We start from the raw sequence: 55,242 nt of genomic DNA, 5'->3' as shown, positions 1-55,242 counted from the left end.
TTCCGCGCGCACCCCATCATGACCAAACGTGCAATCGTCCTGCTTTCCGGCGGCCTGGACTCCGCCACCGTGCTCGCCATGGCCAATGCGGCCGGCTTCGAAACCTATGCGTTGTCAATGCGATACGGCCAGCGCCATTCGTCCGAACTCGATGCCGCGAAGAAGGTGGCCGCCGCGCTCGGCGCCAAACGCCACGAGATCATCGATCTGGACCTGCGCCGCTTTGGCGGCTCGGCCCTGACCGACGATTCGCTCGATGTGCCCGTCGACGGTGCCACCGGCGGCATTCCGGTAACCTACGTGCCGGCGCGCAATACGATCATGCTGTCGCTGGCGCTCGGCTGGGCCGAAGCCATCGGCGGCCGCGACCTGTTTTTCGGTGCCAATGCAGTGGACTACTCCGGCTACCCCGATTGCCGTCCCGAGTACGTCTCGGCGTATGAAACGCTGGCAAACCTGGCAACCAAGGCCGGTGTCGAGGGCGACCGCTTCCGCGTGCATGCCCCGATCATCGACATGACCAAGGCCGAGATCATCCGCGCCGGCGTGAAGCTGGGCGTGGACTACGGCCTGACAGTATCGTGCTACAAGGCTGACGACGATGGCCGCGCCTGCGGGGTTTGCGATTCGTGCCGCATTCGCAAGACCGGCTTCGAACAGGCCGGCGTTGCCGATCCCACGCGTTACCAGCCGGCTGCCTGAGCGCCTGAACAAGCGCCTCAACAAGGCTGGTCATGACGAGAGGCGCCGCGAACGAGCGCCTCCGTTCACAGAAAATCAGAAATCTACGAGCCACCCCCGGTCCCGACATGCCCGATATCGACATCCCCGCGCTTACGCACACCGTCCTGCTGAGCACCTTCGTCCTGACCTTCCTGTTTGGCGCTGTGCTGCAGCGCACGCACTTCTGCACGATGGGCGCCATCTCCGACATCGTTAACATCGGCGACTGGAGCCGCATGCGCATGTGGGTGATGGCGATTGGCGTGGCGATGATCGGCACTGGCGTGCTGGCGTGGGCGGGGCTGATCGATCCGACCAAGACCATCTATACGTCGGCCAGGCTCGGCTGGCTGTCGGCGGCAGTGGGCGGGCTGATGTTCGGCTTCGGCATGGTGCTGGCGTCGGGCTGCGGCAGCAAGACGCTGGTGCGCATCGGCGCGGGCAACCTGAAGTCGCTGGTGGTGTTCGTGTTTCTCGGCTTGTCGGCGTACATGACGCTGCGCGGCCTGTTCGGCGTGGTGCGCGTGAATACGGTGGATACGGTGGCCTTGGCGCTGCCGGCGACGCAGGATCTGCCGTCGCTGGTGGCGCAGGCCACCGGCATGGCGCGCGGCATGCTGCAACTGGTGCTGGGCGTGGCGATTGGCGCGGCGCTGGTGCTCTGGGCGCTGGTCGGCAATGGTTTCCGCACCTTCGACAACCTGCTGGGCGGCCTGGCCGTCGGGCTGATCATCGTGGGCATGTGGTACGTATCGGGCCATCTTGGCTTTGTGTCGGAAGACCCGAATACGCTGGAAGAACTGTTCGTCGGCACCAACAGCGGCCGCATGGAAAGCCTGAGCTTCGTTGCGCCGTACGCATACACGCTGGACTGGCTGATGATGTTCAGCGACAAGAGCAAGGTGCTGACAATCGGCATCGTCAGCGTGTTCGGCGTGATCGCGGGCGCGGCGGCCTATGCGCTGTTGTCGCGCACGTTCCGCTGGGAAGGCTTCGGCAATGCCGAGGACGTGGCCAACCATATGGCCGGCGGCATCCTGATGGGCGCCGGCGGCGTGACCGCGCTGGGCTGCACGATCGGACAGGGGCTGTCGGGCGTGTCGACGCTGGCCGTCGGTTCGTTCATCGTATTCGCCACCATCATCGCCGGTGCGATGCTGGCGTTCAGGTACCAGATGTGGCGTCTGGAGCGTATGGTCTGAGTGGGGCATGGCGTGCCCGAAGCTTGACACCCCATAGGGTGCTCCCTATAATCGCGGATTCAGTTTTTCCGGGTCGTTAGCTCAGTCGGTAGAGCAGCGGACTTTTAATCCGTTGGTCGCGTGTTCGAGTCACGCACGACCCACCAGTATTCCCAGAAGGGCCTGTGGCGAAAGTCACAGGCCCTTTTGTTTTGTCTGCGCGTTTTATGCGTTGCCGCTTGCCCGGTTTCCGGTCCATGCGCAAGCGCACGTAACAGATCAGGCAACGTGCGGCGCCGCTGCATAGAATGAATTTCCCGGTTCCCGAAAGGCCGATGCGCAGACACCATGCAGCGGATTGCAGGCCACCTGGCATTCTTCGTTCTCCTGGCATTGTGGGTTGCCGATGTGACATGGGCGTCCGATATCTCGTGTCCGCACACCTATCGGCCCCGTTGTGACGTTTCCGCCCCCGCCGGTACGGCTTGCGCCGATCCTATGGGGCAACACGCGCACGGTTCGCAGTTGATCTGCGAATACGCGATGCTGCACGAAACCTACGAGGGCATCTACGCGGACCAGCAGCGCAGGCGGTATGCCGGCACGCTGCGCAAGAGCGATCTGGACGCGTGGCGCAAGCGGCGCGATGCGTGTACGACGGTGCGATGCCTCGATCTGCTGTTCGCTGACTGGCGCCGGGCGCCGCAGGGAACCGTCACGCGCGAGGCGACGATGCAGAAGCCGCAGCCGATGGCCGACAACCGGGCGGCCAGGCGTACGCTGCCGGCTGCCCCGACTGCCTCACGCGCCATGCAGGTCGGGGATGCCGGGATGTCGGCGGTCAGCGCGCCGGACGATCAGAATCCTCCCGCGCCCGTCTTCGAGTCCGTGCCCGTGTCGTTGCGTGATTCGCTGCAGCCTCTGCCACCGGTATCGCCACGCGCGCCGGGCAGGGTGAACAATGTCCCCGCGCCGTTCGCGTGGCTGGGGTGGCTGTCGTGGATCGTGGTCGTGATGGCGGCCGGCGGCGCATTCTATTGGCTGGTCGTGCGCAAGCAGGCCACGCGCTATCTGGACGCGGCCTTCACGTCGGCTTCCGCCGGATTATCCTGGCTCAAGACGCTGCCCACACTGGCCTTCATCCTCACCGGACTCGCGCTTCTGAACGGCGTATTGCTCGTCGTTCTGCTAGGCGGTTGGCCGATGCATATTCCCGGCGTCAATTAACCAGTCTGAGTTAGAGACACCCATTAACGCGTCATTGACAATGCAACCAGACATGGTTGGCCGCCCAGGCCGGCCATGGTGCATTCATCGACATGGCCGGGCCCATGGCCTGGCGCGGGAAGTCTCATATGCAGCAAGCTGGTGGCGGCGGTAGCCTGCCGGCCAATGAGCACGTACTGCGTGTCGTCTGGCCGTTTGTCCCGGTGGTTCTGGCGCTGGCAATGGTCTGCATCGCCAGTGTCGATGTGCTGTCTGCGGCACGCAGTTTCGTTGCCGGCGAGAGTCACTGGACCAAGGGCCAGAAAGCAGCGGTCCTGCATCTGCTGCGCTATGCCGACAGCCGCGATGAAGCTGACTACAACGCCTATCTGGCCAGCATCGCCGTGCCGCAAGGCGACCATCAGGCGCGCCTCGAACTCGAAAAGCCCGACTACGATCACGCCCGCGCGGTGCAGGGGCTGCTGACCGGCGGCAATCACCCCGACGATGTGCCCGGCATGATCCGGCTGTTCCGCTATTTCCGTCATGTGCCGGAGATCGACGAGGCCATCTCGATCTGGGCCGCAGCCGATGTGGAGATCGCACGGCTCGACGTCATGGCGAGGCGCCTGCGCGAGCGGGTGGGCGAGCACGGCTGCGACGCGGCCTGCGTCACGCCGCTGCAGCGCGATATCGCCGATGTCGATGCATTGCTGACGCCGATGGAACAGGCTTTTTCCGCCGCGCTGGGCAAGGCTTCGCGGCGCGTGCGCGCGCTGCTGATGTGGGGATCGGCTGGGCTGGCGCTGGCCCTGCTGGGCTGCGCCGCGTGGATGTCCACCCGGGTCATCGGCCGGCAGCGTCAGCTTCGGCACGCCCTGACGGTCAGCGAGGAGCGTCTGCAACTGGCCGTGGCCGGCAGCACCGATGGCCTGTGGGACTGGCATCCCCATCGTGGCGAGCTGTATTTCTCGCCCCGCTGTGCCGAGATGCTGGGCTATGGCCCCCAAGAATTACCGCAGGCGCGCGAAACGCTGCTGGCACTGATGCATCCCGCCGACGTGGCCGAGTTCGACCGGCGCCTGGTGGTGCATGTGCGCCAGGGCGTGCCGTACGACGTGGAACTACGCCTGCGCCGCAAGAGTGGCGGCTATCTCTGGGTCAGGGCCAGGGGGCGCATGGTGCGCAGCGCCATTGGCAAGGCTACGCGTATGGCGGGGTCGCTAAGCGATATTTCCGACCGCAAGCGGTCCGAGGCGCAACTGTTCGCCGAAAAGGAGCGCGCGCAGGTCACGCTGCAGGCCATCGGCGACGCGGTGATCACCACCGATGTCTGGGGCCGCATCCAGTCACTGAACCCGGTGGCCGAGACCATGACCGGCTGGACCGATGCCGAGGCCGCCGGTTGTTTCCTCCAACAGGTCTGCCGGCTGCACGACGAAGCTGCGCGCGAGCCGGTGACCGACCTGGTACCGCGCGCACTGGCCGGTACCTGGCCTGGCCAGATGGTGATGCTGCTCGAGCACCGCGAGCCCGCCACGCAAGGTGCGACGCTGGCGGTCAAGCCGTCGGTGGCGCTGATTCGTGACAAGGGCGGGCAGGCCATCGGCATCGTCGTCGTCCTGCACGATGTCAGCCTGGAGCGGGCTCACGCCGCGCAGCTGGCCTACGAGGCCAGCCACGATCCGCTGACCGGCCTGGTCAACCGGCTGGAGTTCGAGCGGCGGCTGGGGGCGGCCGTGGCGCGTGCGCAGCACGAAGGCTGCACGCACACGCTGATGTATTTGGATCTCGACCAGTTCAAGGCTGTCAACGACACCTGCGGGCACGCGGCAGGCGACGAACTGATCTGCCAGATCGCCGATATCATGCGCCATCAGCTACGGCGCAGCGACACGCTGGCCCGGCTGGGGGGCGATGAATTTGCGGTATTGCTGGAATATTGCGCCGCCACCGACGGCGAGCGCGTGGCCGAAGGGCTGCGCAGCGCCATCGCGGCCTATCGGTACCGCTGCCACGAACATGAATTCTCGATCGGGGTCAGCATCGGCCTGGTGCGGGTGGACGAACACACGGCCAAGCGCGAGGATGCGCTCGATGCGGCCGACCTGGCCTGTTATCGGGCCAAGCGAGAAGGCCGCAATCGCGTGCGGGTCGGCTGACCGGGGTCGGTCAGGGTTGGGACGCCGGGGGCGACGGCACGAGGGGGTCTCGGAACCCGGTGTCGACGGGCACCGGCACCGCCACCGCCCGGGCGGCCGAAGCCGCGTGCGGATGCGCCTGCGGCTGCGCGCCGTGCCAGGTCTTGTAGGCCCAGTACCCGGCGCCGGCCAGCATGCCCACCTTCGACACCTTCCAGGCCACGCGGCCGATGGAAGTCTTGCGCAGCAGCGGCAGGGCCAGGGTGATGGCCGTGCTCAGCATCGGATAGTCGCGCGTGATGCCCAGCAGCTTGAGCCAGCCAGACGGGCGGGTCATGCGTGGCAGCCAGGCGCCCAGGTTGGTCATGCGGCGGGCGCCGCCCTTGACCTGACGCAGCGCCTGCACGGCGTCGTAGCGTTCCAGCGCGGCGCGCGTGATCAGCAATTCCTTGCGCACGGCCAGCGGCAGGCGAACTTCGCGCGTAAAGCGAACCGGACGAGGATGCTCGTGGCGCGGGCGGCTATCGATCGAATCGTCTTCGGGCGTGGTCATTGGCGCAGCATCTCCCGGTCTTTGTCGAGCTCCGCCAGCGTGGATTCAAACAGCGGCGGGGCGTTGCGGACCTTGTTGCGGGCCACCAGCAGGCAGGCTGCGGCGCAGATCACGTAGAACAGCACGATCGCGCCCAGGGCTTGCCAGCGATAGGTTTCCCAGAACAGGATGGCGACCAGCAGCGTGAAAGTCATCAGCGCCATGCTGAAGAACACCAGCCCGAACAGGGCCAGCAGCGCAACCTTCATCAGCCGCTCGCGTTCCTCGGCCAGTTCCACGCTGGCCAGTTCGAGGCGCGTCTGCAGCATCGACACCACGGAACCGGCGAGGTTGCGAAGGGATTCGAGGAACTTGGGGGAATGGGATTCGCTCATGCGGCTCCGGCGAAAAAACGATGCGCCGGCATGGGCGGCATCTGCGAGGGATGGACCGGCAGCGGCGTGATGGGGCCGCGCCAGTCCGTCTTCGGCACTGCATGCACCCGGCGCAGATGCGCAGCCGGGGCTGGTAATGCGAATTGCTACGGTACGGCGGTAAGGCTTACTTGCGGTTCAGCAGCAGACCGATCAGCAGGCCCACGCCGGCTGCCACGCCCACGGCGCGCCACGGATGGTCGTGCACATAGTCGTCGGTGGCACGGGCGGCCGCCTTGCTCTTGGTCACGACGGCATCCTGCAGATCCTGCGCCTTTTCCTTGGCCTGTTTCAGCAGGCCCATGCCACGCTCGCGCAGTTCGGCGGCTTTTTCGCCGGTGGTCGAGGCCGCTTGCTTAAGCAGTTCTTCGGCGTCGGACAGAACGGTCTTGACATCGCTCATCAGTTTCTCCTGTTGCGGGCGGTTAGGTTCAAGTGGGTGACATTTTGCCTTGCCCGCTCGGGCTTGTGGCATTTCTTGTCGTCCACTTAGCATATGTGGCGGCTGCCCATCGTTTCAAGCTCGCCGACACATTTGCCGTATCGCTGTCACCAACGTGCCATCGGCCCCGGGCAGGGCGCCACAAGGGAACCATGGTCCGATCACCCCGGTCTTTATGACTTCGAGTGATTTTGTAGTGACTTTATATTCGTTTGGGTTGGATGGCAATCCAACTAAGCTGGTTCACCGGTTTTTACCTTTCCTTACTTTCGTTTATTTTCCGTTTCTTTGGAGGCTTGCACTCATGGCACTGCGTCTTGGCGATATCGCACCGGACTTCGAGCAAGAATCGAGCGAGGGTCGCATCCGCTTTCATGACTGGCTCGGCGAAGGGTGGGGCGTCCTGTTCTCGCACCCGGCTGACTACACCCCGGTCTGCACCACGGAACTGGGCCTGACCGCCAGGCTCAAGGACGAGTTTGGCCGGCGCAACGTGAAGGCCATCGCCCTGTCGGTGGACAGCGTGGAGTCGCACAAGGGCTGGATCCAGGATATCAACGATACCCAGTCGACCTCGGTCAATTTTCCGATCCTGGCGGACAGCGACCGCAAGGTGTCGGAGCTTTACGACATGATCCATCCGAATGCGAATGAGACGCTGACCGTGCGTTCGCTGTTCGTGATCGACCCGAAGAAGAAGGTCCGGCTGATCATTACCTATCCTGCAAGCACGGGTAGAAATTTCAACGAAATCCTGCGCGTTATCGATTCGCTGCAACTGACCGATCATCACAGCGTGGCCACGCCGGGGAACTGGCAGGACGGCGATGACGTGGTCATCGTGCCGTCGCTGAAGGACGAAGAGGTGATCCGCCAGAAATTCCCGAAGGGCTACAAGGCGGTGCGTCCGTACCTGCGTCTGACGCCGCAACCGAACAAGTAAGAAAAAGCCGGGCGCGGGGGTTGGCCCCCGGCCCGGCTCGATACTGCTTTACCGATGTCGTAAAACGACGGGGTCGTGCCCGTCGTCTCCTTGGTAGTGTGCTTCAGCCCGGCTTTCCAGCCGGGCTTTTTTACGTGCGGACGATCAGAAGAATGCCTGCAGGCCGGTCTGGGCGCGGCCCAGGATCAGCGCGTGGATGTCGTGCGTGCCTTCGTAGGTGTTCACCACTTCCAGGTTCACCACGTGGCGGATCACGCCGAATTCGTCCGAAATGCCGTTGCCGCCCAGCATGTCGCGTGCCACGCGGGCGATGTCCAGCGACTTGCCGCACGAATTGCGCTTCATGATCGAGGTGATTTCCACCGCGGCGGTGCCTTCGTCCTTCATGCGGCCCAGGCGCAGGCAGCCTTGCAGGCCCAGCGTGATCTCGGTCTGCATGTCGGCCAGCTTCTTTTGCACCAGCTGCGTCTGCGCCAGCGGGCGGCCGAACTGCTTGCGGTCCAGCGTGTACTGGCGGGCGGTGTGCCAGCAGAACTCGGCGGCGCCCAGGGCGCCCCAGGCGATGCCGTAGCGGGCCGAATTCAGGCAGGTGAACGGACCCTTGAGGCCCTTCACGCCCGGCATGATGTTCTCTTCGGGGACAAAGACCTGGTCCAGCACGATTTCACCGGTGATCGACGTGCGCAGGCCCACCTTGCCGTGGATGGCCGGGGCGGTCAGACCCTTCCAGCCCTTTTCCAGAATGAAGCCACGGATATCTTCCTTGCCGTCTTCGCCGGCCAGCTTGGCCCAGACCACGAAGACATCGGCGATCGGCGAGTTCGTGATCCACATCTTGGCGCCGCTCAGCTCGTAGCCGCCGTCCACCTTTTTGGCGCGGGTGACCATCGAACCCGGGTCCGAGCCGTGGTTCGGCTCGGTCAGGCCGAAGCAGCCGATCCATTCGCCGGTAGCCAGCTTGGGCAGGTACTTCTGCTTCTGGGCTTCGCTGCCGAATTCGTAGATGGGCACCATGACCAGCGACGACTGCACGCTCATCATCGAGCGATAGCCCGAATCCACCCGTTCCACTTCGCGCGCGATCAGGCCGTAGCTGACGTAGTTCAGGCCCGGGCCGCCGTATTGTTCCGGGATGGTCGGACCCAGCAGGCCCAGTTCTCCCATCTCGCGGAAGATCTCCACGTCGGTCTTCTCGTTGCGGAACGACTGCAGCACGCGCGGCATGAGCTTGTCCTGGCAATAGGCCGCGGAGGCGTCACGGATCATGCGCTCGTCGTCGGTCAGTTGCTGGTCCAGCAGCAGCGGGTCGGCCCAGTGGAATTCGGCGTTTGCAGCCATGGAGGTCTCCTTCTTTGGTGGCGCGGTGAAGGCAGTGCCGCCTTCATTCGATCCGGTCGATCAAAAAGATGTGGTTCCGCATTGCGGAACCTTGTTCCGATGAGCTAGTATAGCTGAACCGATTCGCGCTGCAACAGGGGAAATCCGCGCCCTGGCGATTTGCGTTCGGCAATCGACCAACTTCCACAGGAGCTGTCTCTTGGCTACATCCACTGCCACCGCCGCCGAGCCGGTCCAGAAGGAGCGCGAGAGCGACCCCAATTTTGTGACTGCGCTGGCGCGCGGGCTGGAGCTGCTGCGGTGTTTCCGTACCGGCGAGGCGATGCTGGGCAACCAGGACTTCGTGCGCCGCACGGGGTTCCCAAAGGCCACAGTCAGCCGTCTGGCCGGCACCCTGGTGCAGCTGGGATACCTGCGCTACGACGACAGCCTGGGCAAGTACGCGCTCGATGCCGGCGTGCTGGCGCTCGGGTTTTCCTACCTTTCGGCGTCCGATGTGGTGACGCTGGCGCGCCCGCACATGCTGGCCTTCGCGCAGTCGTATGGCGTGTCGGTGTCGCTGGGCAAGCGCGAGCGCATGGAAGTCATCTATATGGAGTCGATCCGGAACGATGCCGGCGTGATGCTGGGCCTGGGCGTGGGATCTCGTCTGTCGCTGGTGTCCAGCTCGATGGGGCGGGCCTACCTGGCTGCGCTGGCGCCGGCACGCCGCGACAAGGTGCTGGCCGAGTTCGCGCAGGCGTATCCGGAGCAGTGGAAGCAGCAGGAAGTACCGATGCGCGCCGCGCTGGCGCAGGCCGAGCGCGATGGCTATGCCGCGTCGTTCCGCGACTGGCATCCGGCCATCCACGCCTGCGCGGTGGCATTCAAGCCGGTGGGGGAAAAGGATCTGCACATGCTGAGCTGCAGTGCATCGTATGGCGCCGTCAGCGAGGAGACGTTCCACGAGAAGCTGGCGCCCGCGCTGCAGACGCTGGGCGCAAGGCTATCGGATCCGGCCGGGCGGTAGCGGCCGGGCAGGCCTCTCCCGCGAGAACGGGAGAGGGCGGAAGCCATCGGCGGATTACAGGTCCGTCCGCAGCTTCCACAATTCCGGGAACAGCACCACGTCGAGCATCCGGCGCAGGTAGCTGACGCCTTCGGTGCCGCCGGTGCCGCGCTTGAAGCCGATGACGCGCTCCACCGTGGTCACGTGGCGGAAACGCCATTGGCGGAAGGCATCCTCGAGGTCGACGAACTTCTCGCCCAGCTCGTACAGTTCCCAATGCGCCGCAGGGTTGCGGTACACCTCCAGCCAGGCCGCCTCCACCGACGCGTTGTACTGGGTTGGCTGGGTCCAGTCGCGTTCCACCACTTCGGCGTCGATCTCGAACCCGCGCCGCGCCATCAGCCGGATGGCCTCGTCGTACATCGACGGTGTATGCAGCGCCGTTTCCACCAGTTCCAGATGTTCGGCCCGGTGCGCGTGCGGCCGTAGCATGGCCGCGTTCTTGTTGCCGAGGATGAACTCGATTTCGCGATACTGGTACGACTGGAATCCCGACGAAGCGCCCAGGTAAGGGCGCATGGCCGAATATTCGGGCGGCGTCATGGTGGCGAGCACGTTCCACGCCTGCACCAGCTGATCCATGATGCGCGACACGCGCGCCAGCATCTTGAACGCCGGACGCAGTTGGTCGTTCTTCACGCCGTCGCGCGCGGCGCGCAGTTCGTGCAGCATCAGCTTCATCCACAGCTCGGTGGTCTGGTGCTGGACGATGAAGAGCATCTCGTTGTGGTCCGGCGACCGTGGATGCTGTGCGCTCAGGATCTGGTCCAGGCCCAGATAGTCGCCATAGCTCATGTCGCGGGCAAAATCCATCTGCGCGCCATGCCAGCCATCCTCGCCGGTGGCGTCGGCCGGCTGGCTGCCGTGCCCCATCGGGCATCCCTTGAATTCAGTCATGATGCGCTCCGCTCAGGTCACCGCCGTCCGCACCGCAAAGCGGGCGTCGCGATAGGCGCCGCTGTCCAGCACGTCGCGCATGATTTCCACGGCATCCCAGACTTCGGTAAAGGTCGTGTAGAGCGGCGTGAAGCCGAAGCGGGCAATGCCGGGCTCGCGATAGTCGCCAATCACGCCGCGCTCGATCAGCGCGGCCACCAGCGCATAGCCGTCGGGGTGCGCAAAGCTCACCTGGCTGCCGCGCCGGGCGTGCGCGCGCGGCGTGACCAGCGTCAGCGGATGCCTGGCGCATCGTGATTCGACGAGTTCGATAAACATGTCGGTCAGCTTGAGCGACTTCGCACGCAACGCGCTCATGCTGGTCTGCGCGAAGATATCCAGGCCGCATTCGACCATGGCGAGCGACGTGACCGGCTGCGTGCCGCACAAAAAACGGCCGATGCCCTTGGCGGGCGCGTACTGCGGCGACATCGCGAACGGCGCGCCATGGCCCCACCAGCCCGACAGCGGTTGCCAGAACTGGTCGCGCAGCGCGGGTGCCACCCAGACGAAGGCGGGCGAGCCCGGGCCGCCGTTCAGGTACTTGTACGTGCAGCCGATGGCGTAGTCTGCCCTGGCCGCTGTCAGGTCCACCGGCACCGCGCCGGCCGAGTGCGCCAGATCCCAGACGGTCAGCACGCCGCGCGCGTGGGCGAGTTCGGTCAGGCCGGCCATGTCGAGCATCTCGCCGGTCTTGTAGTTGACATGCGTCAGCATCAGCACGGCGGTATCGGCGCCCACGGCGGCGTCGATCTCATCGGGGCTGTTCACCAGGCGGACTTCGTAGCCTTGCTGCAGCAGGTCGGCCAGGCCCTGGGCGATATAGAGATCGGTCGGGAAATTGCTGGCCTCGGACACGATCACGCGGCGCGACGGATCGCGCTGCTGTTGCACGCGCAGCGCGGCGGCCAGCACCTTGAACAGGTTGATCGACGTGGTGTCGGTGACCACCACTTCGTCGTGGCCCGCGCCAATCAGCGGCGCCAGGCGGTTGCCCAGCCGGCCCGGGAGGTCGAACCAGCCCGCGGTATTCCAGCTGCGGATCAGGCCTTCGCCCCATTCGCTGCTGACCACCTCGGCGGCGCGCGCCGCGGCGGCGCGCGGGCGGGCGCCCAGCGAATTGCCATCGAGATAGATCACGCCGGCGGGCAGGGCAAATTGTTCGCGCAGCGCGCGGAGCGGGTCGTCCCGGTCCAGCGCCTGGCAGCGTTCGCGAGTCAGGTTGGTCATGCTTTCAGTGTTCAGGGTGTTCGGAAGGGTTCAGAGTGCACGCAGCACCGCACGGACCGGGCTCGCGTCGAGCGTGGCCAGGCGCAGCGGCAGCGCGATGAGTTCGTAGTCGCCGGCCGGCACGTCGTCGAGCACGATGCCTTCGAGAATCGCCAGCCGGTGATCGCGCACCGCGTGGTGGGCGTCCATCGTCTTCGAGGTCTCGGGGTCCAGCGACGGCGTGTCGATGCCAATCAGCTTCACCCCATGGCGGGCCAGCAATGCAATGGTTTCCGGGGCGACAGCGCAGAACGCCGAGTCCCACGCGCCCAGCGGCACGCTTTCATAGGTGCGCAGCAGCACGCGCTGCGGCACGCCAGCCAGCGCTGCCTCGACGTGATGCGGCTCTACGCGCGGCGCGGCGCCGATGCAGTGGATCACGCGGCAGGGGCCCAGATAGGCGTCCAGCGGCACGTCGCCAATCGGCGCGCCATCGGCCGCGTAATGCAGCGGCGCGTCGGCATGGGCGCCCGTGTGCGGCGACATCGTGATGCGGCCAACATTGACCGGGCAGTGTTCGTCCAGTTGCCAGGCGGGTTCGTGCCGGAACGGGGTGTCACCGGGCCAGACCGGCGTGGCGTTCGATACCGGCGGGCTGATATCCCAGATCCGGCGGGAGGCAGTGGGGGCGTTTGGCATGTTGACTAGGGTCTCCGTAGCGCGTTTCTGAAGACGCGGTGCGTGTGGGGATCATAGTCAAAAGCGCCGAGAAGAGGCTTGCGAAATGGCCCGTCAACTGGACCATCTTTCGCATAAAATTGTGCAAGATAAATAGAAAACCGTGGTTTCTGCGAAATGACCCTCGATCCGATTGATTTACGCATACTCACCGCCCTGCAGGAGAACGGCCGCATCAGTAATCAGGACCTGGCCGACCGGGTGGCGTTATCGCCATCCGCGTGCTTGCGGCGGGTGCGGCTGCTGGAAGAAAACGGCGTGATAGGCGGCTACAAGGCGTGGTTCGACGCCGAGCAGCTGGGGCTGGAGATCGAGGCCATCGTGCAGGTATCGATGCGGCACGACGTGGAGGGCTGGCACGACACGTTCAATGCCGTGGTGCAGACCTGGCCCGAGGTGCTGACCGCCTATGTGATCACCGGCGACAGCAACTACATCCTGCGGGTGCAGGCGCGCAACCTGAAGCATTACTCCGATTTCATCGTGAATCGGCTATATCGCACGCCCGGGGTGATGGATATCCGCTCGAATATCGTGCTGCAGCGGATCAAGACGGACGGATCGCCCCTGGCGATCCTGAAGGACAAGGACGCGAAGCCGTGACCTAGCGGTCGCGCGGCTCGATCTGATCGAGCGGATTCAGCGGGCATAGTGTGGAGAACTGCGCGCCCTGGAACACCAGCGGCTCGCCGCCGGCGTCGAGGATGCCACAGCGTTCCACTTCGCCAACGAAGATCACGTGGTCGCCTTCGTCATAGCGGCTGCGGTTGTGGCACTCGAACCAGGCCAGGGCATTGCCAAGGATTGGCAGGCCAGTCTCGGACAACCGGTAATCCACGCCGGCAAAGCGGTCGCCCTTGAGCGTGGCAAAGCGCTGGCACAGGTCCAGTTGTGATGCGGCCAGCACGTTGATGATGTAGTGCGAGCCATCGCGGAACATCGGCAGGCTGTTGGCGCGCGTGGCCATGCTCCACAGCACCAGCGGCGGATCGAGCGATACCGAATTGAACGAGCTGGCGGTAATGCCGACGAACGGCGCGCCGTTGGCGTGCTGGTGGCCGGCGGCACGCGTGGTGATCACCGTTACACCTGTGGCGAACTGCGACAGCGCGCGCTTGAAATGACGGCTGTCAAAATCGGGGGCGGCGGCCTTGCGCTCCTGGGTGGCTGGGGCGGCGGCCTCGGGCATGCCCATCTCTCGGGCTCCACACAAATCCATGATCTTCATATCGGGATGGCCGGCGCGCATTCAACACACCAAACCTAATCCTGGGGGGCGGCGATTTCGGTGGCCTGGCGCACACTCGACGCAGGGCTGCCGGACGCGCGCTGCCGGCGCCTGCAGGCGCCAATACAGGTGCGATTGTAGCGGACTCCGGACATTTCACCCGAAGTGACCCCTACGCGATATCAATGGGTCTTTACGCCCTCCTGATTGCACTTGTTTCATTTTTAACGGCAGTTCGTTGCGCCATTGCTTATGCTGGAAAATCGATGCCCGTTAGAGCCGACGCGGTATCGGATACCCCTGAACGCGGTAAAGGGAGCGAGCAGATGGATCACGAACTTGAGATTGCCACGCTCGGTGGCGGGAGTTTCTGGTGCCTGGAGGCGGTGTTCCAGCAGGTGGATGGCGTACGTGCCGTGGAGTCGGGCTATACCGGTGGCTATATCCACAATCCCACCTATCGCCAGGTGTGCGAGGGCGACACGGGCCACGCCGAGGTGGTGCGCCTGACCTTCGACCCGGCCACGATCACATTCCGGGAAATCCTGGAGATCTTCTTCTCGATCCATGACCCGACGCAACTCAATCGGCAGGGCAACGATGTGGGCCCGCAGTATCGCTCGATGATCTTCACGCATTCGGAGGCCCAGCGCGCTGTAGCGGAGTATGTGATTGGCGAACTGGTGGCGAACAAGGTGTACGACGCGCCGATCGTCACGCAGCTCGAACCGGAGCAGCCGTACTGGCGCGCCGAGATGAGCCACCAGAACTACTATCAGGAGCATCCGGCGCAGGGCTACTGCGCATTTGTGATCACCCCCAAGCTGGCGCAGTTCCGGCGCGACTTCGCGCACCGTATGCGGCGCTAGGCAGAAAGGGCCAGGCCTGCCGCGCCTTGCAGCCGCTCGGCAATCGCCGCGGCCAGCCGGGCGATGCTCAGCGGCGCGCAGCCTTCGGCATTGTTGCTGACGATGACGTAGGTCGATTGGCCGCTGCGCAGCGTGTTCGCCACCACATCGGCGATGGCATCGCGCGTCGCGTCGTCGGGGTCCACGAGCTTGTCGAACGGCATGTAGGCTTTCTCGGCCATCGCATAGGAGCGGCCCTCGCGCAGCATCCAGCGCAGCACCAGCGGGCCGGGCGCGCCGTCGTCCATCAGCGCCTGCGCATGGGCCTGGCGCGTCACCGGCGGCAGGCGGTCGCGCGCGGCCAGGCAGAAGCGCACGCCGCGCTCGCGCAGCAGGCGGATGTAGCGTGGCGTCAGCAGCGCAGGATCACGCATTTCCACGGCATAGCAGGCGTGCGGCGTCAGGCTGGGGTCCAGCCGCGGCAGGGCGGCCAGGAAGGCATCGAGCCGCGCGAAGAAGGCCGGGCCGTCGTCAGCCACGCTTTGCAGCGGTGACAGCTGGAACAGCAGCGGGCCGCAACGCTGGCCCAGGCCGCCAGTGGCCGGCACGATGAAATCGCGGATCGCGATCTCGGCGTTCAGGAATGCGGCGTTTGGCAAGCGTCCGGCGCCATCGGGGCCGCGCAGCCAGGCATCGCATACGCTGGCCGGCGCCTTGACCAGGAAGCGGAAACCTTCGGGCACCTGCGCCGCGTAGCCCAGGTAGTCGGCCAGCGGAATCGGGCCATAGAAACCGCGGTCGATACCCGCCGCGCGCAGCAGCGGATGCTGGCCGCAGGCGAGCAGGCCCTTGCGGGACAGCAGGCTTTCCGTGTACTCGCCGTCGTAGACCATGCCGTGCCAGCCCGGATACGACCACGACGAGGTACCGAAATACAGGTTGGGGGGCAGCCGGCCGGCGAGCGCGGTCAGCGCGGCATCGGGCGTCCAGGGCTGGACGACCTTGCCAACGGGCTTCTTCTTTTCGGGATTTCCGGCCGCGGCGGGCCGGGGCGGGGCGTCCGGCGATGCCGGGGCATCGCCGAACAGGTCGAGGTTGTCAGTCAAACGTCAGGCGGCATTTCCAATCGGAGACGCGTAAATATAGCGCCGCGAGATCGGGAATGTGTCGGCGGGACGATTTGCCTTCTGGCACACCACCTGGTGCAACGACATGATGCTGTTGGTGAACGCGTGCTCGCAGCCGGCCATGTAGACGCGCCAGATGCGGTATTTCTTCTCGCCTACCATCGCACGGATCGCCTCGGCATTCGTCTCGAAATTGTCGCCCCAGTGCCGCAGCGTCTGGGCATAGTGCCGGCGCAGCAACTCCACGTCGAAGGCCTCCAGCCCGCCCTTGGCCATGGTATTCAGCACCATGCTGATGTGCGGCAGTTCGCCCTGCGGGAACACATAGCGGTCCATGAAGCCCGAGCCGTCCATCGGCACGGCGCCGCTGTCGGGGTCGGTGGCCGTGATGCCGTGGTTCATCGCCACGCCATCGTCCTTGAGCAGGTCGCGGATGCGGCCGAAGTAGCCGATCAGGTTGTCCTTGCCCACGTGCTCGAACATGCCGACGCTGGTGATGCGGTCGAACTGGCCCTGGATGTCGCGATAGTCCTGCAGCCGGATCTCGATGCGGTCCTGCAGCCCGGCGGCCTTCACACGTTCGGTGGCCAGGTCGAACTGGTTCTGCGACAGCGTGATGCCCACGCACCGCGCGTCGTACTTCTGCGCGGCGCGGATCACCAGCGCACCCCAGCCGCAGCCGATGTCGAGCAGGGTCTGGCCCGGCTGCACGCGGATCTTGGTCAGGATGTGGTCGATCTTCTTGAGCTGCGCCGTAGCCAGGTCTTCGGTGCCGTCCTCGAAATACGCGCACGAATACACCATGCGCGGATCGAGCCAGAGCTGGTAGAACGCGTTGGAAACGTCGTAGTGATACTGGATCGATGCCTTGTCTTCCGAACGGCTGTGCGTGAAGTGCTGCGCCACCTTTGCCAGGGCGCCCCCCGCACTGCGTGCCGCGGCGGCCGACAGGCCGTAGGCCATCTTGATGATGTCGGCCAGGCGGCCGTCGAGATCGATCTTTTCCTGGACGTATGCCTCGCCGAGGTTGTCCAGGCTTGGCGCGAGCAGCAGCGGAAGGGCCGAGGCCTCGCGCACGGTCAGCGTGACCTCGGGTTTGTCGAAATTGCCTAGCTGGTACTCGCTGCCATTCCACAGCCTAAGCCTGACAGGCAGGTTGGCGTGCTCGCGCACGTCGGAGATCCAGCTATCGAGCTGCTTGTCGATTGCTTGCTTGAAGAACATGCGGCTTTCTCCCGATTGGTTGATTATCCCTCTCGAATGAAATGCCCCACGGTCGGCTGCGCAGACTGCGTGGCGGGACGCAGCACTGGCCTTGGGGGCGCACCGATGCATGGCCGGTGCGACATCCCAATAACTTTACGCCAATTCGCCGAATTGTGCAGTGTGGGGCGCCGCAGTCAGTGCCTGTCAGAACAAGCAGATATTGACGATGCAGCGTTGGTCGCCCCGCACTGCGCCGTTCGCTTCACGTAGCGCGCAGGCTCAGGGCGACAGGCGGACGATCTGCCAGCTGCCGTCGGTCTGCTGCCGGAAGGCGATGCGGTCGTGCAGGCGCGAAGGGCGGCCTTGCCAGAACTCGATCCACGTGGGCCGCAGGCGGTAGCCGCCCCAGTGCGGCGGACGCGGCGGGTTGTCGCCGAACTTGCTGCGGAAGTCGGCTTCGCGTGCCTCCAGCACGTCGCGGCCGGCCACCTCGCGGCTTTGTTCGGAGGCCCACGCGCCCAGGCGCGAGCCCAGCGGACGCGATGCGTAATAGGCATCGCTCTCGGCATCGTCCACCTTCTCGACAATGCCTTCCACCCGCACCTGGCGTTCGAGCTGCACCCAGTGGAACAGCAGCGCCGCGCGCGGGTTGGCTTCCAGGTCCAGGCCCTTGCGGCTTTCGTAGTTGGTGAAGAACGTGAAGCCGTTGGCATCCATGCCCTTGAGCAGCACGATGCGCGCTGACGGCTGACCATCGGCACCTACCGTGGCAAGCGTCATGGCGTTGGGTTCGGGCAGCTTGGCCTGCATGGCCTCGTCGAACCAGTTCTGGAACTGGCGGATCGGGTCGCCTGCCACGTCGGTTTCGGAAAGGGCGCTCAGCATGTAGTTGCGGCGCAGATCAGCGAGTTGGGTCATATCGCATATCGAAGAGTCGGGCCGCACGGGGACCATGCGGACCAGGATGCTTCGAGTATAGCGAATGCGCCACACACCGCATTTGCGCCATGGCAAAGCGGCATCGTAGTTTTACTAGTCTGCGCGATTCCAGTCCGCCAGTGGCTAGTCGGACAGTTTCGGCGCGGCGATCTTTTGCGTCTGGCGCCGCGAATAGTAGTTCGCCATGCCCATCGCGCCAGCCATCGACAGGAAGATCGGCAGCATGCCCAGCGCCGTGCCCACCACGCCGAACGTAAGCGGCCACACCACCTGGCTCGTATTGAGCACGGCGGAGCGCAGGCCCAGTGCCTCGCCGGCGCGGCCCGAGGGCGAGGCCGTGTGCAGGATGTTCATGACGTTGGGCTGGGCGCTGCCCAGCGCCAGGCCCAGCACGAACGCCAGGCTGCACATGAGCCAGAAATGCGACACGAACGGATAGACCACGTACGCCATTGCGCCCACCAGCAGCGCCAGGCGGATGATCTTCCATTCCGAGAAATGGCGCGACACCATCGGCATGGCAATCCGGATCGCCAGCGTGGCGATCGAGAACGCCCCGAGCACCCAGCCGATCATCGACGGCGACAGGCCAATTCGCGTGCCCTGGATCGGGATCAGGAACGCATGCAGGTCCCACGCGGCGGAGAGCACGGCGCTGGCGACGAACACGGCCCGCAGTTCGGGATGCAGGAGCAGGTCCAGCGTGGAATGGCGCGACCCGTCCTCGATGGCGATGCGGCCCGCATTGCCGCCAGTGGCAGGCAGGCGCGGCCGTACATACTGCAGGCCGGCCTGGCCCAGCAGCGCCACGCCAACCAGGATGCAGAACGCGGTGCGAAAGCCCGCGTGCTCGATCGTATAGCCCATCGCCACTGGCCCGAGCGTGCCCGAGATGGACAGCCCCAGCGCATGCCACGTGTAGTTGCGCAGGCGGGTTTCGTTGGTCGACACCTGGCCGATCAGCAGTTGCATGGCTACCTGCACCAGCATGAAGCCCACGCCGATCAGCGCGCATGCCGCGTACAGCGACGCAATGTCGTGCCAGACCGCCGGCAGCAGCGTGCCGCCCACCACCATCAGCGACCCGGCCGTCATCGGCAGGCGAGGGCCAATCTCGTCGATGCGCTTGCCGGCGCGAATCGCCAGGAACATCGGCAGCAGCGCATAGAGCGACATCAGGATGCCCAGCGTGACCGTGGACGCCTTGAGCGAAATGGCAAATAGGGAAACGACGACACGACTGGCGTTGAACGCCACGTGGTTGCACACCGTCAGCGCGATCAGCCAGCTGATCGGGGGAACGGCGGCATGAGGCAACGTCATGGCAGGGGGTGCGCGGGGGCGACGAAGGTGGTTCGCGCCGCCGGCAAGGGTCTCCGATCCGGACAATAAGACGCGCGAAAAAGAAAATCAGTGCGGCCGGAGCCGCACCTTACAAAGCACCGCTGGCCAGGCTGGAACCCGGCAAGCGGCGGCGTTGCGTGTCGTTGCTCATTAATTGCTTGCTTAATCAACGACCAGCCGATTATGCGACTGTCAGTGGGATATGCACAACAACGGTGTAGAAGGGCGTGCCAAATCCGCAACACATTCGGTACAAGTGTGTTGCGGATATGTCGATGTCGCCGCGTGCAATGAGCAGGGGGGCGGGCGGCCGCAGCGTGGAACCAACGCCTGTCTCGCTAGCCGCCCTGGTAAAGCTGCTTGTCGTTGTCCGGTCGCAACGGCTGTTGCACCGTGGGGCCGGGGATGCGGGGCTTGGTCGGCGGCGGTGCCGGCTCGCCACGTGCGGCGTCCGACTTCGTGGGCGACTCCGGAATGGCCGGGCCGGCCTGCTGCTGGCCCTTCGGCGCGTCCGGTCCCTGGTAGGTCTTGCCCGGCGGCGGGGCGGTAGGCCGCTTCTTCAGTTCCGCCAGCAGCCTCGCGCATTCGCTTTCGTCGCCGCCGCCCGAGACGTCGAGCAGCGGCACCACCATCGCCACGGGCGCGGTCAGGGCCAAGGCCAGCGCCCCGCCGGCACGCAGCGCCAGGATGGCGATATTCGGGCTGACCGACGGGTTCTTGAACGTGCCGCCCACATAGAGCGGCGAGCGCAGCGAGATGACGCGCAGCCCCTTTGAATTGGGATGGATCGTCAGCGCCAGGCGTTCGTCCTTGAAATCGACCGCGCCCTCGGTGGTGATGACGGCATCCTGGGTGTCGAGCACGAAGGTCTGGGCCCGCGCGATGCCGTTCTGGAAGCCGAACGCGCTGACGCCGCAGTTGATCTGCACGGGCTTGTCGCCGAACAGCTTCGAAATCACCACGCTGCCCACGTTCAGGCCGATGGCTTCGAGGATGAACTTGCTGACGGTGCCGTTTTCCACCAGCAGCTTGGCCTCGCCGTTCGACGACCCCATCAGCGCGGCCACCGAATTGCCGGTGGCGGACAGCTTGGCGCTGCCGTTCACCTCGCCAACGCTGGCGCGCGTGCTTTCCACCTTCGGGAACAGCTGCTTGATCTTCAGATGCCGCGCGGTCATGTCGATCTTCGCGCCCATCGGTTCGCGCTTGCCGTCGAGCTGGATCGTCGACACCAGGTTGCCGCCCGCCATGCCGAAGTTCAGGGGGTCGAGCAGCAGCACGCCGTCGGTCAGCTTCAGGTGCGTGGTCAGGTCGGTGATCGGCAGGTCTTCATTGCGCACGATGCGCTTGCCCGTAAACTTCACGTCGGCGTCGATCTCGTCCCAACGTTCGGTGCGGAACGGCGCCACTGGCAGCTTCTTGTCGGCCGGCTGCTTCACGGGGCTGTCCTTGGCCGCCTGGCCCGGCTTGCCGCCGCCGCCGATCAGCGGCGCCAGGTCGGCGAACAGCAACTGCTTCGAGACCAGTTCGCCAGACAGCAGCGGACGCGGCGAGCGCTGGGAAAACGTGAGCGTGCCGCCCAGGTCGCTGCCGCCCACCTTGCCGGTGAAGTCGCGGTAGGTATAGGTCGATGCACCCTTCTTCAGCGTGGCTACCAGCCGGCCGCGCGTTTCATACGGCGGTGTGGACGGCAGCACGATGCCGGTCAGGTTGTAGAGCGACGCCATGCTGTCGCCGGCCAGCGTCAGGTTCACATCGAGCGCGCCCAGGTGGGCCGGATTGGTCACGGTGCCTTCCATCGTGGCGTGGGTGGCGCCTACGCGCACGTCGGCCTGTACCGGGTAGGGGGTATCCACGTCGCGCAGGCTCAGCACGGTGCCGGCCTTGCCGGTGGCGTTGATGGTGGCCTGGTTGTAATGGCCCACGGCTTTCCAGCGAATGCCGTAGCGGTCGTCGTTACCGGTCTTCCCGCCCTGGTTGTCGTTGGCCCTGGCCTCGGGCGTCGATGCGGCAGAGCCCTGCGACGCCGCCACGGCCGAGGCGTCGGACGGCATCAGCGCGCCGTCGCGGGCCTTGTCGTAGATGGCCTGGTCGCCGACGGTGTCCAGCGTTGCCTGCAGCTGGATCTTTTCGGCGGCGTCGTCCAGCGCCAGGTTGCCGCGCTGCAGCACCACTTCACCCACGTCGAGGTGCCATTTGGATTTGCCGGAATCGGTCTGCTTGCGCAGGTCGAAGGTCCAGTTGTTGCGCTTGTCGGCGAGCCGTTCGAGCCACACGGCGGGGCTGTCGACGACGATGGTGGGCACGTTGATCTCGTGGGCCAGCAAGGGCAGCGGCCGCAGCACGAAGATCAGTTCCCGGATAGTGCCCATGTTGGGCGCCTGGGCCCACTCGGGGTTGCCCACGGAAATGTCCTTGGCCGACAGGCGTGGCCATGGCACAAGCGTGCGCCAGCCGGTCTCCCCCTGGCCGCGTTTCCAGGTGACGGTCAGGTCGCCATTGATGGCGAACGGGCGCCCGATCGATTCCGACACCTTGTCGTTGAGCCAAGGCTTAAGCCGGTTCCAGTCGAACGTCAGGATGATGACGACAAGGATCGCAATCAGCGCCAGCGGCGTGAACACGCTCCAGAAAACGATCTTGTGGCGACGCGAGGCGGGCATAAGGGGTGGACTCCTGGTGGCAGCCGTGCGGCGGATGAACCACTGCATTGGTAATTGTAGGGAGGCCAGCCGCAGGTGGTTGTCGGCCTCAGGCTGACATTGCGGTCGTCGGGATGCCTATTTGTTGCCGTTTGCCGGGCCGGATGAATTCCTGCGGGTGACATAAAATGCCGGCAGATTTAAGACTTCAACTATGACCATCACCCCTACGCCTTTGGCGGAGCAGGACCTGCCTGCGCCCTTGTCACACGAAAGCCCCGTCGACGACGACTACCATCGCCGCTTTGGCGGCGTGGCGCGCCTGTACGGTGCGCATGGGCTGGCCCGGTTGGAAGCGGCCAATGTGTGCGTTATCGGTGTCGGCGGAGTGGGCAGCTGGGCGGCCGAGGCACTGGCGCGCAATGCGGTGGGGCGCATCACGCTGATCGACCTCGATCACATTGCCGCGTCGAACACGAACCGGCAGATCCATGCGCTGGGCGATGCCTACGGCCGGGCCAAGGTGGAGGCCATGGCCGAGCGCATCGTGGCGATCAACCCCCGTTGCCGCGTGACGCAGATCGACGATTTCGTGACCGAAGACAACGTGGCGGTATTGCTATCAGGCTTTGACTATGTGATCGACGCCATCGACGCCGTGAAGGTCAAGACCGCGATCCTGGGCTGGGCACGCCGCGAAGGCGTGCGCGTGATCACATGCGGCGGCGCGGGCGGCCAGCTCGACCCCACGCGCGTGCGCATCGAGGACCTTGCCCGCACGATCCAGGACCCGTTGCTGGCGAAGGTGCGCGGCAACCTGCGCCGGCAGTGGGGTTTCCCGCGCGATCCGAAGAAGAAATTCGGCATCGAGGCTGTCTACTCCGACGAACCGTTGCGCTACCCCGAGCCCGAACAGCAGGCGTGCGAGATCGACGAGGTGCCGCCCGCGCCGGCGCGTGGCCCGCAAGGCCTGGCCTGCGCCGGATTCGGGTCGTCGGTGGCGGTGACGGCGGTTTTCGGGTTTGTGGCGGCGTCGGCGGTGATCGGCGCGCTCGCGGCCGGCTAGGCTCAGGCGGCCAGCGTCCGTAGCAGGGCGCCGACGGTGGCGTCGTCCGGGGCCTGGTTGTCGAAGAAGATCAGCTCGGGATATTCGGCCGGGTCCGGCGAAAACCGGCGCGCGCGGTAGGCGTCCCAGTGCGTGAGCTTGTAGGCATCGTTGGGATTGGCGCGGCTGACGATGCGCGCATGCGCCTCGTCCTCCGGCAGGTGCACCCAGACGATCTGCGTGCGCGTGCCCTCGGGCACATGCAGCCATTGCGGATCGGTCAGCAGATGCGCACGGATTTCGCGCGAGAGCGGGCCAATCACGATCACGCTGATGCCCAGCATCAGGTTCTCGCGTGCGGTGTCCAGCAGGCCCTCGTATTCGGGGTCGCGCAGGTTGTCCAGGTACGCCGGGCTGTCGCGGTCATTGGGGTCGCCGGTGATCGCGCGCATGGCTGCCGCGCTATACCGTCCGTAGAGGGTGTCCTTGTCGAGCAGGCAGAACGGTTCGCCGGTGGCCTGCATCAGCGGGCCGATCAGCCGATGGGCGAGGGTGGTCTTGCCGGTGCCGGCGTGACCGCAGAAGAAGATCAGTCGAGGCATGTCGGGGGCTTGCTGAACATCAGTCACTTGCCAGGGGCGCGAGGGTCAAGGATACCGTTCTTTGCGGAAAATCAGATCGGACGGCGGCGAAATCGGTATCCTTGCCGCTTATCTCAAAGAAAAGTCTCCAGATCCATGTCTGCAGCACAGAACCCCTACGACGGTCTTTCCTCGGAAGGCTTGCCGGACGAACTCCGGCTGGGCGAGCCCGTGACCGACGCCACGCACGCCGAATTCCTGCAATTGCTCGATGCCGTCGCCAAATCCGACGATGCCGGCTTTCTGGCCGCCTATGACGAGTGGATCGCGCATACGCGCCACCATTTCGAGCAGGAAGAGCAGTGGATGGAGGCCATGCAGTTCGGGCCGCGCTTCTGCCATACGAACGAGCACAAGGGCGTGCTGCAGGTGGTGCAGGCCGTGCGCGACAAGATCGCGCAGGAAGTGGAAGATCCGGAAGGCCCCGGCAAGGGCGGGCTCTCGCTGGGCCGTCGGCTGGTGGATGACCTGTCAGGCTGGTTCGACAATCATGTGAAGTCGATGGACGCGATGATGGTCGAGCATATGAAGGCCAACGGCTTTTCGCTGATCGAGGCCCCGGTGGCCTGACGCCATCCGGCAGGGAGAGGGGCGATACCCTCTCCGCGTCCTCTCTGCGCTTTTTTCGTACTCTCTCCGATTACGGCTGCCGCTCAGTTCAGCGCCGTGCTGAGTTGCCGGCGCCATTTCGATACCACTTCTGGCGAATCGGCCATCAACTCGAACACCGACAGCATGGTCTTGCGGCCAATGTCGTCTTCGAAGCCGCGGTCGCGGCGCACGATTTCCATCAACTGGGCCAGTGCGGGTTCGTACTCGCGGCGTGCGATCAGCACCTTTGCCAGATCCAGGCGCGCGGCCAGGTTGGCCGGGTCGGCTTCGACCTGCGCTTTCAGGTCGGCGCCGTCAGGCAGATCGTCGAGTCCCTTCATCGCATCCAGCCGGGTCCGCAGCGCGGCGTAGCCGTCTTCCTGCGGTGCGCGCGGCGTCAGGCGGCCAAATTCCGCTTCGGCTGCGTCAATCGCATCGCCGTCGAGCAGGAAGCTGATATATGCCAGGCGATTCGGATCGTTTTCCGGATCATCTGCGAGCGCGGCCTGCCACGCAGCCCTGGCGCCTTCACGGTCGCCGGCTGCGGCCAGTGCCTGGGGGTCCTGCAAGGCGGCCTCGCCTTCGCTGGGGGCCAGGGTGTCGATGAACTCGCGCAATTGCGATTCCGGTAGCACGCCCACAAACTGGTTGACTGCCTGCCCGCCGGCAAACGCCACCACGTGGGGAATACTGCGGACGCCAAAGTGTGCGGCCAGTTGCTGGTTCTCGTCGACATTGACCTTGACCAGCTTCCACGTACCGCCGGCTTCGGCTTCCAGCTTTTCCAGCATCGGCCCAAGAGTGCGGCACGGGCCACACCAGGGCGCCCAGAAATCCACCAGTACGGGTACGGGGCTGTTGATGACTTCGGCTTCGAAGTTCTGCAGGGTGACGTCGCTCATGTTCTGCACCTTGGAATCGGGTTGGCCAGCACTGTGGCCGGATTCCATCATTGTGAGGACGAAGTCCCAAATTGCAACCGGCACCTGACAGGGGCGCGGCGATGCGCGGGAAAACCTCCTGTTGAAAATAGAACGGTCGTTCAGTTATATTGTTTGACCAATACGCGGGGCCCACCTCGCGAGACACGCGATTTCCAGAAACTGGTCCCTTGAAGACCAACCGCAGGAGACACCATGACCACCACGCCCGCCCGTCCGCACTTTCAGTTCTGGCCCAAGCGAGTGCCGACCGAAATCGTGCTGCCGGAAACTTCGCTCTGGTACAACCTCGAGGTTTCGGCGCGCCGCTATGCGGACAAGGCTGCCATCCGCTACTTCGGCAATGCCATCACGTTTCGCGCGCTCGAAGCGCAGGCCACGGCCATGGCCGGCTGGCTGCAGCAGAAGGCGGGGGTGAAGAAGGGCGATCGCGTGCTGCTGTACATGCAGAACTGCCCGCAGTTCATCATCAGCTACTACGCGATCCTGCGTGCGGACGCCGTGGTGGTGCCGGTCAATCCGATGAACCGCGCCGAGGAATTCAAGCACTACATCACCGATGCCGGTGCCCGCGTGGCGATCTGCACGGCAGACCTGGCCGCCGGCGCAATGCAGGCCGACAGCGAACTGGCCGCCGACCAGCGCCTGCAGCATCTGCTGGTGACGCAGTACGCCGACGCGCTGCCGCCGTCGCACGAATTCCCCGAAGACGCCCCGCCCGCATGGCTGACCGCGCAGCACCCGCTGCCCGCCAATGCCACACCGTGGGCCGAGGCCCTGGCCGCCGGCCTGCAACCGGGCCCGCATACCGCAGGCCCCGACGACATGGCCGTGATGCCGTACACGTCGGGCACCACCGGCTTTCCCAAGGGCTGCATCCACACCCATCGTTCGGTGATGCATAACGTCATTGGCGGGGCCACATGGTCGGGCAGCGGTGCCGAATCGGTGATCCTGTCGGTGCTGCCGCTGTTCCACGTGACCGGCATGCAGTACGGCATGAACGGCCCGATCTACACCGGCGCCACCGTGGTGATGCTGCCACGCTGGGATCGCGAAGTGGCCGGGCGCCTGATCTCGCGCTACCAGGTCACGCACTGGACCAATATCCCGACCATGGTGATCGACTTCCTGGGCAGCCCGAACCTGGCAACCTTCGACGTCAGCAGCCTGCGCTATATCGGCGGCGGCGGCGCGGCCATGCCGCAAGCGGTGGCCGAGCGCCTGAAGACCCAGTTCGGCCTGAGCTACCTGGAAGGCTATGGGTTGTCGGAGACCATGGCGCCGACGCACAGCAATCCGTCCGAGCGCGCCAAGCTGCAGTGCCTGGGCGTGCCGACGTTCAACACCGATGCGCGCGTGGTGGACCCGGTCACGCTGAAGGAACTGCCGCCCAACGAGGTGGGCGAGATCATCGTGCGCGGCCCGCAGGTGTTCAAGGGCTACTGGGGCAAGGAAGACGCCACGCGCGACGCGTTCATCGAATTCGAAGGCCAGACCTACTTCCGCACCGGCGACCTGGGCCGCATGGACGAAGACGGCTACTACTTCATCACCGACCGTCTCAAGCGCATGATCAATGCGTCGGGCTTCAAGGTCTGGCCGGCCGAGGTGGAAAACCTGCTGTACAAGCATCCGGCCGTGCAGGAAGCCTGCATTATCGGCACGCGCGACCAGTATCGCGGCGAGACGGTGAAGGCGGTGGTGGTGCTGCGCGCCGACGCCAAGGGCAAGACCCGGCCCGAGGACATCGTCGAGTGGGCCAAGGAAAACATGGCCGCCTACAAGTATCCGCGTGTGGTGGAGTTTGTCGATGCGCTGCCGAAGTCGGGTACCGGCAAGGTGATGTGGCGGCAGTTGCAGGAATCGGAAAACGCGCGCCAGACGCCTGCCGCCACGGCCTGACCTTGGGTGCCTGCTCCCCGCTCCCGCGACGCGGGAGGGGGAGCAGGTCTGCGGTACCGCCGGCTCAGTGCCCCCTGGCCCGCATCAGCATCTTGACCATCGTCTTGTAGCCGCGTTCGCGCGCATGGCGCGACGGCGTGATGCCCTCGCGGTCGGCCAGGTTGGCATCGGCGCCCGCATCGAGCAGCAATTGCACGATTTCTTCATAGCGCGCGCTGCCGTCGCCGAGGATGATGGCTTCCAGCAGTGCCGTCCAGCCCAGCTGGTTGACGCGGTCCACCGGCACCCCCGCCTTCAATAGTAGTTTTACGACTTCGACATTGCCGTGCTGGCAGGCCGCAATCAGGGCCGTGCCGTCGTAGCGGTCAGTGCTGCGGATGTCCGCGCCGTGCGACAGCGACAGTCGTACCACGTCGAGCTGGTTGGTGGCGGCCGCCAGCAGGAAGGCGCTGTTGGATTCGCCATCCTTCTGGTTGACGTCGGCGCCGGCCATGATCAACGCGCGTGCCACGTCGCCGCGGCGGTTGTGCACCGCGGCCAGCAGGGCAGAGCGGCCGCGTTCGTCGACGGCATGGAGTGACGCACCGGCCTTGAGCAGGCGGTTCACAAGATCGAGGTCGCCGATGCTGGCAGCCGTGATCAGGTTGCGATCGATTGCGGACATACCCTCGCCACGCAATGCCGGGTGGGATGACGATGGGTGTGGCGCCGATGCGGGTGGCGACGATGCATCGCGCATGCTGCCGATCGACCGCGCCAGTGTCTGGCCGCCCTGGCCGGCCAGCAGTCCGCCCCCCATCAGCAATCCCATAAGCCCAAGCATTTCGGCGAGCGCCTGGCGGCGGGGGCGGGTCTGGGAGCGCGTCATGATGGTCGGCAGTGGCTTCTGTCAGACGGTTTCGTGGGGGTGGGCAGAGGCTGCCACGGCATCCTCGGGGCACGTCGACGCCGAGGCCGAGGTAGCGACCGGGGTGGCCACGGCGCAGGCATCGCTGGCGGCCTCGACGGCATCGCTTTCCTGCAACTGGCGCCAGAGGCGGCCCAGGTAGGGATCGTCGACGCCATGCGTGGCAAGCCCCAGCAAGGTCTGGTGCAGATATTCGCGGGCGGGCCCGTACAGGCCGCAGGCGTGGCGCAGGCAGTCCACCACGCGCGTATCGGGCAGCCGGCCGGCGTAGCTGGCATGTTCGCGATTCATCACGAAAGCAAGTGCCCGCTGTTCGGGCGCGTCATGCGCAGCGTCCAGCTTCACGCGCAGCCAGCGCGGGTGGTAGGCGCCGGTCATCATCTCGCGGCGCCACAGCACGCGGAATTCCTGCTCCACGACATGGCGCGGGATGCGGAAGACCATGCCCGTGCAGCAGCCGCCGCGGTCCAGGCCCAGCACCAGCCCGGGGTTGTCCCAGGTGCCGCGATTGATCTTGGAGTACAGGTAGAAGCCGCGGTGATAGCCATGCACGGTGGCAAGGCGGCTTTCGGTATGGACGACCATCGGGTTCCAGATCAGCGATCCGTAGCCGAAAACCCAGACATCGCCGTCCAGCCCGGGGGTGTCGGGGCGGCCGGCCAGCGTGTGGCACAGCGAGCGCTCCACATCGGCCTCGGGCAACAGCGAAGACGCGACCGGCGTGCTGCACAGCGTCGTGCGCAGCCTGTTTGCTTCGAGGTCCTGTCTTGTAATGGCCATGGCTGAAAGAATAATCCAAAGCGCATTGATGCGTCGCAAGCAAACCACACATCGGGGTCAAGGTGTGTGTAGCAGGCAACGGTCGGGTGGCTGGCCCATGCCCGATCGGTTGGGCGGATCGGGCGTCAAGTCACTACAATAGGGGCCCTAACACAGGCAACTGTCGTTCAACTCTCGGCGAATCTCGGAGAAACCGCACATGGCGCACACCCTGACCGTGGTATTTGGCAGCGGCAAGGAATTTGAATTCACGCTGGCCGACAGCGAGCTTGCGGCCGTCACCGAGGATGCTGCCTGGCGCTGGTTTGACCGTGAATATGCCGAACTGGACTGCCAGGCGTCGAGCCCGGTGGGCAAGGTGCTTGTGATCGACAAGATCCTTAATGTCGCGAAGTTCTCGGGCGAGAACCGTTTTGCCGGCAACGCCGACTGGGCGCAGGACTTCGCCCGCCATGCCGGGCGCCTGCTGGACCGCGACAAGGTGCGTATCGACGTGGGCAACGCGGCCATCGGTTTCTGACCGTCTCGGCCTCGGGACAAACAAAAACGGACGCCAGGGCGTCCGTTTTTTGCTGAATGGGCCGGGATCAGACCGACAGCAGTTCCACTTCGAACAGCAGCGTGGCGTTCGGCGGGATCACGCCACCGGCGCCGCGCGCGCCGTAGCCCAGGTCGGCCGGGATCACCAGGCGACGCGTGCCGCCCACTTTCATGCCTTGCACGCCTTCGTCCCAGCCACGGATCACGTGGCCCGCGCCCAGCGGGAAGACGAACGGGTCGTTGCGGTCCTTGCTCGAATCGAACTTGCGGCCAGGTTGGCCGTTTTCGTAGAGCCAGCCGGTGTAATGCACGGTCACGTGCTTGCCAGCGGTGGCTTCGTCGCCCGAGCCGACGACGGTGTCTTCATACTGCAGGCCGGAGGGATTGGTATGCATCGCGGTCTTCCTTTTTCTGTGTGGCGGTAAATGTGTCCGATCGGTTTCCGGCGGACGCTATGACTAGCCGTCGGCGCGCTGGAGCACGTCGCGTGTCAGCTGCACGTTGTGGTCGTCGTCGCTGACCCAGATGTCGCCGTCCTGAATGGTCACGGACAGGCGCATGGCGCGCTGGGCCATCTGCGCCAGCGCATCCACGGCTTCGGAAGGCACATTGTAGACGGTCACGTTGCGCAGCTTGCTGGCCTTGCCTGCCATGCCTTTCCACCACTCGCGCGCGCTGGCGCTCTGATAGGTATAGATGGTGACGTGATCGGCACGTGCGGCGGCGCGCTTCAGGCGGGTCTCGTCGGGCTGGCCCAGGTCGATCCAGTGGATGATGTCGCCGGTCAGCGACTTGTCCCAGAGGTCGGGTTCGTCGGGCTCGTCCAGGCCACGCGTGAATGCCATGGTTTCGGAGGCCTCGCAGGCGAATGCCAGCAGGCGGACCATCATGCGGGCATCGTTCTCGGACGGATGCTGCGCGATGGTGAGCGTATGACTGCCGTAGTACGGCCGGTCCATGTCCGAGACGGACAGTTCGGCCTTGAAAATCGTGGATTTGAGCGCCATGGGATCGGAAATGCGGCGCGCGCCGGCAACGGTGCCTGGCACGCGAAAGGCCGAATCATACGTGATCCGCGCGGCGGCGCGATGGAAAACCGGCGCGGGTATGTGCGCCGGGACGCCCAGTGACGGGAGAAAAGCTCAGGACTTGCGGTATTCGCCGAGCCAGAAGCGCAGCATTGCAGAAACCAGCACCAGTCCCAGGAACGCAGCCGCTGCCACCAGGGCCAGGCCGCCATCGCTGTTGATCTGGCCAGCGACAACCAGGCGCGTCAGCAGGATGCCGACCATGCCGGCCAGCAAGGGGAGCAATACGGCGCCCCGGCCGTAGGTCTTGAAGGCCCACAGCGGAAAGCGACGGAGGAAATTGGCGGGAATGCTGCACGCCAGGCACGCACCGGCAGCAGCCAGCGACGCCGCAACGACGTCGTTCAGGGAAATCAGGCTCATCTTGACTCGCGTCTGGCCGGGTACGCATAGGCGAAACGCGGCAGGATGGGAATAGGCAAGGCGCTGATTTTACTGAAGATTTTGCCGGTAAAGGTGACGCTGGGTCGTCATCATGCTGCACTGCGCACGGTTTTTTTCGGCTTACTGGGCCGCCCCGGCGGGCGACGCCTCAACCGTGATCTGCAATGTGACGGTATCGCCAACCTCGGGCAGGAAGCGTGTCATGCCGAAGGCACTCCTTGCGAATGTGGCGTGAAAATCACCACCGCAGACATCGCGCCTGATACCGAATAGCACGGTCTGGCCGCAACTGAACCGGTCGGCCTCAAGCCTGAGCGGTTGGGCAACGCCATGCAGCGTGAAGGTACCTTCCACGGCAACGAGCTTGCCGCCTTCCGTGACAAAACGGTTGGCCTGGAACCTGGCGACCGGAAACGTCTGGGCGTCGAAAAACTGCGCCGACCGCAGCACACCATCAAGGCTGCGATTGCCGCTGTCGACCGAATCGGTGTCCACGGTGAAGTCGACCGATCCCGCGCCTGTGGCCGGATCGTAGATCACGCGGCCATCGATCTTGCCGAAGCGGCCGCGCACGCTGGTCCGATCAAAATGGCTGACGCCGAAATAGACGCTCGTATGCGTGGGATCGACGGTGTAGTTTGTGGGCGCGGCGAGGGCTGGCGTGCTGGTCAGGGCGGCGAGAGCGGCAAGCGCAGCAAGCGGGGCCAGCAGGGCAAGGGAAGGGCGACGCATCGGCATGGCCGTGGCTCAGTGGACGAACACCGGCAGCAGGAAGATGCCAATTACCGTCAGATAGCCGATTGTCCAACAGAGCGTGCGTAACGTAGCGCGGTCAGTCAGGTAGCAGACCGTGTAAAGAATCCGGACCACGATGAACACCATCGCCAGTTCGTCGATGCGCGCCTGGGGTGCCGCGAGATGCGTGGCCGTGAAGACGGCCGCAGCAAAGAACGGAAATGCTTCGAAGTGATTGCGGTGCGCCATGTCGGCGCGGCGGGCACGCCCGCTCTGCCTTTCCAGCCATGCGCGCGGGTCGTGGTTGTCGAATGCGCCGGCACGATTGCCGGCCTTGGCGATGGAGACAGTCAGCACTGGCATCAGGCCTGCCAGCAATACACACCAGAACGCGATCGGCATGAAGACTCCTTGCGTGCTTCGGTGTGGAGGCGGCATGGGCTGCCACCTCCCTTCCCTTGCTTCCCTTACTTCTGTTTCTTACCGGTCCGCCGTCGGCGGCCGCAGCCGCACGATCCGGCGCGACAGGCCCCGGACAGGCGGTTCAGGCGGCGATGACCTTGATGCGAACGCCGTCGGCGCCGCCAACGCCCACCACCTGGCCGGCGCGGATCTTGGCGGTCTTGCGCGACTCGGCCGCGCCGTCCACCGTCACCTCGCCTGCCGCGACCAGCGCCTTGCCGGCACCGCCGCTGTCGCAGACGCCAGCCACCTTGAGCAGGTCATTCAGGGCGATGAACTCGCCCTCGAGCGGAAACGTGATTGTCTGTGCCATGCTCATTTGCCCCAGCTGTCCTTGAGGCCAACCGTGCGGTTGAACACCGGCTTGCCAGGCTGCGAATCGGTCCGGTCCGCCACGAAGTAGCCGTGACGCTCGAACTGGAAGCGCTCTTCCGCCTTGGCGTCGCGCAGGCCCGGTTCCAGATAGGCGGTGACCACCTTCTTCGAGTCCGGGTTCAGCGCGTCAAGGAAGTTCTTGCCGCCCGCATCGGGATTCGGGTCGTTGAACAGGCGGTCGTACAGGCGCACTTCGGCCGGGCAGGCATGTGCCGCGCTGACCCAGTGGATATTGCCCTTGACCTTGACGCTGTCCGCGCCCGGCGTACCGCTCTTCGTTTCCGGCAGGTAGTTCGCGTGGACGGCGATCACGTTGCCGTCGGCGTCCTTGTCCACGCCCGTGCATTCGATCACGTAGCCGTAGCGCAGGCGTACCTTGTTGCCCGGGAACAGGCGGAAATAGCCCTTCGGCGGATTTTCGTTGAAGTCGTCGCGCTCGATCCACAGCTCGCGCGACAGCGGGAACACGCGGCGGCCCATTTCGGGCAGCTTCGGGTGAACCGGCGCCGAGCATTCCTCGCTCTGGCCCTCGGGGTAGTTGTCCAGGATCAGCTTGACCGGATCCAGCACGCCCACGCTGCGCGGGGCGCGAGCGTCCAGGTCGTCGCGTACGGCACCTTCCAGCGTGCTCATGTCGATCCAGCTATCGGCCTTCGACACGCCGATGCGGTCACAGAACAGCTGGATCGATTCCGGCGTATAGCCGCGGCGGCGCATCCCGACGATGGTCGGCATGCGCGGATCGTCCCAGCCGTCCACGCGCTTCTCGTCCACCAGCTGCTTGAGCTTGCGCTTGCTGGTGATCGCGTAGGTCAGGTTCAGGCGTGCGAACTCGTACTGGTGCGGCAGCGGGCTGGCGAAGACGCCGGCATCCCGCAGGTGTTCCAGCACCCAGTCATAGAGCGGGCGGTTGTTCTCGAATTCGAGCGTGCACAGCGAGTGCGTGATGTTCTCGATCGCATCCGAGATGCAGTGCGTGAAGTCGTACATCGGGTAGATGCACCACTTGTCGCCGGTACGGTGGTGATGGGCGTGGCGGATACGATAGAGCACCGGGTCGCGCATCACGATGTTCGGCGCGGTCATGTCGATCTTTGCGCGCAGCACGTGCTCGCCATCGCCGTACTTGCCGTCGCGCATCTCGCGGAACAGCTTCAGGTTTTCCTCGACGGAACGGTCGCGGAACGGCGACGCCTTGCCGGGCTCCGAGAAGTTGCCGCGGCTGGCGGCGATCTGCTCGGCGGTCTGGCTGTCCACGTAGGCCACGCCACGCTCGATCAGGGTCTCGGCGAACTGGTACAGGCGGTCGAAGTAGTCGCTCGCGTAGTACAGGTGCGGCTCGCCGCCAGACTGTTTGGCATCCCACGAGAAGCCCAGCCAGTGCACCGCGTCGATGATGGAGTCGACGTATTCGGTGTCTTCCTTGACCGGGTTCGTGTCATCGAAGCGCAGGTGGCAGCGGCCGGCGTAGTCGCGGGCCAGGCCGAAGTTCACGCAGATGCTCTTGGCGTGGCCGATGTGCAGGTAGCCGTTCGGTTCCGGCGGGAAACGCGTGATGACCGTCGGCAGCGGCTCGCCCTGCTTGTCAGCACGGCCGCCGTAGGTGCCGGCGGAAAGGTCCTGGTCGATGATGCTCCGCAGGAAATTGGAGGCGGCTGGCGTGTCGGTAGGCTTGTTGTCGTGGCTCATGTTGGCGCCGCATCACCTGCGGCTCGATAACTGGCGGATCGGCCCGGTCTGGGTTGACCTGGCCGCGATCCTGGGTGTTCCTGGGTGTTCCTGGGTTTGGGGCGCTGGAATTGAGACGGAAGTCCGGCGAATGGGGCGATTTTACCGTGCCTGCGGCGCGACCCGGCGGTGCAGCGCGAAATTCGGATTCGTCTCACAGCGCGACGGGCCGAAGTGGTGCAGAATCCACGGCACGGTACGGTCCATCGTACCGGCCTCGCGCATGCTCCGTGCGACGCCATCGTCGCATGCCGTCTCCATTCCCGCCGCAGGAATACGTGCCATGAATGCCGCCAGTTCCACCACGCACACCCCCGGCGCCGCCAGTTCCGGCCGCGCCGCCACCCGCCAGACGCCCGCCGGGGCGCTCGCCGCGCTGTGGGGCGCCGCCGCCATGCCGCCCGAGGCGCTGTCCCATCTGATACTGACTGGCGACGATCCGGTCCTGCCGTCCAGCTTTGCCATCGGCACCGCCGCGCAAGCCAGCCTGGGCGCTTCCGCCCTGGCGGCGGCGGCGCTGTGGGCGCAGCGCACCGGCCGCTGGCAGGATGTGTCCGTCGATATGCGTCATGCGTTGGCCGAATTCCGCAGTGAGCGCTACCTGCGCGTCAATGGCGGCCCGGCGCCCGAGCTATGGGACAAGATTGCCGGCCTGTATCCGGCCGGGGACGGACGCTGGGTGCGCCTGCATACGAATTTTCCCCACCATCGCGACGGTGTTCTGAAGATTCTCAAATGCGCGTATGACAAGGACGCCGTGCGCGCGGCGCTGTCGGCCTGGAAGGCCGAGGATTTCGAGACGGTCGCGTCGGACGCCGGCATGGTCGTGTCGGCGATGCGCTCGCTCGACGAATGGCAGCAGCACGCGCAGGCCCAGGCGCTGCAAGGGCTGCCGCCGGTCATCGTCGAGAAGATCGGCGAGGCGCCGCCGGAACCGCTGCCCGCGTTCGGGCCGCACGCCGAGATCAATGTCGACGCCCGGCCGCTGAGCGGCGTCCGCGTGCTGGACTTCACGCGCATCATCGCCGGGCCGGTGGCCGGCCGCACGCTGGCCGCGCACGGGGCCGACGTGCTGCTGGTCACGGCCGCGCACCTGCCGTCGATGCCGTCGCTGGTGATCGACACCGGCCGTGGCAAGCGGTCGTGCCAGCTTGACCTGCGCGATACGGACGACAAGCGCACGCTGCACAAGCTGTTCCACGGTGCGGATGTGGTGGTGCAGGGCTATCGTCCCAACGGACTGGCGGAGCTTGGTGCCGGCCCCGAGGCCGCGGCCCGCGCCCGGCCGGGCATCGTCTATGTCTCACTGTCCGCCTATGGTCACGTGGGCCCGTGGTCGGGCAAGCGGGGCTTCGATTCGCTGGTGCAGACCGCCACCGGCATCAACACAGACGAGGCGCAGGCGGCCGGCAGCGCGGAGCCGAGGCCGCTGCCTGCGCAGGTGCTGGACCACGCGTCGGGCTATCTGCTTGCCTTCGGGGCGATGGTGGCGCTGCATCGTCGCGCGGTGGAAGGCGGCAGCTGGCATGTGCGCGTATCGCTGGCGCAGGTGGGCCAGTGGCTGCGCAGTCTGGGGCGCGTGCCGGGCGGCATCGACGTGCCAGACCAGCATATCGATGAAATTTCCGATCTGCTGGAAGTGGAAGAATCGGGATTTGGCGAATTGACGGTGGTGCGCCACGCGGCGCACCTGTCGGAAACGCCCGCGCACTGGGCGTTGCCGTCGGTACCGCTGGGCACGCACGCGGCGGAGTGGCTGCCGCGCTAGGCCAGCGGAGTCAGTACAGCGTGGTGCGTACGCGTTCGGGTAGTTCGCGGTCGTAGGCGGCGCCGTCGATCGCGTTCTGGCTCAAGGCGGCCAGCATGGTGCCGGTGCTGGGCAGGGCTTCGCGCGGGACCTGTGCGTCAGCCAGCCACAGGCGCGAGCGCAGCAGCGCACGCGCGCACTGGAAGAATACCGAGTGGATGCGAATCATCAGCACGGTGGTGGGGGCCTTGCCCTGCATCAGGCAACGGGCGATCAGGTCCGGGGCGGTGGAGACCGTGGCCGTGCCGCTGACGCGTAGCGTCTCATTGACGCCGGGCACCAGGAACAGCAGTCCCACGCGCGGATCGGCCAGGATATTGCGCAGGCTGTCGATGCGATTGTTGCCGCGCCGGTCGGGCAGCAACAGCGTGCGGTCGTCCAGCACCTGCACGAAACCGGGCGCATCGCCGCGCGGCGAGCAGTCGCCGCCGTGGTCATTCATGGTGGAAAGCAGGCAGAACGGCGAGGCTTCGACAAACGCGCGGTAGTGCGGATGCAGGTAGTCGACTTCCTTGGACAGCGAGGCGGCGCCGGGCTCGGCGTAGAGCGCCTCGAGGTCGGCCAGCGTGGCAATGTCGTGCGATGACATGGGGTGGCTCACGAAGTGGGGGCGTGGAGGGGAGGGGCGGCGCCAGTATGACGCAGATCTCCCCGGGGTTCGGCAAAGCGCGGTCAGATACTGACGGTGCCGCGACCCAGTTCGATTACCCGGCCGCCCACACGGATTGCGCCTTCGGTGGTCACGGCGAGATCCAGCCGGCATCGGCGATCAACGAATTCTCCCTGGTCAACTTCATAACGGGCCGGCAATGCATGGCCGGTGGACAGCAGCCAGCCCCCCAGGTTTGCGCAGGCCGAGCCAGTGCCCGGATCCTCGGCCACGCCACCGCCCTGCTTGGTGAAGAAATATCGCACCAGCACCTTGCCCGGCTGTTCGGGATCGAAAGCAAACACATAGGCGGTCTTGCGGCCCAGGCTGCTTTGCGGCCAGCGGTCCAGGCGGCTGCTGTCGGGCTGGGCGCGGCGCACGGCGTCGGGCGTCTTCAGCGGCACCAGCAACTGGTCTGCGCCGGTATCGACCCAGATCGGCGCGCCCGCCAGGTCGTCGGCGTGCAGGCCCAGCAGCGACGCCATCTCGGCATCGGCCAGGCCGGCTGGCGCGGTCTTCGGCGCGCCCTGGTGCGGGGCCGTCAGGGTCCAGCGATCTTCCACGGCGGTCACGGGCACCACGCCGGCCTTGAATTCCAGCGACAGCGCGTCGCCGGTTTGTGCCAGGTCGCGCACCACATGGGCGGTGCCCAGCGTGGGATGACCGGCAAAACGCATCTCGTAGCCGGGCGTGAAGATGCGCACGGCGGCATTGGCCTGGTCGGACGGCAGGATGAACGTCGTCTCGGACAGGTTGAACTGCAGGGCCAGCGCCTGCATGGTGGCGTCGTCCATGCCGCGCGCATCCTCGAAAACGCACAGAGGATTGCCGCCGAAGGTGGATTCGGCAAAGACATTGACGATTCGGTATGCGTAGGTAGCCATGGCGTAGCGCGGACGTGGATTGGGAAAACGGCCAGTGTACGGAAGCGGCGTGCCGGCGCCATGCACAGTTTCACGCAAGTGCAGCGGAACAGTTGCATTCGCCAGATTCTTCATCTTTAAGCGGAATGCGATTGGCGAGGCTGATCGGGGCGCCAAGAATCGAGGTTTTTTGGTTACTCGCCATGCTGGAACTCAACAACTACGAAACGCTCGTCGCGGCATCGCTGGTGCTGCTGGTCGGACGCAAGCTGCTGCAGGTCACACCTCCGCTACGCACCTTCAATATTCCCGAGCCGGTCGTGGGCGGGCTGGTTGTGGCGCTATGCCTGGCGCTGGCCCGCTTTACGGCCGATGTGCAGGTGAAATTCGATACCGCGGCGCAGACGCCGCTGATGCTGGCCTTCTTTGCCACGCTGGGCCTGAGCGCCAACCTTGCCAGCCTGAAGCAGGGCGGCAAGTCGATCGGCATCTTCCTGTTTGCGGTGGCGGGCCTGCTGGTGATCCAGGACGCAATCGGCGTCGGGCTTGCCAGTGCGCTGGGGCTGCATCCGGCCACCGGCCTGCTGGCCGGGTCGATTGCGCTGTCGGGCGGTCACGGCACCAGTGCGGCGTGGGGCACGACGTTCGGGGAGCAGTTTGGCATGACGTATGCCACGGAACTCGGGGTGGCGTGCGCCACGTTCGGCCTGGTGCTGGGCGGGCTGATCGGCGGGCCGGTGGCGCGCTACCTGCTGCGCAACGTAGCCAAGCCGGGGCTGGCAGCCGGTGACGACCGTGTGCTCAATTTCGAGAATCCGCAGGCGGTACGGCCGATCACGGCTTCGGCGCTGATCGAGACCCTGGCGCTGATCCTGGTCTGCCTGACCGCGGGGCAGGCGCTGGGCGACCTGTTCAAGGGCAGCTGGCTGGAACTGCCGACCTTTGTCTGGGTGCTGTTCGTGGGGGTGCTGCTGCGCAACGGGCTGGCACTGCTGGGCTGGTACACGGTGTTCGATCGCGCGCTGTCGGTGCTTGGCAACGTGAGCCTGTCGATGTTCCTGGCGATGGCGCTGATGAGCCTGCGGCTGTGGGAACTCACGTCGCTGGCGCTGCCGATGCTGCTGATCCTGCTGGTGCAGACCGGCGCCATGGCGGCCTATGCGATCTTCGTCACCTTCCGGATCATGGGCCGCAACTATGATGCCGCCGTGCTGGCCGCCGGCCACTGCGGCTTCGGCCTTGGCGCCACGCCCACGGCCATCGCCAACATGCAGGCGATCACCGACCGGTACGGCCCGTCGCACCTGGCCTTCCTGATCGTGCCGATGGTGGGCGCCTTCTTCATCGATATCGTCAACGCCGTGGTCATCAAGCTGTTCCTGAGCCTGCCGGTCTACTGACGCGGCGCGGGCGTAAAAAAGGCGCCATGGATTGCTCCGTGGCGCCTCGCAGGACTTCAACTACTTGCTACTTACTGCGGTACTACGGTATCGGTACGTCAGGCGGTACAAGTGTCAGAAGCCCACGGCCTGGCCGTCGCGGCGGCTGTCGCTGGCGGCCACGTAGCCTTGCTCGGCGTCGTCCGACAGGCGCCAGATGAACTGGCCCGAGCCGAAATCCATATACGGGTCTTCCACCGACTTGAGCTTGTGGCCGCGATCCTTGAGGCCGGCCACGGTATTCGGGTCCATGGTGCCTTCAACGTCCAGGGTGAAGTCGCGGTTGACCTTCCAGCGCGGCGCGCAGCATGCGGCCTGCGGCTGCTGGTTGTAGTCGAGCATGCGCACCACCGTCTGCAGGTGACCTTGCGGCTGCATGTCGCCGCCCATCACGCCAAAGCTCATCACGGGCTGGCCGTCCTTGGTCAGGAACGCCGGGATGATCGTGTGGAACGGGCGCTTGCCGCCTTCCACCACGTTGGCCGACTTCGGATCCATCGAGAAGCCCACGCCGCGGTTCTGCAGGCTGATGCCGGTGCCCGGCACCACCACGCCCGAGCCAAAGCCCATGTAGTTCGACTGGATGAACGAGATCATCATGCCGTTCTCGTCGGCGGCGGTCAGGTAGATCGTGCCGCCCGTGCGCGGCATGCCGAAGTTGAAATGCGTGGCGCGCTGCATGTCGATCAGCTTGGCGCGCGACTTCAGGTACGCGTCGTCCAGCATCTGCTCGGGGGTGACTTCCATGCTGCGCGGGTCGGCCACGTAGCGATACAGGTCGGCAAACGCCAGCTTCATCGCCTCGATCTGCAGGTGCTGCGAATCGACCGAATCCACGGGCAGGGCGCCCAGGTCGAACTGGTCCAGGATGCCCAGCGCCATCAGCGCGGCAATGCCCTGGCCGTTCGGCGGGATTTCATGCACGTCGTAGCCGCGATACGACTTGCTGATCGGCTTGACCCATTCGGGGCGATAGTTGCGCAGGTCGTCCAGCGTCATCGCGGCGCCGCATTCCTTGCTGAAGGCGGCGATCTTCTCGGCGATCTCGCCTTCGTAGTAGGCGCGGCCCTTGGTGGCGCCGATCTTGCGCAGCGTCTCGGCGGCGTTCTTGAAGACGAACTTCTCGCCCACGTTCGGCGCGCGGCCGTTGGGCATGAAGGTGTCGGCAAAGCCCGGCTGGCTCTTGAGGTCGGGCACGGCGGCGGCCCACTTGTGCGCCACCACCGGCGGCACGGCGTAGCCGCGCTCGGCGATCTCGATGGCGGGCTCCATCAGGTCTTCGAACGGCAGCTTGCCGAAGCGCTCGTGCAACGCTGCCCAGCCGGCGATCACGCCCGGCACGGTCACCGAATCCCAGCCACGGATGGGCCGGTTGGCCAGCCCGTTGCCGTCCACGCCGTACTTGTTCTTGAAGTACTCGGGGCTCCAGGCCTTCGGGGCCACGCCCGACGAGTTCAGGCCATGCAGTTCCTTGCCATCCCACAGGATCGCAAAGGCATCGCTGCCCAGTCCGCACGACACCGGCTCCACCAGCGTGATGGCGGCCGCCGCGGCGATGGCCGCGTCAACGGCATTGCCGCCCTTGAGCAGCATGCGCAGGCCGGCCTGCGCGGCCAGCGGGTGCGAGGTCGATACCACGTTGCGCGCGAACAGCGGAATGCGCACGGTGGGGTAGGGGTTGGTCCAGTTGAAGTTCTGCATGGTGTCTCTCGTTGCTGCCTGGTTGTCGTGCTTCGGTGGGGCGACGCCATTGTCGCCCGCTTGTCCTGCTGGTGCTTAGTCCACCTGGATCTTGCGATCCTTGATCAGCTTGCCCCAGCGCGCGCTGTCCTTCCTGACCATCGCGGCGAACTGGGCCGGCGTGCCGCCAACGGGCTCGGCGCCCAGCTTGGCAAGGCGATCCTTCACGTCCTGCGACTGGATGGCCTTGTTGAACTCGGCGTTCAGGCGGTTGACGATCTCGGGCGGCAGGCCCTTGGGACCGTAGATGCCGAACCAGGTGTCCGATTCAAAGCCGGGCAGGCCCGATTCGCTGGCGGTAGGCAGGTCCGGTGCCAGCGGCGAGCGCTTCAGGCTGGTCACGGCCAGCGCCTTGAGCTTGCCGTCCTTCACGTGCGGCATGCCGGACACGATGCTGTCGAACAGCACCTGCACCTTGTTCGAGATCAGGTCGGGCACGGCCAGCGCAGTGCCGCGGTACGGGATGTGCGTGATGAACACGCCGGCCTGGGCCTTGAAGGCCTCGGCGGTCAGGTGGACCACGGTGCCGTTGCCGCTCGATGCGTAGTTCAGCTCGCCCGGGTGCTTCTTGGCATAGTCGATCAGTTCCTTGACGTTCTTGACCGGCAGCTGGTTGGGCACCACCAGTACGTTGGTGGCCGTGGCAACCTGACCGATCGGCGTGAAATCGGTCTCGGTGTTGTACGGCAGGTGCGTGTTGATGTACGGACCGATCGAGTGCGTGCTGGTGGTGGCAATCAGGATCGTGTAGCCGTCCGGCGCGGCCTTGGCGGCCATGTCCGATCCGATGGCACCGCCGGCGCCCGGCCGGTTATCGACCACAATCTGCTGGCCCAGGTTCTGGCCCACCTTCTGGGCAATGGCGCGCGCCAGCAGGTCCGTGGCGCCGCTGGCCGGAAACGGCACGATCAGGCGGATCGGCTTGCTGGGAAAGGTGTCGGCGTGCGACGGGGCGGCAGCAAGGGTCAGGCTCGTGGCAAGGCCGAGGCCAAGATGGCGTAGCCAGGATTTCATGTTGTGCGTCTCCGGGACGGATGGGTGCGACGTGGAACTGCGGCAGGAAAACATAAATTATTCCGCGCTCTCGTCCACAATGAAAGTTAATATTCCTTGCTTGATTAACAAGAAAACCTTGTGGATCACCGCCTTGGGGCGGCCTCCCTGGAAGATGCACCGACAATGAGCACGATCCGCTTCCTGAGAACCTTTGTCGCCGTGGCCGAGCAAGGCTCGTTTGCCGCTGCCGCCAGCCAGGTGGCGGTGACGCAGGCGGCAGTCAGCCTGCAGATGCGGTCGCTGGAGGAAGAACTGCGCCGCCCGCTGTTCGACCGCACTGGCCGGGTGGCCGTGCTCAATGCCGATGGCCGGGCGCTGTTGCCGCAGGCGCGCCGCCTGCTGGCGCTTTACGACGACATGCGCGTGCCGCTGGCCGATACCGAGGCCATGGCCGGTGCGGTGGCCGTTGGCGCGGTGGTCTCGGTGATGGGCGGGCTGTCGCACGTGGTGGCGCAGATGAAACGCACCTATCCGGCGCTCGATGTCAGGCTGATCGGCGCCAAGTCGTTCGAGCTGGCGGCCATGGTGGAAAGCGGCGAGCTGGATGCGGCTTTCGTGGTGGAGGGCTCGGCCCGGCTCGCGGGCACGCTGCACTGGACGCCGCTCTACGACGAGCCGCTTGTGGCGATTGCGGCGCGCGGAAGCCAGGGCGACGACGCGCGGCAGGCCTTGGCTGCCAACCCTTTCCTGCGCTTCGACCGCAGCCAGCGCACCGGCGCGCTGGTGGAGCGCGCGTTGCGCCGTGCGCATCTTCGCACCAACGAATACCTGGAACTGAACTCGATCGAGGCGCTGGTGGAGCTGGTGCGGCAGGAGGTGGGCGTGACCGTGGTGCCGCTGCTCAAGCGTGCCCGCTGGCGCGACGACCGCGCGCTGCGCATCCTGCCGTTGCGGGCCGGCGGCGAGCCCACGGTGCGCACCATCGGCATGCTGGAACGGCGCGACCACGGCCGCGTTCACGTGACCGAGGCGATTCGCACCGCTTGCGCGGCGCTGTTTGGCGACTGAGGCCGTAGGCAGACCGGCAGCACCAAAGGAAAAGGGCGCCGCAGGGGCGCCCTTTCGTACAGCGGGGAAACGTCCTTATTCTTCCTGGAACGCTTCTTCGCGCTTGGCCTTGATCGACGGCATGGCCACGATCGCCACCAAAATCGCTGCGGCGATCAGCAGGCCCAGCGACAGCGGACGCGTCACGAACACGCTGAAGTCACCACGCGACAGCAGCAGCGAACGGCGGAAGTTTTCTTCCATCATCGGTCCGAGCACGAAGCCCAGCAGCAGCGGTGCCGGCTCGCAACGCAGCTTGATGAACAGGTAGCCGATGATACCGAAGGCCGCGGTCTGGAACACGTCGAACGTGGTGTTCTGGACCGAGTACACGCCGATGCAGCAGAACGTCAGGATGGCCGGGTACAGGTAGCGGTAAGGCACCTTCAGCAGCTTCACCCAGATACCGATCATCGGCAGGTTCAGGATGATCAGGATCAGGTTGCCCAGCCACATCGAGGCGATCAGGCCCCAGAACAGCGCCGGGTTGCTGGTCATCACCTGCGGGCCCGGCTGGATGTTGTGGATCGTCATCGCACCCACCATCAGCGCCATCACGGCGTTCGGCGGGATACCCAGGGTCAGCAGCGGGATGAACGAGGTCTGTGCCGCGGCGTTGTTGGCCGATTCCGGACCCGCCACGCCTTCGATGGCGCCCTTGCCGAACTCATGTGCGAACTTCGAGGTCTTCTTTTCCAGCGAATAGGCTGCAAACGAAGCCAGCGATGCACCGCCGCCCGGCAGGATACCCAGCGCCGAACCCAGCATCGTGCCACGCAGCACGGCAGGGATCATGCGCTTGAAGTCTTCCTTGGTCGGGAACAGGTTCGTCACGTGATCGGTGAAGGTCTCGCGGGCTTCCTTCTGTTCCAGGTTCGCGATGATTTCCGCGAAGCCGAACACACCCATGGCGACCGACACGAAGTTCAGGCCGTCGGTCAGCTCCGGCACGTCGAACGAGAAGCGCGCCGCACCCGAGTTCACGTCGGTACCGACCAGGCCCAGCAGCAGGCCCAGCACGATCATCGAAATCGCCTTGACCAGCGAACCCGACGCCAGCACCACGGCACCGATCAGGCCCAGCACCATCAGCGAGAAGTACTCGGCGGGGCCGAACTTGAACGCCAGTTCCGACAGCGGCGCCGCGAAAGCGGCCAGGATCAGCGTAGCCACGCAGCCGGCGAAGAACGAACCGATACCGGCTGTGGCAAGCGCCACGCCAGCGCGGCCGCGCCGTGCCATCTGGTAGCCGTCGATGGTGGTCACCACCGACGACGATTCGCCCGGCAGGTTCACCAGGATGGCGGTGGTGGAGCCGCCGTACTGGGCACCGTAGTAGATGCCGGCCAGCATGATCAGCGCGGCCACCGGGGGCAGCGTATAGGTCACGGGCAGCAGCATCGCGATGGTGGCCAGCGGGCCCAGGCCCGGCAGCACGCCGATCAGCGTCCCGAGCACGCAGCCCAGGAACGCGTAGGCGATGTTCTGGAAGGACAGGGCGGTCGAGAAGCCCAGTCCGAGGTTGGCTAACAGTTCCATGAGGGCGGTCTCCTTAGCTTGCCAGGAAAGCCGGCCACACCGGCATCTGCAGATTGATACCGTACACGAACGCGCCCATGCTGATGATCACCAGGATGATCGCGTTGAGGACAGCGCCCTTCCAGCTGAATTCATGACTGGCCATCGAGGAAACCAGCACCAGTACCACGACCGACAGCACCATGCCCAACGGCTTGAGCAGCAGGCCGAACAGCACCACGGACCCCAGGATCCACAGCAGGATCTTCAGGTCCCAGCGGGCCAGGTGATCTTCTTCCATCCTGGAAGACAGCGAGCCCCAAAGTACCAGCGCGCCCAGAACGGCGAGCACGATGCCGAGCCAGAACGGGAAGTATCCCGGTCCCATCTTGGCGGCTGTGCCCATGGAATAGCCACGGGCGACGAAGGAAAAGCTCAAACCGACCAGGATGAACATCAGGCCGGAGGCAAAGTCCTTTTGGCTACGTATGCGCAAAATGATTCTCCTCGATATGACACAGCTTTGACTGCTTGAAATCGTCGCGACAAGGGCTCCCCGATCGCGGCAGGGTTGGAAGGTAAAAGCGCATCCTTTCAGCTACCTTTCATATGTCTGCATAAAGTGGCAACCTCAGGGTATGTCCCTACGCATACGTCTGAAAGTATTCGGTAAGTCGTTGACGACACAAGGAAAAGTGCAGGGAATACGCCGATGGAGGGCGCAGGGAAGTGGTGTTCCGCCGGACGGAAACGGACAGACCGGCGGCTTGCAGCCGCCTATGATCGAAAGCTGGAGTGAAAGCTTTCGCATGGCCTGACACCCCCCTTCGACAAGAACGACCGGACAGGAATAAGGACAGGAGGTCCGCTTGGAAGCCATCGACCATGCCATCCTGATTGGCGCCCTGGTGATGACGCTGGGTATCCTGCTCGGGGTGTTCTCGGCACGTTTCGGGGTGCCGTTCCTGCTGGTGTTCCTGGGTGTGGGCATGGCCGCCGGCGTGGACGGCCCGGGCGGCATCCGCTTTGCCAACACCTGGCTCAGCTTCCTGGTAGGCAATATCGCGCTGGCCGTGATCCTGCTCGACGGCGGGCTGCGCACGCGCTTTGCCACGTTCCGCGTGGCACTCAAGCCGTCGCTGTCGCTCGCCACCGTGGGCGTGGCGCTGACCGCCGTGCTGGTGGGATTGTTTGCAACATGGATGCTGGGCATCGACTGGAAGCTCGGGCTGCTGCTGGGCGCCATCGTCGGGTCCACCGACGCGGCCGCGGTGTTCTCGCTGCTGAACAGCAGCGGCATCCGGCTGAAGGAACGCGTGGCAAGCGTGCTGGAAATCGAATCGGGCATCAACGACCCGATGGCCATCTTCCTGACCCTGACCCTGATCGAATGGATCACCGCGCCGCAGGGCCTGTCGCCCGGCGCGCTGGCGCTGCGGCTGCTGGTGCAGTTCGGGGTGGGCGGCCTGCTGGGCGTGGGGCTGGGCTACTGCATGGCCAACGTGATGGAGCGCGTCAACGTGGCCGAGGGGCTGCAGGCCATCCTGATCTGCTCTGCCGGCTGCATGATCTGGGCCATTGTCCAGTCATTTGGCGGCAGCGGCTTCCTGGCGGTCTACCTGACCGGAATGATGGTGGGCAACCGCGACCGCGCCGTCAGCGAGGACGTGCTGCGCGCCATGGACGGCATGGCGTGGCTGGCACAGTCCGCCATGTTCCTGTTGCTGGGGTTGCTGGTGACCCCCCACCGGATCTGGGACATCGCGCTGCCAGCCCTGGCGCTGGCCGGGTTCCTGATGTGCGTGGCGCGGCCCGTGGCGGTCTTTGTCGCGTTGCTGCCGTTCCGGTTCAGCCTGCGCGAAAAGGGCTTTCTGGCGTGGATAGGCTTGCGCGGCGCGGTGCCGATCGTGCTGTCGCTGTTCCCGCTGCTGCAGGGCATGGAGGATGCCGGACTGCTGTTCCGCGTGGCGTTTGCCGTGGTGCTGGCGAGCCTGCTGTGCCAGGGCACCACGGTGTCGCTGGCCGCCCGGCTGGCGCGCGTGCTGCGGCCGGCCTACGACGAGCCGCTGTCGCGCGAGCGTCTGCGCGGCGTGCGCGCCCCGGGCATGGAGATGATGCAGTTCCTGGTCGCGCCCAATTCGTCGATGGAAGACCTGCGTGCGGACCAGGTGGAACTGCCGGCGCGCAGCCGGCTGGTGACCGTGGCCCGCGAGGGCGTGCTGGTGCCGCTGGACCAGGTGGTGCTGCGCGCGGGGGATATCGTTTCGATCCTGGCGCCAAGCCCGGCGATGCCGCGCCTGTCGCGCCTGTTCCTGAGACCGTCCACGCCGCCGGCCTGGGATCAGGTGGCGCACGATTTCCTGCTGGACGGGGAGGCCGCGCTGGCCGACGTGGCGGCGCTCTACTCCATGCAGCCGCTGCAGCCACTTCAGCAGGAACAGACGCTGGAGCAAGCGATGCTTGCGGTGTTTCCGTCGCCCCCGGTGGAGGGCGATGCGGTGGAGATCGCGGGGTTGCGGCTGACCGTGACCCGCATGGAGGGGCCGCGCATCACGCAGGTGGGGTTGCTGCTGCCGCGCAATGCGGCGGAAGACGCCAGGGACGGCAAGGACCGCCTCTGGCGCATGCGGGACAAGGCGCGTGGATCGCTCAGTCGACCTTCGCGCCGGAAACCTTGACCACCTGACCGTACTTTTTCAGTTCGCGCTGGATCAGCGCGCCGAACTGCTCGGGCGTGGTGGGCGCCGGCTGGGCACCGATGCGGGCCAGGCGCGCCTTCATGTCGTCGGTCTTCAGAATGGCGACGATGTCGTGATTGAGGCGGTCCACGATATCGCGCGGCGTGCCGGCCGGCGCCAGGACGCCGAACCACGTGGAGATGTCGAAGCCTTCCAGCCCCAGCCCCTTGCCTGCCTCGGCAATGGTCGGCAGGTCCGGGAACGCTGCCGCGCGGCTGGCCGTGGTCACGGCAAAGGCCTTGAGCTTGCCGGCCTTGATGTTGGCCGACGCCGACGCCAGGTTATCGAAGATCAGGTCGGTCTGGCCGGACAGCACCGACAACTGCGCGGGCGACGCGCCGTTGTACGGGATATGGACCATGCTGACGTGCGCCATGCTCTTGAACAGCTCGCCCGACAGGTGGCCGGCACTGCCATTGCCGCCCGACGCGTAGTCGAGCTTGCCCGGATGCTTGCGCGCGTATTCCACCAGGTCGCGCACATTGTTGATATGCAGTTCGGCGGCCTTGCCCGGATGCATCACCAGCACGTTCGGCACGTCGGCCACCAGCGTGACCGGGGCGAAGTCCTTGACCGGGTCGTACGGCATCTTCGTGAACAGCGTGGGGTTGATCGCGTGCGTGGCGACGGCACCCATCACGATGGTGTAGCCGTCGGCCGGCTGCTTGGCGACGTAGTCGGCGCCCAGGTTGCCGCCGGCGCCGGGCCGGTTCTCGACCACCACGGGCTGGCCCAGGCTGTCGCGCAGCTTCTCGCCAATGGCACGTGCCACGGTGTCCAGGGGGCCGCCGGCCGGGTAGGGCACCACGAAGCGGATCGGCTTGGCGGGCCAGTTGGCGGTGGCGGCGTGGGCCGGGACGGCCAGCGCCGTGGTGACGGCCAGCGCGGCCGTGAGCAGGGTCTTCAGCATGTCAAGCGTGGAAAAGGATGGGAATCTGGAGGCCGGCGTGTGCGTTGCACGCCGGCTTTTGGGTTTGAATCGTTTGAATCAGGAGGCGCGCAGCCGCAGACGGTACAGGCAGCACGGCAAGGCCGTGCCACGACGCCAGGATCATTCTGATAGTGCCACTTAGCGGATGCCAATGCCGCGCGCCATCATCACGGCACACAGCGGCAGCAGGATCACCAGATGCGCCTCGATCATCACCCAGCGGCGGGCTTTCTTGATCTCCGCGGGTGTTGGCACGAAGTCTGGCAGGTGCCTGGACTGCTTGCGCCATCTGGCAAAGGTAAAGGTGGGCGGCAGCGAGCACAGCGCGATCACCACGAACACGGTCATCTTGGCGTGGAACCACGGGTTGTGGATATAGAAATCCACGCCCTTGGCGCCGTAGAACAGGCGCAGCAGGCCGGTTGCCAGCGTTGCCATGGCCGACAGGAAATAGACGAAATCGTAGATCGACAGGCGGCGGACGGCGGCCGGGGTCATGTCCGGACGCAGGACCACGGCTTCGGCGGCCATCAGCGTAATCAGGACGAAGATGGCCGTGAAGTGCAGGAACGCGAGCAGGGCGTCGGTCAGCATGCATTCTCCTATGGATGGAAAAACGTCATGATCACCGGCCCGCGCGCCCGCCAGGGGCAGGCGCGGTCAAGGTCTGGTCAGGGTCCGACGGATCAGGCCGGCGTCAGACCACACCCTTGGCACGCAGGGCGGCGATTTGTTCGGCACTGTAGCCGAGTGTCTCGTCCAGCACCACATCGGTGTGCTCTCCGAGCAACGGCGGATGGCGCAGGGCCTCGGGCGGCGTGGCGCTCATCTTCATCGGGCTGCCCACCAGCTTGACCGTGCCGCCCGTGGGGTGGGGCAGGTCCACGCGCAGGCCGCGCGCCACCACCTGTTCGTTCTCGAAGACCTCGTCCATCGTGTTGATCGGGCCGCACGGCACACCGGCGCGCTCCAGGTCGAGAATCCACTGCTCGCGGGTACGCGGCAGCACCATCTCGGCCAGGATCGGCACCAGCGCGTCGCGGTGCGCCACGCGCTGCGGGTTGGTGGCAAAGCGCGGGTCGTCGGCCAGTTCGGGGCGGCCACCGGCGGTCACGAACTTGCGGAACTGGCCATCGTTGCCCACCGCCACGATGATCCAGCCGTCGGCGGCATGGAACGTCTGGTAGGGGACGATGTTCGGGTGGGCATTGCCCCAGCGCTTGGGCGCCACGCCACTGGCCAGGTAGTTGGTATTCATGTTTGCCAGCATCGACACCTGCACGTCGAGCAGGGCCATGTCGATGTACTGGCCTTCGCCGGTCCGGTCACGATGCGCCAGCGCGGCCAGCACGGCGATGGTGGCGTACTGGCCGGTCATCAGGTCGGAAATCGCCACGCCGGCCTTCTGCGGGCCGCCGCCGGGCAGGTCGTCGCGCTCGCCGGTCAGGCTCATGAAGCCGCCCATGCCCTGGATGATGAAGTCGTAGCCGGGGCGCTGGGCGTACGGGCCGGTCTGGCCGAAGCCGGTGACCGAGCAGTAGATGATGTCCGGCTTGACGGCCTTGAGCGATTCGTAATCGAGGCCATACTTCTTCAGTTGGCCTACCTTGTAGTTTTCCAGCACCACGTCGCTCTGGGCGGCCAGGTCGCGCACCAGCTGCTGGCCTTCGGGCGTGCTGATGTCGCAGGTCACCGAGCGCTTGTTGCGGTTGGCGGCCAGGTAGTAGGCGGCTTCGGCGGTGTCGCGGCCGTCGGGTGTCTTGAGCCACGGCGGGCCCCAGATGCGGGTGTCGTCGCCTGCGCCCGGGCGCTCGATCTTGATCACGTCGGCGCCGAAATCGGCAAGATTCTGGGCGCACCATGGCCCGGCGAGTACGCGGGTCAGGTCGAGGACGCGAAGATGGCTTAAGGCTCCCATGGCGGTGGCGGCTGGCAGGTCTGAGGAGCCAGCACTCTATCACCGGCCCACCGGCCCGTTGCCCGGGGGCGGGGCGCCGGCCCGTGTTCCGTGGGCGATAACCGGACAACCGGCGCCGCGCCGTGCCTGGCCCCAACACGGGCACGGCGCGCCAGTGCCCCGGGGCGGGGCTTCCCCGTATAATCAACGGTTTGCAAATCCAACCTGACTGCCTGCGCCCTGCCACGACGCGCCAAGGCGCCCGATACAACATGAAAGTCTCCGACATTCGCAGCAAGTTCCTGCAGTTCTACGAGTCGAAGGACCATACCGTGGTCCGCTCGTCCAGCCTGGTGCCGGCGAACGACCCGACCCTGCTGTTCACCAATTCGGGCATGGTGCAGTTCAAGGACGTGTTCCTGGGCACCGACAAGCGCCCGTACTCGCGCGCCACGTCGTCGCAACGCTCGGTCCGCGCCGGTGGCAAGCACAATGACCTCGAGAATGTGGGTTACACGGCACGTCACCACACGTTCTTCGAAATGCTGGGCAATTTCTCGTTCGGCGATTATTTCAAGCGCGACGCCATCCAGTACGCCTGGGAGCTGCTGACCAAGGTCTACCAGCTGCCGGCCGACAAGCTCTGGGTGACCGTGTACGCCGAGGACGACGAGGCCTACGACATCTGGGCCAAGGAAGTGGGCGTGCCGACCGACCGCATCGTGCGCATCGGCGACAACAAGGGCGCGCGCTACGCATCGGACAACTTCTGGCAGATGGCCGACACCGGCCCGTGCGGCCCGTGCTCGGAAATCTTCTACGACCACGGCCCGGAAGTCTGGGGTGGCCCGCCGGGATCGCCCGAGGAAGACGGCGACCGCTACATCGAGATCTGGAACCTGGTGTTCATGCAGTTCAACCGCGACGAGCAGGGCAACATGACGCGCCTGCCCAAGCCGTGCGTGGACACCGGCATGGGCCTGGAGCGGATTGCCGCGGTGCTGCAGCACGTGCACAGCAACTACGAGATCGACCTGTTCCAGGCGCTGATCAAGGCCGCCGGCCGCGAGACGCATATCACCGACCTGAACCAGAACTCGCTGAAGGTCATTGCCGACCATATCCGCGCGTGCTCGTTCCTGATCGTCGACGGCGTGATTCCGGGCAACGAAGGCCGCGGCTACGTGCTGCGCCGCATCGTGCGCCGTGCCATCCGCCACGGCTACAAGCTTGGTCAGAAGACGCCGTTCTTCCACAAGCTGGTGCCGGACCTGGTGGCGCAGATGGGCGAAGCCTATCCGGAGCTGGCCGAAGCGCAGAACCGCGTGGTGGAAGTGCTCAAGGCCGAGGAAGAGCGTTTCTTCGAGACCATTGAAAACGGCATGTCGATCCTGGACGGCGCCGTGGCCGAACTGAAGTCCGGTGGCGGCAAGGTGCTGGACGGCGAACTGGCGTTCAAGCTGCACGACACATTCGGCTTCCCGCTCGACCTGACCCAGGACGTGGCGCGCGAGCAGGAAATCACCGTTGACGAAGCGGCCTTCGACGCCGCGATGACGCGCCAGCGCGAGCAGGCCCGTGCCGCCGGCAAGTTCAAGATGGCCGCTGGCCTGGAGTACACGGGCGACAAGACCGTGTTCCATGGCTACGACGCCCTGAGCATGGAAGGCGTGCGCGTGACCGCGCTGTACGTCGATGGTGCGTCGGTCGACACGATGCAGCCGGGTCAGACCGGTGTGGTCGTGCTGGACAACACGCCGTTCTACGCGGAGTCCGGTGGTCAGGTTGGCGACCAGGGCACGCTGGTGGCGGGCCCGGCCGTCTTCAACGTGGCCGATACCACGAAGATCCAGGCTGACGTGTTCGGCCACCAGGGCACGCTCGCCAATGGCGCGCTCAAGGTGGGCGACAAGGTTGCGGCCCAGGTCGACGCCGTCCGCCGTGCACGCACCGTGCGCAACCACTCCGCCACCCACCTGATGCACAAGGCGCTGCGCGAAGTGCTGGGCACCCACGTGCAGCAGAAGGGCTCGCTGGTCGATCCGGACAAGACGCGTTTCGATTTCTCGCACAACGCGCCGGTGACCGATGACCAGATCCGCCAGATCGAGGAAATCGTCAACGCCGAGATCCTGTCCAACGCGCCGACCGTGGCCGCCGTCATGCCGTTCGACGATGCGGTGAAGAGCGGCGCCATGGCGCTGTTCGGCGAGAAGTACGCCGACGATGTGCGCGTGCTGTCGATCGGTACGTCGAAGGAACTGTGCGGCGGCACCCACGTGACGCGCACGGGCGATATCGGCCTGTTCAAGATTGTCGTGGAAGCCGGCGTGGCCGCGGGCATTCGCCGCGTGGAAGCCATCACTGGCGACAACGCGCTGCACTACCTGCAATCGCTCGACGCGCGCCTGAACGAAGCGGCTGCCGCCCTGCGTGCCCAGCCGTCGGAACTGGTGCCGCGTATCGGCCAGGTGCAGGACCAGGTCCGCGCGCTGGAAAAGGAGCTCGAAAAGCTCAAGAGCAAGCTGGCATCGTCGCAAGGCGATGAACTGGCATCGCAGGCGGTGGACATCAAGGGCCTGAAGGTGCTGGCTGCCCAGCTCGAAGGCGCCGATGTGAAGACGCTGCGCGAAACGATGGACAAGCTCAAGGACAAGCTCCAGAGCGCCGCCATCGTGCTGGCTGCCGTTGCCGACGGCAAGGTCAGCCTGATCGCGGGCGTGACTGCCGACGCCACGTCGAAGGTCAAGGCCGGTGAACTCGTCAACTTCGTCGCCCAGCAGGTGGGCGGCAAGGGCGGCGGCCGTCCGGACATGGCCCAGGCCGGCGGCACCGACCCGACGGGTCTGCCGAAGGCGCTGGCCGGCGTGACAGAATGGGTGTCCGCCAAGGTCTGAGCCCTGACAGCCTGAAGCTGCTCCGAGAGAAGCGCCTGCGAAAGCAGGCGTTTTTTTTGCGTTATCGGTTCGCGAGCAGGGCTATCGGCAGGAAGGGCACGATGCCGATGGACAGGACCGCCATCGATCCTGCCGGACACGTGTCCGTTTCCGGTGGCTACTTCCCCCCACCTCCCGTCAGCGCCGACACGATATCGATCGGCAACGGAAACACGATTGTCGAACTCTTGTCGCCCGCGATCTGCGTCAGCGTCTGCAGGTAGCGCAGCTGCATGGCCTGGGGCTGGCGCGCCAGCATCTGGGCGGCTTCAAGCAGCTTTTCCGATGCCTGCAGTTCACCTTCGGCGTGAATCACCTTGGCGCGCCGCTCGCGCTCGGCTTCGGCCTGGCGGGCGATGGCGCGCACCATCGTCTCGTTCAGGTCGACGTGCTTGATCTCGACGTTCGATACCTTGATGCCCCAAGCGTCGGTCTGGGCATCGAGCACTTTCTGGATGTCGAGGTTGAGCTTCTCGCGCTCGGCCAGCATCTCGTCAAGCTCGTGCTTCCCCAGCACCGAGCGCAGCGTGGTCTGCGCCAGCTGACTGGTGGCCTCCAGGAAGTTGGCGACCTGGATGATGGCGCGCTCGGGGTCCACCACGCGGAAGTAGATCACCGCATTGACCTTGACCGACACATTGTCGTGCGAGATCACGTCCTGCGGTGGCACGTCCAGGACCACGGTGCGCAGGTCCACGCGCACCATCTGCTGCACGACGGGGATGATCAGGACCAGGCCCGGGCCCTTGACGCGCCAGAAGCGGCCCAGCATGAACACCACGCCACGCTCGTATTCGCGCAGCACGCGGAACGCAGAAATCACCAGCAGAACCAGCAGGAAGATCAGTCCACCGAAGCTGAATCCGAATGCCATGTCGGGCTCCTTGTTGGGTCAGGCATCGTGAATCGAAGTGACATCCAGCACCAGGCCGTGACGGCCGGTCACGCGCACGGATTGGCCGCGCGCCAGCGGCAGGTTGCTGCGGATGCGCCATTGTTCGCCGCGGACCATGGCCCAGCCGTCAGTCGGGGCCGCCGGGTCGGTCGTGTCGGCCACCACCACGCCGACGCTGCCCACCAGCGTGTCTGCCCCGCTGACCACCGGCCGGCGCCGCGCGCGCAGCAGCAGCGCCGACATGCCGAACAGGAACACCGCAGAAATGCCGGACAGTGCGGCGATCAGCGATAGCGGCACGCCAAAGCCGGGCACGTCGGTGTCGATCAGCATCACCGCCCCGAACGCGAAGGCGATGATGCCGCCCACGCCCACCGCGCCGAACGTCGGCAGGAATACCTCGGCAACCATGCATCCCACGCCAAACGCGATCAGCGCCAGCCCGGCGAAGTTGATTGGCAGCATCTGCAGCGCGAACAGGCCCAGCAGCAGGCAGATCGCCCCGGCGATGCCCGGTACCACCATGCCCGGCGTGGAAAACTCGAAGATCAGCCCGTAGATGCCGATCATCATCAGGATCAGGGCCACGCTCGGGTCGGTGATGACCGCCAGCAGCCGGCTGCGCCAGTCGGGTTCCAGCGTGACGATGGGTGCGCCGGCCGTGTGCAGCGTGCGCGTGGCACCGGCCGCCTCGATCTTCCGGCCGTCCAGTTGCCGGAGCAGGGCGGGCAGGTCGGGCGCCACGAGGTCGGCCACCTTCTGGGCCACGGCTTCGTCGGCGGACAGGCTCACCGCTTCGCGCACCGCCCTTTCTCCCCACTCGGCATTGCGGTGCCGCAGTTGCGCCAGCCCGCGGATATAGGCCGATGCATCGTGCATCTGCTTGCGGGTCATGGTGTCCTCGCCGGCCGGCGCGCTGGCGGGTGACGATGCCGGTGCCGGTGCGGCCTCGGGCTTGGGGCCGCCGATGCCGATGGCTACCGGGCTGGCCGCGCCCAGGTTCGTGCCGGGCGCCATGGCGGCCACATGGCTGGCATAGAGGATGTAGGTGCCGGCGCTGGCCGCGCGTGCGCCGCCGGGATAGACGTAGGTCGCCACGGGTACCGGCGATGCCAGGATGGCCTGGATGATGTCGCGCATCGACCTGTCGAGGCCGCCGGGCGTGTCCATTTCCAGCACGATCAACTGGGCACCCTGCTTGCGGGCGCGTTCGATGGCGCGCACCGCGAAGCTGGCGCTGGCAGGGCCGATGGCACCCTGCACCGGAACGACATAAACCGGCGCAGCGGACGCCGACGTCAAGGAAGCCGCCGGATCGGACGGGGCGGTCTGGACCGTCTGGGCGAGCGCGCCGGAGACCGTCAGCAATACCAGGCTCAGGCAGGCCAGCGCGAGCCAA

At 65.6% G+C, this 55,242-nt stretch carries 53 protein-coding genes and 1 tRNA gene; 18 read left to right on the top strand and 36 right to left on the bottom strand.

The annotated features are described in order from the left end of the window. The first annotated feature begins 18 nt into the window (after nucleotides 1-18). The 5 genes from queC to A9J21_RS02890 all read left to right on the top strand — a co-directional run bounded on the left by queC (nucleotide 19) and on the right by A9J21_RS02890 (nucleotide 5,272). Nucleotides 19-702, top strand: a complete 684-nt coding sequence (queC, locus tag A9J21_RS02910) for a 7-cyano-7-deazaguanine synthase QueC (protein WP_066731863.1) — start codon at nucleotides 19-21, stop codon at nucleotides 700-702. A gap of 107 nt (nucleotides 703-809) precedes the next feature. Next, entirely contained in the window at nucleotides 810-1,925 is a 1,116-nt protein-coding gene (locus A9J21_RS02905) for a YeeE/YedE family protein (protein ID WP_066731691.1), read from the top strand. A 70-nt stretch (nucleotides 1,926-1,995) separates the two neighbouring features. Next, nucleotides 1,996-2,071, top strand: a tRNA-Lys gene (locus A9J21_RS02900). A gap of 181 nt (nucleotides 2,072-2,252) precedes the next feature. Further along, nucleotides 2,253-3,131, top strand: coding sequence for a hypothetical protein (locus A9J21_RS02895; RefSeq protein ID WP_156545640.1), 879 nt, complete (start codon nucleotides 2,253-2,255; stop codon nucleotides 3,129-3,131). A gap of 128 nt (nucleotides 3,132-3,259) precedes the next feature. After that, entirely contained in the window at nucleotides 3,260-5,272 is a 2,013-nt protein-coding gene (locus A9J21_RS02890) for a diguanylate cyclase domain-containing protein (protein WP_066731861.1), read from the top strand. A 10-nt stretch (nucleotides 5,273-5,282) separates the two neighbouring features. Here the strand turns inward: A9J21_RS02890 and A9J21_RS02885 are convergent, their stop codons facing one another. From A9J21_RS02885 to A9J21_RS02875, 3 genes are all read right to left on the bottom strand, one after another. Then, nucleotides 5,283-5,804 (bottom strand): DUF3318 domain-containing protein, encoded by a 522-nt coding sequence (locus tag A9J21_RS02885; RefSeq protein ID WP_066731687.1) that lies wholly within the window; start codon nucleotides 5,802-5,804, stop codon nucleotides 5,283-5,285. Further along, nucleotides 5,801-6,178 carry a phage holin family protein gene (locus A9J21_RS02880; RefSeq protein WP_066731684.1) on the bottom strand — a complete coding sequence of 126 codons (378 nt, stop codon included), beginning with the start codon at nucleotides 6,176-6,178 and terminating at the stop codon, nucleotides 5,801-5,803. The genes A9J21_RS02885 and A9J21_RS02880 overlap by 4 nt, the downstream gene beginning before the upstream one ends. Before the next feature lie 166 nt (nucleotides 6,179-6,344). After that, nucleotides 6,345-6,692, bottom strand: a complete 348-nt coding sequence (locus tag A9J21_RS02875) for a YqjD family protein (RefSeq protein WP_307188098.1) — start codon at nucleotides 6,690-6,692, stop codon at nucleotides 6,345-6,347. Nucleotides 6,693-6,963: 271 nt separating this feature from the next. Between A9J21_RS02875 and A9J21_RS02870 the strand changes: the two genes are divergently transcribed. Then, the gene (locus A9J21_RS02870; protein WP_066731681.1) at nucleotides 6,964-7,602 is read left to right on the top strand and encodes a peroxiredoxin; all 639 of its coding nucleotides are present in this window, start codon (nucleotides 6,964-6,966) and stop codon (nucleotides 7,600-7,602) included. A 144-nt stretch (nucleotides 7,603-7,746) separates the two neighbouring features. Here A9J21_RS02870 and A9J21_RS02865 read toward each other — a convergent pair whose 3' ends face one another. Further along, complete coding sequence (locus tag A9J21_RS02865) at nucleotides 7,747-8,940, bottom strand: acyl-CoA dehydrogenase (RefSeq protein WP_066731679.1); 1,194 nt, start codon at nucleotides 8,938-8,940, stop codon at nucleotides 7,747-7,749. A 199-nt stretch (nucleotides 8,941-9,139) separates the two neighbouring features. Between A9J21_RS02865 and A9J21_RS02860 the strand changes: the two genes are divergently transcribed. Continuing rightward, complete coding sequence (locus tag A9J21_RS02860) at nucleotides 9,140-9,949, top strand: IclR family transcriptional regulator (protein WP_066731677.1); 810 nt, start codon at nucleotides 9,140-9,142, stop codon at nucleotides 9,947-9,949. Between the two features lie 54 nt (nucleotides 9,950-10,003). Here A9J21_RS02860 and kynA read toward each other — a convergent pair whose 3' ends face one another. From kynA to kynB, 3 genes are read right to left on the bottom strand one after another with little or no spacing between them, the layout of a single operon-like run. Then, a complete protein-coding gene (gene kynA / locus A9J21_RS02855) occupies nucleotides 10,004-10,885 on the bottom strand; it encodes a tryptophan 2,3-dioxygenase (protein ID WP_066731672.1) in 882 nt (293 codons plus the stop codon). 12 nt (nucleotides 10,886-10,897) lie between these two features. Further along, a complete protein-coding gene (kynU, locus tag A9J21_RS02850; RefSeq protein WP_066731670.1) occupies nucleotides 10,898-12,154 on the bottom strand; it encodes a kynureninase in 1,257 nt (418 codons plus the stop codon). Between the two features lie 30 nt (nucleotides 12,155-12,184). Further along, a complete protein-coding gene (gene kynB / locus A9J21_RS02845) occupies nucleotides 12,185-12,832 on the bottom strand; it encodes an arylformamidase (RefSeq protein ID WP_066731669.1) in 648 nt (215 codons plus the stop codon). A 156-nt stretch (nucleotides 12,833-12,988) separates the two neighbouring features. On the opposite strand from kynB, the gene A9J21_RS02840 reads away from it, so the two are divergent. Further along, complete coding sequence (locus A9J21_RS02840; protein WP_066731668.1) at nucleotides 12,989-13,474, top strand: Lrp/AsnC family transcriptional regulator; 486 nt, start codon at nucleotides 12,989-12,991, stop codon at nucleotides 13,472-13,474. A 1-nt stretch (nucleotide 13,475) separates the two neighbouring features. Here A9J21_RS02840 and A9J21_RS02835 read toward each other — a convergent pair whose 3' ends face one another. After that, on the bottom strand, nucleotides 13,476-14,066 hold the full coding sequence (locus tag A9J21_RS02835; RefSeq protein WP_066731666.1) for a flavin reductase family protein: 591 nt from the start codon (nucleotides 14,064-14,066) through the stop codon (nucleotides 13,476-13,478). Between the two features lie 359 nt (nucleotides 14,067-14,425). On the opposite strand from A9J21_RS02835, the gene msrA reads away from it, so the two are divergent. Further along, a complete protein-coding gene (msrA, locus tag A9J21_RS02830) occupies nucleotides 14,426-14,968 on the top strand; it encodes a peptide-methionine (S)-S-oxide reductase MsrA (protein WP_066731664.1) in 543 nt (180 codons plus the stop codon). On the opposite strand, the gene A9J21_RS02825 is transcribed toward msrA, so the two are convergent. The 5 genes from A9J21_RS02825 to A9J21_RS02805 form a co-directional block, all read right to left on the bottom strand. Next, on the bottom strand, nucleotides 14,965-16,053 hold the full coding sequence (locus A9J21_RS02825; RefSeq protein WP_066731662.1) for a DUF72 domain-containing protein: 1,089 nt from the start codon (nucleotides 16,051-16,053) through the stop codon (nucleotides 14,965-14,967). The genes msrA and A9J21_RS02825 overlap by 4 nt on opposite strands. A 3-nt stretch (nucleotides 16,054-16,056) precedes the next feature. Further along, a complete protein-coding gene (locus tag A9J21_RS02820) occupies nucleotides 16,057-17,298 on the bottom strand; it encodes a cyclopropane-fatty-acyl-phospholipid synthase family protein (RefSeq protein WP_066731660.1) in 1,242 nt (413 codons plus the stop codon). Nucleotides 17,299-17,559: 261 nt separating this feature from the next. Further along, complete coding sequence (pdxH, locus tag A9J21_RS02815; RefSeq protein ID WP_066731859.1) at nucleotides 17,560-18,198, bottom strand: pyridoxamine 5'-phosphate oxidase; 639 nt, start codon at nucleotides 18,196-18,198, stop codon at nucleotides 17,560-17,562. A gap of 144 nt (nucleotides 18,199-18,342) precedes the next feature. Beyond that, nucleotides 18,343-19,542: an MFS transporter gene (locus A9J21_RS02810; RefSeq protein WP_066731657.1), complete on the bottom strand. Its 1,200-nt coding sequence runs from the start codon at nucleotides 19,540-19,542 to the stop codon at nucleotides 18,343-18,345. A gap of 359 nt (nucleotides 19,543-19,901) precedes the next feature. Next, on the bottom strand, nucleotides 19,902-22,226 hold the full coding sequence (locus A9J21_RS02805; protein ID WP_066731654.1) for an AsmA family protein: 2,325 nt from the start codon (nucleotides 22,224-22,226) through the stop codon (nucleotides 19,902-19,904). A gap of 193 nt (nucleotides 22,227-22,419) precedes the next feature. Here A9J21_RS02805 and tcdA point away from each other — a divergent pair, with 193 nt between their 5' ends. After that, a complete protein-coding gene (tcdA, locus tag A9J21_RS02800) occupies nucleotides 22,420-23,271 on the top strand; it encodes a tRNA cyclic N6-threonylcarbamoyladenosine(37) synthase TcdA (RefSeq protein ID WP_082926209.1) in 852 nt (283 codons plus the stop codon). A 2-nt stretch (nucleotides 23,272-23,273) separates the two neighbouring features. Here the strand turns inward: tcdA and A9J21_RS02795 are convergent, their stop codons facing one another. Continuing rightward, a complete protein-coding gene (locus A9J21_RS02795; protein ID WP_066731650.1) occupies nucleotides 23,274-23,852 on the bottom strand; it encodes an ATP-binding protein in 579 nt (192 codons plus the stop codon). A gap of 135 nt (nucleotides 23,853-23,987) precedes the next feature. Here A9J21_RS02795 and A9J21_RS02790 point away from each other — a divergent pair, with 135 nt between their 5' ends. Then, entirely contained in the window at nucleotides 23,988-24,461 is a 474-nt protein-coding gene (locus A9J21_RS02790) for a bacteriohemerythrin (RefSeq protein WP_066731647.1), read from the top strand. An 83-nt stretch (nucleotides 24,462-24,544) separates the two neighbouring features. On the opposite strand, the gene trxA is transcribed toward A9J21_RS02790, so the two are convergent. Then, on the bottom strand, nucleotides 24,545-25,384 hold the full coding sequence (gene trxA, locus A9J21_RS02785; protein ID WP_066731858.1) for a thioredoxin: 840 nt from the start codon (nucleotides 25,382-25,384) through the stop codon (nucleotides 24,545-24,547). 234 nt (nucleotides 25,385-25,618) lie between these two features. Between trxA and A9J21_RS02780 the strand changes: the two genes are divergently transcribed. Then, entirely contained in the window at nucleotides 25,619-27,328 is a 1,710-nt protein-coding gene (locus A9J21_RS02780) for a long-chain fatty acid--CoA ligase (protein WP_066731645.1), read from the top strand. Between the two features lie 64 nt (nucleotides 27,329-27,392). On the opposite strand, the gene A9J21_RS02775 is transcribed toward A9J21_RS02780, so the two are convergent. After that, on the bottom strand, nucleotides 27,393-28,196 hold the full coding sequence (locus tag A9J21_RS02775; RefSeq protein ID WP_082926208.1) for an ankyrin repeat domain-containing protein: 804 nt from the start codon (nucleotides 28,194-28,196) through the stop codon (nucleotides 27,393-27,395). A 21-nt stretch (nucleotides 28,197-28,217) separates the two neighbouring features. Then, the gene (locus tag A9J21_RS02770) at nucleotides 28,218-29,015 is read right to left on the bottom strand and encodes a gamma-glutamylcyclotransferase (RefSeq protein ID WP_066731643.1); all 798 of its coding nucleotides are present in this window, start codon (nucleotides 29,013-29,015) and stop codon (nucleotides 28,218-28,220) included. Nucleotides 29,016-29,214: 199 nt separating this feature from the next. On the opposite strand from A9J21_RS02770, the gene A9J21_RS02765 reads away from it, so the two are divergent. Beyond that, nucleotides 29,215-29,535: a hypothetical protein gene (locus A9J21_RS02765; protein WP_066731641.1), complete on the top strand. Its 321-nt coding sequence runs from the start codon at nucleotides 29,215-29,217 to the stop codon at nucleotides 29,533-29,535. 67 nt (nucleotides 29,536-29,602) lie between these two features. On the opposite strand, the gene A9J21_RS02760 is transcribed toward A9J21_RS02765, so the two are convergent. The 8 genes from A9J21_RS02760 to A9J21_RS31355 form a co-directional block, all read right to left on the bottom strand. Further along, entirely contained in the window at nucleotides 29,603-29,950 is a 348-nt protein-coding gene (locus A9J21_RS02760; RefSeq protein WP_066731639.1) for an FKBP-type peptidyl-prolyl cis-trans isomerase, read from the bottom strand. A gap of 63 nt (nucleotides 29,951-30,013) precedes the next feature. Then, complete coding sequence (locus A9J21_RS02755) at nucleotides 30,014-30,562, bottom strand: YaeQ family protein (protein WP_066731856.1); 549 nt, start codon at nucleotides 30,560-30,562, stop codon at nucleotides 30,014-30,016. A gap of 135 nt (nucleotides 30,563-30,697) precedes the next feature. Continuing rightward, nucleotides 30,698-31,006, bottom strand: coding sequence for a hypothetical protein (locus tag A9J21_RS02750; protein ID WP_066731637.1), 309 nt, complete (start codon nucleotides 31,004-31,006; stop codon nucleotides 30,698-30,700). Between the two features lie 141 nt (nucleotides 31,007-31,147). After that, entirely contained in the window at nucleotides 31,148-31,759 is a 612-nt protein-coding gene (locus A9J21_RS02745) for a YceI family protein (RefSeq protein ID WP_066731852.1), read from the bottom strand. Nucleotides 31,760-31,774: 15 nt separating this feature from the next. Further along, entirely contained in the window at nucleotides 31,775-32,164 is a 390-nt protein-coding gene (locus A9J21_RS02740) for an MAPEG family protein (protein ID WP_066731635.1), read from the bottom strand. 142 nt (nucleotides 32,165-32,306) lie between these two features. After that, nucleotides 32,307-32,537, bottom strand: a complete 231-nt coding sequence (locus A9J21_RS02735) for an RNA-binding S4 domain-containing protein (protein ID WP_066731632.1) — start codon at nucleotides 32,535-32,537, stop codon at nucleotides 32,307-32,309. Between the two features lie 2 nt (nucleotides 32,538-32,539). Continuing rightward, on the bottom strand, nucleotides 32,540-34,288 hold the full coding sequence (locus A9J21_RS02730; RefSeq protein ID WP_066731630.1) for a glutamine--tRNA ligase/YqeY domain fusion protein: 1,749 nt from the start codon (nucleotides 34,286-34,288) through the stop codon (nucleotides 32,540-32,542). Nucleotides 34,289-34,429: 141 nt separating this feature from the next. Next, nucleotides 34,430-34,612 carry a hypothetical protein gene (locus A9J21_RS31355; RefSeq protein WP_156545638.1) on the bottom strand — a complete coding sequence of 61 codons (183 nt, stop codon included), beginning with the start codon at nucleotides 34,610-34,612 and terminating at the stop codon, nucleotides 34,430-34,432. Here A9J21_RS31355 and A9J21_RS02725 point away from each other — a divergent pair. Next, nucleotides 34,611-36,095, top strand: a complete 1,485-nt coding sequence (locus A9J21_RS02725; protein WP_066731628.1) for a CoA transferase — start codon at nucleotides 34,611-34,613, stop codon at nucleotides 36,093-36,095. The genes A9J21_RS31355 and A9J21_RS02725 overlap by 2 nt on opposite strands. 10 nt (nucleotides 36,096-36,105) lie before the next feature. Here A9J21_RS02725 and A9J21_RS02720 read toward each other — a convergent pair whose 3' ends face one another. Together A9J21_RS02720 and A9J21_RS02715 are read right to left on the bottom strand one after the other, a co-directional pair. Beyond that, on the bottom strand, nucleotides 36,106-36,723 hold the full coding sequence (locus tag A9J21_RS02720) for a pyridoxamine 5'-phosphate oxidase family protein (RefSeq protein ID WP_066731626.1): 618 nt from the start codon (nucleotides 36,721-36,723) through the stop codon (nucleotides 36,106-36,108). Between the two features lie 83 nt (nucleotides 36,724-36,806). Further along, the gene (locus A9J21_RS02715) at nucleotides 36,807-37,667 is read right to left on the bottom strand and encodes a PhzF family phenazine biosynthesis protein (RefSeq protein ID WP_066731850.1); all 861 of its coding nucleotides are present in this window, start codon (nucleotides 37,665-37,667) and stop codon (nucleotides 36,807-36,809) included. 182 nt (nucleotides 37,668-37,849) lie between these two features. Here A9J21_RS02715 and gltS point away from each other — a divergent pair, with 182 nt between their 5' ends. Then, a complete protein-coding gene (gene gltS / locus A9J21_RS02710) occupies nucleotides 37,850-39,046 on the top strand; it encodes a sodium/glutamate symporter (protein ID WP_066731624.1) in 1,197 nt (398 codons plus the stop codon). Between the two features lie 114 nt (nucleotides 39,047-39,160). On the opposite strand, the gene ggt is transcribed toward gltS, so the two are convergent. Both ggt and A9J21_RS02700 read right to left on the bottom strand, forming a co-directional pair. After that, complete coding sequence (gene ggt / locus A9J21_RS02705; protein WP_066731622.1) at nucleotides 39,161-40,786, bottom strand: gamma-glutamyltransferase; 1,626 nt, start codon at nucleotides 40,784-40,786, stop codon at nucleotides 39,161-39,163. Nucleotides 40,787-40,861: 75 nt separating this feature from the next. After that, nucleotides 40,862-41,839: a tripartite tricarboxylate transporter substrate binding protein gene (locus A9J21_RS02700; protein WP_066731621.1), complete on the bottom strand. Its 978-nt coding sequence runs from the start codon at nucleotides 41,837-41,839 to the stop codon at nucleotides 40,862-40,864. A 165-nt stretch (nucleotides 41,840-42,004) separates the two neighbouring features. On the opposite strand from A9J21_RS02700, the gene A9J21_RS02695 reads away from it, so the two are divergent. Further along, on the top strand, nucleotides 42,005-42,889 hold the full coding sequence (locus tag A9J21_RS02695; protein ID WP_066731620.1) for a LysR family transcriptional regulator: 885 nt from the start codon (nucleotides 42,005-42,007) through the stop codon (nucleotides 42,887-42,889). A gap of 75 nt (nucleotides 42,890-42,964) precedes the next feature. Here A9J21_RS02695 and A9J21_RS02690 read toward each other — a convergent pair whose 3' ends face one another. Both A9J21_RS02690 and A9J21_RS02685 read right to left on the bottom strand, forming a co-directional pair. Continuing rightward, complete coding sequence (locus A9J21_RS02690; RefSeq protein ID WP_066731619.1) at nucleotides 42,965-44,467, bottom strand: tripartite tricarboxylate transporter permease; 1,503 nt, start codon at nucleotides 44,465-44,467, stop codon at nucleotides 42,965-42,967. 13 nt (nucleotides 44,468-44,480) lie between these two features. Then, on the bottom strand, nucleotides 44,481-44,942 hold the full coding sequence (locus tag A9J21_RS02685) for a tripartite tricarboxylate transporter TctB family protein (RefSeq protein WP_066731618.1): 462 nt from the start codon (nucleotides 44,940-44,942) through the stop codon (nucleotides 44,481-44,483). 373 nt (nucleotides 44,943-45,315) lie between these two features. Here A9J21_RS02685 and A9J21_RS02680 point away from each other — a divergent pair, with 373 nt between their 5' ends. Then, nucleotides 45,316-47,124, top strand: a complete 1,809-nt coding sequence (locus A9J21_RS02680; protein WP_066731617.1) for a potassium/proton antiporter — start codon at nucleotides 45,316-45,318, stop codon at nucleotides 47,122-47,124. Here the strand turns inward: A9J21_RS02680 and A9J21_RS02675 are convergent. The 3 genes from A9J21_RS02675 to A9J21_RS02665 all read right to left on the bottom strand — a co-directional run bounded on the left by A9J21_RS02675 (nucleotide 47,096) and on the right by A9J21_RS02665 (nucleotide 50,033). Beyond that, complete coding sequence (locus tag A9J21_RS02675; protein WP_066731616.1) at nucleotides 47,096-48,094, bottom strand: tripartite tricarboxylate transporter substrate binding protein; 999 nt, start codon at nucleotides 48,092-48,094, stop codon at nucleotides 47,096-47,098. The genes A9J21_RS02680 and A9J21_RS02675 overlap by 29 nt on opposite strands. Before the next feature lie 159 nt (nucleotides 48,095-48,253). Beyond that, on the bottom strand, nucleotides 48,254-48,709 hold the full coding sequence (locus tag A9J21_RS02670) for a DUF2214 family protein (protein WP_066731615.1): 456 nt from the start codon (nucleotides 48,707-48,709) through the stop codon (nucleotides 48,254-48,256). Between the two features lie 103 nt (nucleotides 48,710-48,812). After that, nucleotides 48,813-50,033, bottom strand: coding sequence for a CaiB/BaiF CoA-transferase family protein (locus A9J21_RS02665; RefSeq protein WP_066731614.1), 1,221 nt, complete (start codon nucleotides 50,031-50,033; stop codon nucleotides 48,813-48,815). Nucleotides 50,034-50,284: 251 nt separating this feature from the next. Here A9J21_RS02665 and alaS point away from each other — a divergent pair, with 251 nt between their 5' ends. Next, nucleotides 50,285-52,909 carry an alanine--tRNA ligase gene (gene alaS / locus A9J21_RS02660; RefSeq protein ID WP_066731613.1) on the top strand — a complete coding sequence of 875 codons (2,625 nt, stop codon included), beginning with the start codon at nucleotides 50,285-50,287 and terminating at the stop codon, nucleotides 52,907-52,909. A gap of 157 nt (nucleotides 52,910-53,066) precedes the next feature. Here the strand turns inward: alaS and A9J21_RS02655 are convergent, their stop codons facing one another. Next, on the bottom strand, nucleotides 53,067-53,822 hold the full coding sequence (locus A9J21_RS02655) for a slipin family protein (protein ID WP_066731611.1): 756 nt from the start codon (nucleotides 53,820-53,822) through the stop codon (nucleotides 53,067-53,069). A gap of 18 nt (nucleotides 53,823-53,840) precedes the next feature. Next, nucleotides 53,841-55,242 (bottom strand): NfeD family protein (locus A9J21_RS02650; RefSeq protein WP_404851341.1); only part of this gene is annotated, 1,402 nt, incomplete at its 5' end.

It is taken from the genome of Cupriavidus sp. D384, assembly GCF_001652915.1.
In the GTDB taxonomy this organism is placed as follows: Bacteria; Pseudomonadota; Gammaproteobacteria; order Burkholderiales; family Burkholderiaceae; genus Cupriavidus.
This window is presented reverse-complemented; position numbering and strand designations above follow the sequence as displayed.

Bases quoted from the DNA above. Each gene is read 5' to 3' on its own strand.
- A9J21_RS02865 (WP_066731679.1), bottom strand. From the start codon at position 8,940: ATGGCTGCAAACGCCGAATTCCACTGGGCCGACCCGCTGCTGCTGGAC.
- A9J21_RS02895 (WP_156545640.1), top strand. From the start codon at position 2,253: ATGCAGCGGATTGCAGGCCACCTGGCATTCTTCGTTCTCCTGGCATTG.
- A9J21_RS02720 (WP_066731626.1), bottom strand. From the start codon at position 36,723: ATGTCATCGCACGACATTGCCACGCTGGCCGACCTCGAGGCGCTCTAC.
- A9J21_RS02755 (WP_066731856.1), bottom strand. From the start codon at position 30,562: ATGGCGCTCAAATCCACGATTTTCAAGGCCGAACTGTCCGTCTCGGAC.
- msrA (WP_066731664.1), top strand. From the start codon at position 14,426: ATGGATCACGAACTTGAGATTGCCACGCTCGGTGGCGGGAGTTTCTGG.
- A9J21_RS02690 (WP_066731619.1), bottom strand. From the start codon at position 44,467: ATGGAACTGTTAGCCAACCTCGGACTGGGCTTCTCGACCGCCCTGTCC.
- A9J21_RS02670 (WP_066731615.1), bottom strand. From the start codon at position 48,709: ATGCTGACCGACGCCCTGCTCGCGTTCCTGCACTTCACGGCCATCTTC.
- A9J21_RS02675 (WP_066731616.1), bottom strand. From the start codon at position 48,094: ATGCTGAAGACCCTGCTCACGGCCGCGCTGGCCGTCACCACGGCGCTG.
- A9J21_RS02765 (WP_066731641.1), top strand. From the start codon at position 29,215: ATGGCGCACACCCTGACCGTGGTATTTGGCAGCGGCAAGGAATTTGAA.
- A9J21_RS02770 (WP_066731643.1), bottom strand. From the start codon at position 29,015: ATGGCCATTACAAGACAGGACCTCGAAGCAAACAGGCTGCGCACGACG.
- A9J21_RS02880 (WP_066731684.1), bottom strand. From the start codon at position 6,178: ATGAGCGAATCCCATTCCCCCAAGTTCCTCGAATCCCTTCGCAACCTC.
- A9J21_RS02870 (WP_066731681.1), top strand. From the start codon at position 6,964: ATGGCACTGCGTCTTGGCGATATCGCACCGGACTTCGAGCAAGAATCG.
- A9J21_RS02820 (WP_066731660.1), bottom strand. From the start codon at position 17,298: ATGTTCTTCAAGCAAGCAATCGACAAGCAGCTCGATAGCTGGATCTCC.
- A9J21_RS02750 (WP_066731637.1), bottom strand. From the start codon at position 31,006: ATGAGCCTGATTTCCCTGAACGACGTCGTTGCGGCGTCGCTGGCTGCT.
- A9J21_RS02805 (WP_066731654.1), bottom strand. From the start codon at position 22,226: ATGCCCGCCTCGCGTCGCCACAAGATCGTTTTCTGGAGCGTGTTCACG.
- A9J21_RS02795 (WP_066731650.1), bottom strand. From the start codon at position 23,852: ATGCCTCGACTGATCTTCTTCTGCGGTCACGCCGGCACCGGCAAGACC.
- A9J21_RS02835 (WP_066731666.1), bottom strand. From the start codon at position 14,066: ATGGGCATGCCCGAGGCCGCCGCCCCAGCCACCCAGGAGCGCAAGGCC.
- A9J21_RS02810 (WP_066731657.1), bottom strand. From the start codon at position 19,542: ATGACGTTGCCTCATGCCGCCGTTCCCCCGATCAGCTGGCTGATCGCG.
- A9J21_RS02715 (WP_066731850.1), bottom strand. From the start codon at position 37,667: ATGGCTACCTACGCATACCGAATCGTCAATGTCTTTGCCGAATCCACC.
- A9J21_RS02790 (WP_066731647.1), top strand. From the start codon at position 23,988: ATGTCTGCAGCACAGAACCCCTACGACGGTCTTTCCTCGGAAGGCTTG.
- A9J21_RS02760 (WP_066731639.1), bottom strand. From the start codon at position 29,950: ATGCATACCAATCCCTCCGGCCTGCAGTATGAAGACACCGTCGTCGGC.
- A9J21_RS02735 (WP_066731632.1), bottom strand. From the start codon at position 32,537: ATGGCACAGACAATCACGTTTCCGCTCGAGGGCGAGTTCATCGCCCTG.
- A9J21_RS02700 (WP_066731621.1), bottom strand. From the start codon at position 41,839: ATGAAATCCTGGCTACGCCATCTTGGCCTCGGCCTTGCCACGAGCCTG.
- tcdA (WP_082926209.1), top strand. From the start codon at position 22,420: ATGACCATCACCCCTACGCCTTTGGCGGAGCAGGACCTGCCTGCGCCC.
- kynB (WP_066731669.1), bottom strand. From the start codon at position 12,832: ATGCCAAACGCCCCCACTGCCTCCCGCCGGATCTGGGATATCAGCCCG.
- A9J21_RS31355 (WP_156545638.1), bottom strand. From the start codon at position 34,612: ATGGCACGTATTCCTGCGGCGGGAATGGAGACGGCATGCGACGATGGC.
- ggt (WP_066731622.1), bottom strand. From the start codon at position 40,786: ATGCAGAACTTCAACTGGACCAACCCCTACCCCACCGTGCGCATTCCG.
- A9J21_RS02740 (WP_066731635.1), bottom strand. From the start codon at position 32,164: ATGCCGATCGCGTTCTGGTGTGTATTGCTGGCAGGCCTGATGCCAGTG.
- A9J21_RS02780 (WP_066731645.1), top strand. From the start codon at position 25,619: ATGACCACCACGCCCGCCCGTCCGCACTTTCAGTTCTGGCCCAAGCGA.
- A9J21_RS02840 (WP_066731668.1), top strand. From the start codon at position 12,989: ATGACCCTCGATCCGATTGATTTACGCATACTCACCGCCCTGCAGGAG.
- kynU (WP_066731670.1), bottom strand. From the start codon at position 12,154: ATGACCAACCTGACTCGCGAACGCTGCCAGGCGCTGGACCGGGACGAC.
- A9J21_RS02695 (WP_066731620.1), top strand. From the start codon at position 42,005: ATGAGCACGATCCGCTTCCTGAGAACCTTTGTCGCCGTGGCCGAGCAA.
- A9J21_RS02725 (WP_066731628.1), top strand. From the start codon at position 34,611: ATGAATGCCGCCAGTTCCACCACGCACACCCCCGGCGCCGCCAGTTCC.
- A9J21_RS02875 (WP_307188098.1), bottom strand. From the start codon at position 6,692: ATGCCACAAGCCCGAGCGGGCAAGGCAAAATGTCACCCACTTGAACCT.
- queC (WP_066731863.1), top strand. From the start codon at position 19: ATGACCAAACGTGCAATCGTCCTGCTTTCCGGCGGCCTGGACTCCGCC.
- pdxH (WP_066731859.1), bottom strand. From the start codon at position 18,198: ATGACCCAACTCGCTGATCTGCGCCGCAACTACATGCTGAGCGCCCTT.
- A9J21_RS02885 (WP_066731687.1), bottom strand. From the start codon at position 5,804: ATGACCACGCCCGAAGACGATTCGATCGATAGCCGCCCGCGCCACGAG.
- A9J21_RS02905 (WP_066731691.1), top strand. From the start codon at position 810: ATGCCCGATATCGACATCCCCGCGCTTACGCACACCGTCCTGCTGAGC.
- A9J21_RS02665 (WP_066731614.1), bottom strand. From the start codon at position 50,033: ATGGGAGCCTTAAGCCATCTTCGCGTCCTCGACCTGACCCGCGTACTC.
- trxA (WP_066731858.1), bottom strand. From the start codon at position 25,384: ATGAGCGACGTCACCCTGCAGAACTTCGAAGCCGAAGTCATCAACAGC.
- alaS (WP_066731613.1), top strand. From the start codon at position 50,285: ATGAAAGTCTCCGACATTCGCAGCAAGTTCCTGCAGTTCTACGAGTCG.
- kynA (WP_066731672.1), bottom strand. From the start codon at position 10,885: ATGACTGAATTCAAGGGATGCCCGATGGGGCACGGCAGCCAGCCGGCC.
- A9J21_RS02655 (WP_066731611.1), bottom strand. From the start codon at position 53,822: ATGGCATTCGGATTCAGCTTCGGTGGACTGATCTTCCTGCTGGTTCTG.
- A9J21_RS02745 (WP_066731852.1), bottom strand. From the start codon at position 31,759: ATGCGTCGCCCTTCCCTTGCCCTGCTGGCCCCGCTTGCTGCGCTTGCC.
- A9J21_RS02890 (WP_066731861.1), top strand. From the start codon at position 3,260: ATGCAGCAAGCTGGTGGCGGCGGTAGCCTGCCGGCCAATGAGCACGTA.
- A9J21_RS02775 (WP_082926208.1), bottom strand. From the start codon at position 28,196: ATGACGCGCTCCCAGACCCGCCCCCGCCGCCAGGCGCTCGCCGAAATG.
- A9J21_RS02730 (WP_066731630.1), bottom strand. From the start codon at position 34,288: ATGAGCCACGACAACAAGCCTACCGACACGCCAGCCGCCTCCAATTTC.
- gltS (WP_066731624.1), top strand. From the start codon at position 37,850: ATGCTGGAACTCAACAACTACGAAACGCTCGTCGCGGCATCGCTGGTG.